This is a genomic window from Paenibacillus sp. FSL H8-0259, from assembly GCF_037963255.1.
Lineage (GTDB): Bacteria > Bacillota > Bacilli > Paenibacillales > Paenibacillaceae > Paenibacillus_AQ > Paenibacillus_AQ phytohabitans.
This window is the reverse complement of sequence record NZ_CP150147.1, coordinates 4,958,514-5,015,279: the sequence shown is the minus strand read 5'-3', so window position 1 is coordinate 5,015,279 and position 56,766 is coordinate 4,958,514. Positions and strand designations below refer to the sequence as shown.

Here is a 56,766-nt window from a genome sequence, read left to right as displayed (position 1 = left end):
TAGACAGAAGAGGTGCGGAATTAGTGTCCATTACAGTTGGTGAAATTACGGCGATTAACCGCTATCCGGTGAAATCCTTTGCGGGAGAAGAGCTGGAAGCGTGTAAGATAGAATCTTACGGGGTGCAGGGGGACCGGTACTGCTCTTTCTATGATATGACCAAGAAGGATTGGTGGCAGTATGTTACGGCCAGAAAGATCCCCAATATGCTTAGTTATCAAGCAGAATATATCGAGGGGGATATCCGGGTAACGGCGGCAGACGGCAGAGTCTTCGGCTGGGATGCGGAGCTGCTTAATGAAATCCAGAGTCTGACCTCTACGCAAATTACGATGTCAGAGTTCAAAGCGCCTCACCCGGAAGCGAAACACCCGCAGCTGTTATCTGTGGACGGGGCCAGTATTCTGCTTGTGACCGATAAGAGCCTGAAGAAGCTGAAGGCGTTATGGGGCAAGCCTGTTGATCAGCGCCGCTTCAGGGGGAACTTTGTCGTGGAAGTGAGTGAGGATTCCCTTGGGGAAGAGGAATGGCTCGGCCGGCGTTTATCGATAGGCGGTGCAGAGCTGCAGGTGGACAGCTATTGTGACCGCTGCGTTATGATTACGATGAATCCGGATACCCTGGAGCGGGACAGCTCGCTGCTCAAACAAGTGAATAAGGAGTTCAATCTGAACTTTGGCGTATATGCTTCTGTGATCCGGACCGGGGAGGTCCGGCTGGGGGATCAGGTGGTTCTGCTGCCGGAAGGGTCCGTAGCGGAGTGAGTTTCTTAAGTTGACGCTGACTAGGCATGAATGTTGTAGATAATACAACACTGACTGTTGAATACCCGGGCATTCGGGAGGATTGTTGTACGATATACAGGAATTTTCCCGCTAAGCCGCTTGAAGGCGGGGGAATGCTGCCTTTTATACAACAATTTTCAATTTGGGCTGATTTAATGAGGAGAATGTTGTATTTTGTGCAGGAATAGGAATAGATCTTAAATAGACAGCAAAGCGGTGATCGATATTCTGGAATTATCCATGGAACATCCTGAGGAACTGGTGAAAGTGACGCATGCGTTGTCTACGGAGCTTAGACTAAGAATGCTGGAGCTGCTCAACAGCCGGAGAATGAATGTAGTGGAGCTGGCGGAGGCGCTGGAGATACCGGTATCCACCTCCGCCTCGAATGTGAAGGTACTGGAGCAGGCGGGGCTGATTGAGACCGAGCTGCTGCCGGCTTCGCGCGGCTCCATGAAGGTCTGCAGCCGCATCTATGATGATATCAAGATCATCATTAATGTGCCGGAACGCCGCGCGAAGGCGGAGCAAGGGGACTATTGCTACGAGATTGCAATGCCGATCGGCAATTTCACGGCCTGTGAAGTGGCGCCCACCTGCGGCATGGTCAGTGAGGCTGGGCCGATTATTGTGGAGGACTCACCGGCGGGTTTTTTCCATCCGGACCGTGTTCATGCCCAGCTGCTCTGGCTGCGAAAGGGGTATCTCGAATACCGCTATCCGCTGGAAATCCCGCAGGGGGCAGCGGTCCGCCTGATCCAGTTCTCGATGGAGATCTGCTCCGAGGCGCCGAATTATGAGAACGACTGGCCTTCGGATATTACCTTGTGGATCAACAATGTGGAGGTTGGCACCTGGACCTCGCCCGGCGACTTCGGCGGCAGACGCGGGAAGCTGAATCCTTCCTGGTGGATCGATACGGGTACCCAGTTCGGCTCGCTCAAGACCTGGAGCGTAGACAATACCCGCAGCACGATCGACCACAAAGAGATATCCGCCGTCAATCTGAGCCAGCTGAAGCTTACAGAGCAGAACCATGTGGATCTGCGGCTGGGTGTGAAGGAGAATGCGGTCTTCAAGGGCGGAATGAATCTGTTCGGGCGGAAGTTCGGCGATTATGAGCAGGATCTGGTGATGAAGATCTTCTATACAATATAAGAAACCTGAGTCACGGAATTTCAACGACAAGCGATAGACGGAGTAGCATTTGCGATGAACCTACGATATTTATGCAGAGAACCTGACGCCTTAGGCGCAGGTTCTTCATGCTGTACAATCGGTGATTGACATTTCAGCAGATTCTGCAATAATTAATACATATTTAATGTAATAAAACAAAAATATTGTTCTTAAGGAGCGTGTGCAATACTATGGCAACCGAGCATTATATTAAGGATTATCCGCGTCCGCAGTTCGTCCGTAAGGAATGGCAGAGCTTAAACGGGGAATGGAGTTTCCGGTTTGACGATGGCAACGTTGGTGAACGGGAGCGGTGGAATGAGCAGTTGCACGGGGATCTGAAGATACAGGTTCCCTTTACTTATGAGACGGAGGCCAGCGGGATCGGTGAGACGACCTTCCATCCTTATGTATGGTATGAGCGGGAACTGCAGCTACCTGCGGACTTGAACGGTAAGCGGGTGATGCTGAACTTCCAGGCGGTGGATTATACAGCCAAGGTGTGGGTTAACGGCAGCTATGCAGGAGGGCATCAAGGAGGTTATGCGGCCTTTTCGCTGGACATCACAGATTATGTGAACACGGATGCGGGAGCGGCCAACCGTCTGGTGGTTAAGGTGGAAGACAGCCAGAGCTGTACTCAGCCGCGGGGCAAGCAGCGCTGGGTGGATGAGAATTTCGAATGCTTCTATGTGCAGACAACGGGAATCTGGCAAAGTGTGTGGGTAGAGTATGTGTCGCCCTCCTATCTCAAAGCTGTCAAAATCACTCCGGATCTCGATAACCGCTCTGTCCGTTTCGAATATCAGACACAGGCAGCGGACGACAATCTCCGCCTGGAGACTAAGATCAGCACGGGGCAGAAGACGTTCAAGCAGGTCTCGCTCCATGTAGACCGGGCCTGGCTGCAGCTGGATGTGGAGCTGACTCACGAAGCAAACGGCCCGTGGAAGCTGCAGTCATGGTCACCTGCTGCGCCGACATTGTACGAAGTAGAGTTTGTTCTCTATAAAGATAATCAGGTCATTGACCGGGTATATTCCTATTTCGGACTGCGCAAAATTTCGGTCGAACAAGGCAAAGTGCTGCTTAACAATACACCGGTGTATCAGCGCCTCATTCTGGATCAGGGCTACTGGCCGGAGAGCCATCTGACCCCGCCGTCCGAAGAAGCACTGATTGCCGATATCGACGCAATTCTGGCGATGGGCTACAACGGCGTGCGCAAGCATATGAAGATTGAGGATGCCAGGTTCCTGTACTGGTGCGATGTAAAGGGCCTGCTGGTCTGGTCGGAGATGGCGGCGACCTTTGAGTTCAATGATGAGGCTGTGGAGAACTTCACGAACGAATGGACGGAGATTGTCCGGCAGCAGTATAATCATCCTTCGATTATCACCTGGGTGCCTTTTAACGAATCGTGGGGGATTCCGCAGGTCTACACGAGCAAGCTGCAGCAGAAATTCACCGAGGGGATCTATCATCTGACCAAATCCATCGATCCGCACCGTCCGGTCATTGTGAATGACGGCTGGGAGCATACCATCAGCGATATCATCACCCTGCATGATTATGAAGAGAGCGGAGATGTCTTGCTTGAACGTTATGCAGACTCCGGCAGCGTACTTGGCAGGGCAGCCTCATTCAACAACTGGAAATATGCCATGGCTCAGGGCTATGAATACCGCGGCCAGCCGGTGATCGTCAGTGAGTTCGGCGGCATTGCCTTTGATTCCGGTGACGGCTGGGGGTATGGAGAGCAGGTAAGCAGCACCGATGCCTTCATTGAACGGTTCCGCAAGATTACGCAGGCTATCAAGGACACCCCTTATATTTGCGGCTACTGCTATACGCAGATTACGGATGTCCAGCAGGAAGTGAACGGGCTGCTCACTGCGGACCGGACGCCGAAGATTCCGCTGGAAGTGATCCGGAAGGCCAATTTGCAGCTGAAGGAATAATCGTAACATTGGTACCCAAAAAGCGGTGAATTATCGGTTCAATGACAAGAAGAAGCCCTTTAGAATCTTCAGTGAAAGCACTTACATGTAGGTGCGGTCAACAGGTTTCATAATTGAAGATGAAGAGGAGGGGCTTATTTGTTAAAAAAACTATTCACCTCGCTGTCGGCTTCCCTGTGTCTGCTTCTGGTCCTGACCGCCATTCCGGCATTTGCCGCGAATGGCCCGGTGGTGTGGGGTACCTCATCCACGATTACCGATATTAACACCTTCACAGATGCGGGGACTGATGCCCGCGGGCTCAGACCCGGAACGTTCGGGGCGGAATATGCCCGGATGATCAAGCTGGCGAACGGGGACTGGCTGGCCGTCACTGCTATTTACGACAACAACGGCTATACCAAGGTCTCCTGGGGCGGCACCCGGCTGCAGGTCTTCCGCAGCACCGACAACTGCCGCACCTGGTCGCTGGTGTCCACCCTGTGGGAAGACGGGCGTGACCTGGACAACGGGCAGTTCGTGCAGCTGGCCAATGGCGATATTCTGCTGGCCATGCGCTCGGTCCGCTGGCAGGAGTCGTACAAGCTGAGAGTGTATAAGAGTGTGAATGGCGGCGCGAATTGGAGCTTCCTGAGCACAATCGATGAGAACAACGGCACCGCCGGTTCCCTGGGGAACCCGGATAAAGGGGTATATGAGCCGCATATGCAGCTGCTGAATGACGGCTCGGTAGCTGTCATGTATGCGAGTGAGAAGCATGTGACCGAGAACCCTTCCTACAGCCAGATCATCTCCGAAAAAATTTCTACCAATGGCGGAGCCAGCTGGGGAAATGAGATTTATGTGGCCTGGGACCCGTCTAACGCCGGGGCTCGTCCAGGCATGCCGGTCTGGAGCAAGATGGCGAACGGACAGTATATTGTCGCCTTTGAGGTGTGCGGAACGCAGAACTGCCGGATTTTCACCAAAAAAAGTACGGATGGCAAGACATGGTCCAGCGGCATCGGCACCCAGGTATCGACCAATCAGCAGGGCGGGCCATATCTCCTCTCCTTAACCGACGGGCGTCTGCTGCTCAGCTCCAACTCCAATGTGCTCTCGTTAAGTAATGATTACGGGACCACATGGGTGGATAATGATGTTCCGGCGTTCGGGAATTCGTGGTGGACAGCGATGTACCAGACCGGGGCGAATGAGATTGCTTTTGTGGATTCGGTCGAGCGGAGTGTTGGCGGGCATAATGTCCAGGCCCGGTTCGGCACGCTCAGCGGCTCGTATAGCAACGATTTTGCGGCGAATGACAACGGATGGGCCCGTTATGGGGGAACCTGGGCCGTGAGCGGCGGAACCTATAACCTCAGTTCGGTCAATGCGGACAAATCCGTGCTTACCCCGTACCCATCTAAAATGAACTATACGCTCGAAGGAGACATCAGGCTGAATAATGCCGGCCAGGGCAGTCTGGTCTTCAATCTGACGGGTCCGGGTACCGGAGCCGATTCTCAGAAGGGCTACGCCGCAGGCATTGACTCTGCCGGTCAGGTATGGCTCGGACGTTTCAACAATAACTGGACCCCGCTCCAGACCGTGGCCACACCCATTGCGGTAAATACCTGGTATCATATGAAGATTGTCGTGAACAGCGGTAACATCAAGGTATATGCTGGTGATATGGCTGTGCCTAAGATTAACCTGAATGATGCGGTGTTTACCTCGGGCACCATCGGGGTACGCGGCGGCTTCAATAACAGCGTAAGCTTCGATAATATAACAGTGAACTAATCTGCAATTCCTTTCTGGAGCCCTTCGGGGCTTCTTTTTTATTGGTACAAGTACCAATCTATATAGCAGTTGGATTTTCTCCACTTGCTTATGAACGGAGGCGCCCTTGCCGGGCAACAGTTGGAAAAACAGCACTTAATATGGCGGTATTAGTCCAAAGTAGGGTGTATTCATGTAATTAAATGACGTTTATCCATCTAATCACCTCAAAACCTCCAGAACCTCCAAATTAAGATACATTTATCCAACTAATATTTGCTGAGCTAGAACCAGAGCCAGAGCTAGAGCTAGAACCAGAGCCAGAGCTAGAGCTAGAACCAGAGCCAGAGCCAGAGAGATGCGGCAGATGCGAGAATGACCGCCATTCGAGCAGTAGCTAATTTTAATGGGGAACTGGAAGCCCCGTTTCCGCACCTTTCGATTCTCCACCCTCCTTAAGATCGTCTACCCTCACGGCGGCTCCGCGCCATTAACACCTGTCATTTGTTCACCAAGGAGCGGCGGTTTGTCGGTTCAACAGTTGCCGCATCCCCTGTAGAGTATGTGATAAGAAAGCCCTTACATGAATGGTTGAGAGGGCTCTCGCACACAAACTTTTTTGACGAGAGGGTTGTTCAAATGAGGATGAATAAGAAGTACACAGGTTTGGTATCGGCCGGGCTGGCGTTAGCCCTGATTCTGCCGGGATGCTCATCCGGAAACCAAGAGAACGGAGAAGCCGTCAAGGCATCGGATGAACCGGCAAAGACAGAGAGTGCAGGCGGCAGTCCGGTAGAGATCTCGTTCTGGAACATGTTCGGCGGCGGGGAAGGGGAATTCGTAGACCAGATTATCAAGGACTTCAATGACTCGCAGAAAGAGGTAACTGTGAAGCAGCTCCGCCTCGAATCCAATGAATATTACGCGAAGCTCAGTACGGCGCTGTCTTCCTCCAAAGGACCGGATATTGCCATTGCCCATGTGGACCGGATCTCCCCGTTCGTGAAGGCGCAGCAGATTGTACCTGTAGATGAGCTGGCCTCCAAGGTCGGATTTGACCTTAAGGAAATCTCTGATTCCAACATGCAGAGCGTGTCCTACGAGGGTAAGCCTTACGCTGTTCCGCTGGATACCCACTTCCATATGTTCTACTACAACAAGGACATCCTACAGAAGGCTGGTCTGCTGAATGAAGACGGCACCCCTAAGCTTGGAGACCTGACACCGGCGGGCTTCGAGCAGACACTGGCGGATATTCAGGCCAAAGTGCCGGATGTGCAGGCGATGGCTGTGAACACCCCCTACTTCCAGGAGCCGTTCCTTAATCTCTATTATGAAGCCGGCGGGGATATCCTGAATTCCGATATGACCAAAGCCAGTATCAACAATCCGCAGGCGCTGGATGTCCTGAAATTCTATCTGGACGTCTTCAAAAATAAGTATGCCGATCTCAATGATAAAACACCTTGGGATAACTTCCATAACGGCAAAGCTGCTTTCTGGTTCGGCGGTGTATGGGAAGCGGGGCTGCTCCTCGGAGATGAATCCCTGCATATCGGCGCGATGCCGCTTCCTCCGATCTTTGGCAGCCAGACGCACTGGGCCAGCTCCCATACGCTTGTAATTCCGTCCTACGTCACTCCTGAGAAGCAGGAGGCGGCAGCCAAGTTCATGAAGTATTTCTCTGAAATAGGCGGAGAAACCTGGGGACAGGCGGGTCATGTGCCTGCGAACAGCAAAGTAACCACCAGCGATGCCTACAAGAGTCTGCCTTATCGCAGCGAATTCATCGAGGCCCAGAAGACCGTGAAATTTGCTCCGCCGACAGATAAGTATACAACCATCATTACAACGATCTCCGAAGAGCTGCAGAACATCATCTTCGGCAGTGAGAGTCCGGAAGACGGGCTGGCGAAGCTGGAGAAACAGATTAACGAAGTGCTGGAGAACTAGCTCCCTCTGCAGGAAAGGTACGGCCCCCCGCCTCCGCTAAGGGCGGGGGGCCTGTCCTTCCAGCCCATGTGCAAACTTAATTGAAGGAGAGAATGACCGATGGAGCGGAGTGTAATAGAGAATAAAGCGGCAACGCCTCTTCGCAGGAGAGAGCCCATACACCTACTGAAGGAACTGAAAGCTATTTTTTATCTGGTCCCCTTCCTGGTACCGTTTACAGTGTTCTACTTGTGGCCAGTAATCAACGGAGCTTGGATGAGCCTGCATGTCTGGGGCATTCAGGGGATGCAGAAGTATGTTGCATTGGCCAACTATAAGAAAATCTTAGAGAATCCGGATTTCTTTTCGTATTTGTGGAACTCATTCTATTTTGTGCTGCTGTGCGCGCCAACCGTACTGGTGCTTGGACTTGTACTCGCGCTGATCATCAATCAGAGAATTTGGGTACGGACCCTGATCCGCTCCGTGTTCTTCCTGCCGTATGTCCTGTCCGTCTCAGTGGTCAGCTTCATCTGGCTGAAGCTGTTCGACGCAAAGAACGGTCCGGTGAACGCTGTACTGCATGCGCTTGGCATGAATGCGGATATCAACTGGCTCACGGATCACAGGTTCGTGTGGTGGGCGATTACGATAGCGACAGACTGGTGGAGCGTAGGGTTTGTGATGGTGCTGTTTCTGGCCGGACTGCAGGAAATCCCTACGGATCATTATGAAGCGGCGAAGATCGACGGCGCGAATGCCTGGCAGCGCTTCTGGAGCATCACCCTGCCGGGGCTGTCCAGTGTGATGAAGATCCAGATCTTTTATCAGATTATCAATTGCCTCAAGCTGTTCGGACAGGTACAGATTATGACCGGCGGCGGGCCGGGAGATTCCACCAATACCATGATCCGCTATATCTATGTCACGGGGTTCAAGAAGGATATGTTCGGCCTGGCCGCAGCGCAATCAATGATCTTCTGCTTCATCATGCTGCTGATCGCCGTGGTTCAATTCAAAATCACAGACCGCAAAGACGGATAGGAGGGAGACGTTCATGAAGAAGCTTGCTTTAAATATTGCTGCTGTTCTGCTTGCGCTGCTGTTTGTTTTTCCGCTGATCTGGATGTTCCTCACCTCCCTGAAGCCTGACGGTGTGAACGTATATACGCTGGCTGATTGGGTGAATTGGTCAGATCTGAATACCGATAACTATGTCAAAGTCATCCGGGACTCGCAAATTCTGCATTGGACGTGGAACAGTCTGGTCATAGGTGTCCTCACCACCGTCATATCCATTCTGCTCAGCTCGCTGGCGGCATTCTCCTTCTCCAAGCTGCCTTTCCGGACGCGGGGGATATTCTATGTGCTGATCGTTTCAGGTCTGCTGATTCCGACAGAAGCTATACTGATTCCGCTCTATGAAACTGCGCTGCATCTGCAGCTGATTGATAACATCTGGGCGATTATCCTGCCCGGGCTGACCAACCCGATCGGCATTCTGCTGCTGAAGCAATTCATGGACGGGGTACCCAGGGATTATATTGAAGCCGCGCAGATTGACGGCAGCCGCAGCTTCCGGTTATGGTGGAGTATCTGTCTGCCGCTTACGCGCTCAGCCATGGTCTCTGTGGGAATCTTCTTCTTTATCCTCTCCTGGAATAACTTCCTGTGGCCTTATCTGGCGATTACCTCAGAAGAGAATATGATTCTTTCGGCAGGGCTGCCCACCTTTTTGTCGAATAATAACATGTCGCTCAATCTGATTATGACGGCAAGTGCCATTGCGGCGATACCGACGATTCTGGTGTTCATTCTTCTTCAGCGGCATATTGTCCAGGGTGTGGCGATGTCCGGTGTCAAAGGTTAATTCTTAAACGCGAAAGGATAGTGGGCATGCTTACATCTCCTGAGAGTTCTGCCAGGCCCATGCGGCTCCGCCTGATATCCTGGATCAAAATTATGAAGAGCAGCATGCGCTATAAGTGGATGCTGCTTCTTGTTCTCTTCTCCTTGACACCGCTGGTGGTCATGGGGATTATTTCATTTTCGATCTCCAAATCAACGATTAACCACAAAGTAACCGAATATTCCGAGCATCTGCTGTACCAGACCGCTGATAATCTGGATACGCGGCTGGGTGTGTACAAGGACATGATGATGCAGGTGCTGAACAATAACGAGATCGTGGGCATGCTGCGGACCCTTGATCGGACAGACACGGCCAGCTATGATGTGGATAGTCTGTCGCTAACGACGAAGCTGTCCACGATTGTGGCGATCAATCAGGATGTGCAGTCGATTTCTTTTGTATCGGATAGGCATTATATCAAAGGAATCTACCGCTGGAACAAGCGCACGCCAGCCGAGGTAGAGCCATTCCTGCAGACGCTTGAGGGCGGCAGCAACTTCCGCTGGTATCCGACCCGCTACGGGACCTATGTAGACAGTCTGAATTCGCAGAGCACCCACGTCTTCTCGGTAGCCAAGCAATTGTACAAAATATCCGATGACAGTCCGCTGGGGATTGTGGCAGTTCTGGATATCCGGGAGGATGTCATTAAGGAGCTGGTCTCGAAGGCGGTGAGCAACAACCGGGATCTGCAAAGCTTCGTGATGGACGGACGTGGCATGCTGGTCTCCTACCCGGACAGTGGTCTGATTGGCAGAAGTGTGACTGAGGTGCTGGGTGAGGCGGGTTACGAGAAGCTCATAGGCTCCGGCCCGGAGGAGACGAGATTTCCGCTCACGTACAAGGGCGACAGCCTGATTGTGAATGCCAAGAAGCTGCACACCAATGACTGGGTGGTGGTGAATGTCATTTCCAAGGCGGCGCTGTACCAGGATTCGAACCGTCTGCTGCAGATTTTCATCTTCGTCGGGCTGCTCTGCATTGTCTTCTCGGTCATTGCTGCACTGGTGCTGGCGAATTCTATTACGAATCCGATTCTGAAGATGATCCGTCTGATGCGGCAGGTGATGTCCGGCGAGCTCAGCGTCCGCTACAAAGCCAAAAGCCGGCATGACGAAATCGATATTCTCGGCGATAATTTCAACTACATGGTTGTGCAGATCGACGAGCTTTTGAAAGCGGTATATCTGGAGCAGGATCAGAAACGGATGGCGGAGCTCAAGGCGCTGCAGGCGCAGATCAACCCGCATTTTCTCTACAACACCCTGGATATTATTAAATGGACGGCCTTGATTCAGAAAGCCAACAACGCGGCAGAGATGGTCAGCTTATTGTCGCGGCTGCTGCGGATCAGTCTGGGCAAAGGGGAAGAGACCGTTACGGTGGAGGAGGAAATCGAGCATGTGCAGTGTTATCTGGGCATTCAGAAGTTCCGTTTCAACTTCAATATTGAGACCGTTGTTGAGATGGACGATGAAGTCCGTCACCTGCGGACGCCCAAGCTGATTCTGCAGCCGATTGTGGAGAACGCGGTTATCCATGCTTTTGGAGATATGGAGTCCGGCGGCTGCATCCGCATATCGTGCAGCAAAGCGCCGGGCAATCTGGTATGGTTCGAAGTGGCGGACAACGGGAAGGGGATAGACCCGGCGCTTGCGCGCAGTCTGCTGGCCGGGCAAGCGGCGGAGGAGGAGAAGCCGGGAGGCATTGGACTGGCCAATGTGGATGAACGGATTAAGCTGATTTGCGGGAAAATGTACGGCATCGAGATTCACAGTGAGCCGGGTACAGGAACGTCCATACGAATCAAGCTGCCACTCATGACAGAGGATATAAGGGGGAACCGCTGAGATGCACCGGGTCATTATCGTAGAAGATGAATTTATCGTAAGATATGGAATCCGGTCGATGATTAATTGGGAGTCCATCGGGATGGAGGTCATAGGCGAAGCGTCGAACGGCAGGGAGGCATTGGAGGTGATGGAATCCGGGCTGCCTGATATCCTGATTACCGATATCAAAATGCCCGTGATGGACGGCATCGAGCTCATTGCCGAGGTACGGAAGCTCTCACCGGATATCAGGATTATTATCCTCAGCAACCTCGAAGATTTCCAGTATGCCAAGGAGGCGATCAGACATAGTGTATCCGAGTATATGATCAAATCGGATATGATGCCGCGTGACTTTGAGCTGGTGCTGCTTAAATTGAAGGAAAGCCTGGAGGCGGTGCAGAAGAATATGCCCGTCTCTTCCCAGGCTGCTCCCCCGGAGCCGGTGCATAAGGAGAATTTCCTGCTGGAGCTCATGGAGCGGGGGGCGGCTCAGGGGCAGATAGACAGAAGTAGACTCGCTCAGGCGGGACTTGCGGATTCACGGCCGCTGTATTTGCTGCATATTAGCCTGGGCAGCAGTGCTGAGCCGGGGTATGGGCAAGGACAGAGCGTGATCCGCAGGCTGCTGGAGCAGATTTGGATTGAACGTGCCCTCGGGTATGAAATGTTCCCGGACAGACAGGGGGAGCTTAATATTATAGTAACCACAGAGCTTAACACAGAGCCTGCAGGATTTGCCTGGTTAGACTTCGTGCGCAGCTGTAGTGAAGAGCTTATCTGCCGCTTATCTACCCAATATGGCTGGACTGCAACGATTGGTCTTAGCGGAGTGAACGGGCAGTGGACAGAGCTGAAGAATGCTTATGTCCAGGCCGTGGAAGCTGCCAGGCAGAAGCTATTTATGGGGAGCGGTCGTGTTCTGGTTCACAGCAGCGAAGAATTGAAGGCGCAAGTACCTCCGCTTGAGGCACTTCAGATCAGCAGCCGCCAGATCCAGTCTATGGTGTACGCCTTCCAGTCCAGAGAGCTGGAGGAGTATCTGAATCAGCTGTTCGGGCAGCTGGCTGTACGCCGGGATGCGGATCTCGTGCAGATTATCTCACTTGAGCTGCTGATGATCCTAACAACCTTGTGGCCCGATGTATCCAGGGATGCTGAACAGGTTCTGGAGCTCAAGAAGCAGTACTTCGACGAGCTGTCGATGCTGGAAACGCTTGAACAGAGCCGGCTATGGTTCATGCAGGCCTTCGAAGCGCTGGTAGAGCATATGATAGAGATGTATAACAGCGACCGGAACAGCATTATCAAGGCAACCCAGTATATTCAGCAGTACTATGATCAGGAAATCACACTGCAGTCGATTAGCCGGCTTGTACATTTAAGCAAGAATTATTTCGCCAACCTGTTCAGGAAGGAAGTAGGTGAGAGCTTCCTGGAGTATCTGACCCGGATCAGAATTGAGAAGGCCAAGACCCTGCTAACCGGAGAACTGAAGGCTGGAGATGTCGGTACCCTGGTCGGGATTCAGGACCCGAAATATTTCTCCAAGGTGTTCAAGAAAATCACTGGCGTGTCTCCTTCGGAATATCGCGGGCTGGTTCGTAAGAGCGGACAATGAGGGCTGTGAGGGTGGGATTTTGTGCAAACGCTTACAAAATATGACTGGAGTGAACCTGTTCCGGAAAGGGGGAGTGAGATGAAAACCATGGGCCGTATGCTGCCCGTTCTGCTGCTGTATCTGTTCCTGCTGCCGGGCTGTGCAGAGCTCTCTTCCGGGAATCAGAGTCCCCAGGAGAGTACAGTGCCTGTCGAGGTATCCTTCTGGAATCCGTTCGGAGGCGGCGAAGGCGAATTCGTAGAGAGAATTATCAAAGATTATAATGCTTCCCAGAGTGAAGTGTTTGTGAAGCAGCTCAGACTTGAATCTAACGAATATTACGCCAGGCTGAGCACTGCTCTGTCCTTCGGCAAAGGGCCTGATGTAGCCGTTGTCCATGCGGACCGGTTGTCGCCGTTCATTAAAGCGGGGCAAATTGTTCCGCTGAATGCTCTGGCTGAGCAGGACGGATTCCAGTGGAGTCAAATCGGTGAACAGAACCTGCAGAGCGTCAGCTACAGCGGACAATATTATGCAGTCCCGCTCGATACCCATTTTCACATGCTCTATTACAACAAGGAAATATTGGCCAAGGCCGGATTGCTTACTCCAGATGGAACACCGAAGCTCGAAGAGAATACTCCCGCAGGGTTCATCCGTATGCTGCGCCAAATCGCTGAGCAGGTTCCGGGGGTACAGCCGATGGCGGTCAACACCCCTTATTTTCAGGAATCGTTCCTGGATCTGTATTATGAGGCAGGCGGAGAGCTGTTCAGTCCCGATATGAAGCATGCAGCGGTCGATAATGAGAAGTCGGTGAAGGTCCTGACCTTCTACCAGCAGCTGTTCGAAGAGGGATTAAGTGATCTGAATGATAATACACCTTGGGACTCCTTCTATAACGGCCAGGCTGGACTGTGGTTCGGCGGAGTATGGGAAGCGGGGCATCATCTGGGCAATGAGGATACCGAAATCGGTATTATGCCTCTCCCGCCGATCTTCGGCAGCGCCGCCCACTGGGGAAGCTCACATACGCTGGTTATTCCGGCTTACGTAAGCTTGGAGGAGCAGGAGGGAGCGATGGACTTCATGAAGTATTTCTCAGAGGTGGGCGGACATATCTGGGGGGAGGCGGGTCATGTCCCGGCCAATCTTGATATCGCAGAGAGCCGGGCTTACCGGGAGCTGCCTTACCGCGAGCTGTTTATCCAGTCGAGGGATCAGGTGAAGTTCGCCCCGCAAACCGATAAATATGCGGCACTATTCACTGCAATGTCGGAGGAGCTGCAGAATATTATCCGTAACCGGATTCAGCCGGAAGCAGGATTGAAAGTGCTGGAGAAGAGCCTGAATCAAATTTTGGCGAATTAATTAACAATATGCAGGGGCTCCCCCGGTGATCAGGTAATCAATTCAAGCACCGGACAGAAGCCGGGATTCGTGGAACATAACATTGCTGTGAATTCTGGCCGTTGCTTCGACAGTACTGCGAAGTAGCTTCTAAGCACATGATTGAGCTCAACCGTCCCGTTCTGGAAGGATAATGAGTACAGCGTCTGCACATGGGTGTAATAATATTTTTTCTCATGCCGGGGCAGCTTGTAGATGGTAGGCGGAACGTAGGTGGCGACATCAAAGAGATTGGCATAACGGAAGCTGCTGCGGACATAGCTGCTGAATGCTTTGGCAAATGCAGGATCACCCGCACGCGGAGATCCGTACGTATACAGGCGGGGAGACCTGTAGGCTGAATTAGCGGCAAGATCTATAGCACATAAGGTTGCTAGTGCCCCGCCGAGGCTGTGGCCTGTAACGTATAGCGTTTTCTCCGGTGACAAGGTGCTGAGTATGGAGAGGATTTCCTCTCTTGCTGACGAATAAATGTCTGTGAAGCCTCTGTGCGTCAGGCAATCTTCCTTGATATATTTGAACTTTTTTTGCGCAGCATTCATGTTGGAGAGCCAATTGGTGGTTGAGCTGCTTCCGCGCCAGGCAATAATGATCTCCTGTGGTGATTCCAGAATGAAACCAAACGGCTCGGAGATACCGCCCATGGATTTCGCCCGGAAATTATGCACGACCGAGAAGTCCGCCGGAACCACGAACGAACCGTCCGCATGTTCAAATTGTACATAGGTCTGCCCGCAGACGGCAGCCAGAAAGATGGCCCAGTCCTGTTCATTCCGCATGTTACCCATCCCGCATCCCGCCCTTCTTTCTATCTGTGTATGATCAGCAGGCAGGATTGGTGCCTATGGAACCTTTATGAATTTGCGATTGCGTCGAAATCCACTTGTGCCAATTGTTTGGATACTTCCCACAGTCTGGCTGCCACAGCGGCATCCAGCCCCTGCGGAGCGATCTTGCCGGGCTTTGGCAAGCCTCTCGTTTCTGAGAGTCTGCCGGGTCCGTAATAAGTTCCGGACTTCGCGTCCGGCGATGTCGCGGCGAACAGAGTCGGAAGCGCGCCTTGCGCGGCCGGCTGGAACAAGATCGGCCCCAGGAACCTGCGTAGAATCCCCGCTGTGCTGTTCGGCCCGGCCCCATTAAGAAGCAGGTCCGTGCGTGAAACGCCCGGATGAACCGGAAGGCTCAATAGGCCCCAGCCCGATGCGTCACTGCGCCGCTGCAGCTCCAGTGCGAACATGATCATGGCAATTTTCGATTGCGCATAAGATTCCATGGCATGATAACGGCGTTCAAATTGCAGGTCGTCAAAATGTATTGAGCCGCTCCGGTGGGCAACACTGCCCAGGCTTATCACACGCGGTTTATTTTCTTTGCGCAGTAAAGGCATCAGATGTGCAGTCAACGCGAAATGTCCAAGGTAATTCGTACCGAATTGAAGCTCAAAGCCATCTTTCGTGAGTTTGCGGGTAGGCGGTGTCATTACCCCTGCATTATTGATTAGCAGATCAAGACTGTGTCGCTCCTTATTCATCCTTGCGCCGAACGCCTGTACCGACTCTAGGCTGGCAAGATCCAGCTCTTCAAAACGGATATTGGCTGAGGTAACACTGCTGCGGATTTTTTTCACCGACTCTGCTCCCTTTGCGGCATTGCGGCCAGCGAGTATGACTTCTGCTCCATGTTTCGCCAGCTCCAGCGCCGTTTCGTAGCCGATGCCTCCTGTACCGGTAACGATGGCTGAGCGGCCCCGCTGTGAAGGAATATTTGAAGCTGTCCATTTAGGGAAATTGTCCATCTTTTCTTTCTCTCCTTTGCCCTGTTTGACTGTATCTATGGCCCATACCGAAATACTTAACCTCCGGCGCCTGAATTGTAAGTTGACCAGCCGTTCGATATACTTAATGCTAATACTTAGAGGCTTATCGAAGTCAAGCAGTCTTTAAAATACCATTTCGAGGTGAAAGAGGATGTACAGTATCAATGAAGTAGCTGCGATTTGCGAGGTGACGGCGCATACACTCCGCTTTTACGATAAGGAGGGATTATTGCCCTTTGTGGGACGCAATGGAGCGGGAAACCGCATTTTCTCTGATGGTGATTTATCACTAGTCAAAGTGATTTGCTGCCTGAAAAACACCGGAATGCCGATTAAAGATATCAAAAAATATATCGAATTGATTATGGAAGGTGATTCGACCAAGGAAACACGGCGCAGCATTATGATCGAGCACCGTAAGGAAGTGGTGCGGCAGATGGATGAATTGAAGAAAAATCTGAACATTATTGATTTGAAGGTTGCCTTATACGAAACCAATAATATGGACCTGCTTCGTGAGCTTTAACCCCTTACTAGTTAGAGTCATCTCTAAGTGGTTATAACCAAAAAAATACATAAATAAGATGAACATAAGAAGATTCAGCCGCTAACAGTTCGATCATACATAACATGGAGGTTTGAATTTTGATCGAGGAACGTATTTCATTGGGGCAGTTAGCGATAAACGTGAGGCATTCATTAAACGTCAAGCCTGCTATTCTGTTTCTTCATTTCAGCGGCGGGAACCTCAACATGTGGGAGGGGGTTCTCCCGCAGTTTGCACAGGACTACAGCATCATTGCTCCCGATATCCGGGGACATGGTCAATCGGACAAACCGGAAACCGGCTATCATATCGATGAGATGGCAGAGGATATGTATCGGCTGCTGCAGCATTTGCAGGTAGACAAGTGCCATATCGTCGGCAGCTCGATGGGAGCAGAGGTTGGCCTGAGTCTGGCGGCGGCGCATCCGGAGAAAGTGTTATCCCTGGTCTGCGAAGGCGCACTTAATAATGAATTCGGCAAATACGGAATATTCCAAGGTACAGCAGAAGAAATTGTGCAGAGAAAAGAACAGCTGCGTGCAGAATTGGGTGAACGGGAAGAACGAATCTTTAGCAGTATAGAGGAGTATGTTGCCGAACAACGGGCGGAGCTGACAGCGGAGGGGCTGTGGAATGAATATTTCTCGGCCTTCTATGAGCATAGTCTGCAGCAGCTGCCGGACGGCAAGTACACCTACTGTTATCTGAACCGTGTAAGGACCGAATATATCGTGAAGTTCTGGGATCTGTCATTTGAGCAGTATTATCAGAAAATAGAGTGTCCGGTACTATTCCTCCCCAGCGAAGAAGAGTGGGCTGACGAGTCCATCCGCCGCAGTCTGGAGGCCTTCGCAGGGCTGCTGGACAGCCATGAAATTACGCGGATTCCTGACTCTCTCCATGCTTATGTCTGGATGCAGCTGCCGCTTCCGGCAGGCCAGGCTGTGAAGGACTTCCTGAACAAGCAGCTGTGATCACAGATAAAGAGCCCGGTCCTGGAGGATTCTCCTGGGCCGGGCTCTAATATTCTTGCCTATTCTGGTTCTGACCTATTCTTCCTCAACTACTATCCTGTCCGGCAGCTGTGTAACATAACTGTCCGACATCCGCAGAAGCTCAAGTGCGCGGGTGAACTCATCCTCTGTCGATTGCAGGAGCTCCGCCCCGTCACCGGATAACGTATAATGCTGTCCGTCTTCGAACCCGCTGCCGGATAAGAAGAGCTCTTCGTTATTAACGAAGGAGCCCGTAGGCAGATAATAGCGCTGCGGCAGCAGGTTATAATGGGTCTGATTCAATAAATCCTGTCCAAAATGAATATGATAGTCCAGCGGCACACCGAGCAGATTCGCTACGGTAGGAAGAATGTCAACCTGTCCGCCTAGCTGCTCCTTCACGCTTGGAGACGTAATGCCGGTAGCTGATATGATGAGCGGGATATTAATCAGATCGCGTTCATTATATTCATGCCCCAGAATTTCCTCCATTAAGACCTTATCATCATCCTTGAGCGAGAAAATAGGAAGTCCCCGGTGATCGCCATAAAGCACAACCACACTGTTATCCCATACCCCGCTGCTTTTGAGTTCATCCATAAATTGACCCAGTGCATAATCCGCATAGTTCTCGGCCCGGATATAGTTTCCAACGAGTGTACCTTCATAACGTTCCGGCAAGGTCATCTTGTATTTGCTCTCTGGAATGGTGAACGGGTTATGCGATGACATCGAGATCACATGTGAATAGAAGGGCTGTTCGTTCTGGTCCATCCGGGCCAGCTCTGCCGATGTTTTGTTGTACAGGACCTCATCCGATGAACCATAGAAGACAGTATCCTCTTCACCGAAGTAGGCTTTGTCATAATAACGGTTAAAGCCAAGCGCATCGTACAGCTCGCCGCGGTTCCAGAAATCGACTTCATTCGTATGGAAGGTTGCGGTATCGTAACCTTGGGCCTGCAGCAGCTTCGGCAAGCTGGGCAGATCTTTCGGTGCATACATTTCTGTAGCCGGACCATCCGGCGGAACATAGAAGGAAGTATTTACGATAAACTCGGCATCCGATGTGTTACCTTGACCCACCTGCTGAAAGAACCGGGGGAAGTAATAACTCTCGGCGGCAAGCTTATTCAGGTTAGGTGTAATTTCTGTTCCGTCAACCGACAGATTGATCAGGAAGTTCTGGAAAGACTCCATTTGCAGGATGATCAGATTCTTACCCTTGGCGGCCCCGTACATGACCGGATTGGCTAGGGTCTGAATGCCTTTGGTCTTATCAATGCCTGCCTGTGAGATTTCCGCTTGATTAATCGGCTCTTCCTCCGGCTCACCCAGCAGGGCATAAGCTTCATAATTGAGGATCCCCATTTGTTCGGCTTTGACATTCTCGTTCATACTGGCCTTATTCGGAAAAATATTCATCATACACATGACGAGTGAGACACAGAACAGGGCAGCGACCGCCTTGCGGTTACTGGGGCGGGACATCGAGTGCTTCCAAGCCAGCGCCTTCTTGCGTCTGAGCATAACCAGGCTGATAATAATAATGTCTACGAATATAAGCATATATTGAGGGTGAACGACGGCGAATATACTTTTCTTGACGGCTCCCACCTGCTTGACCTGGCCGAAGACCTGAGAAGTAGCAATAATGCCAAAATGATTATGATAGACAATCAGAGAGAAGAATAAAACGGTAATAAGCAGATTGACGAGCATATAGATGGCAATTTTCCGCTTCGTGGCGAACCATTCGATGAGGCAGAACAGCAGCAGCACAAAAGGAATCTCTTTCAGCCATGTGGTCCAGGTTGGACCGTCCTCGAACAGGTAATACCAGGCGAAATAGCTTTTAACTAGCATAATTAGGGAGAAGAATAGAATCGATCTTTTACTGAGCGAGCGTGATTCCTTAAACGGCATTGCGTATGCGCATCCTTTTCTATTTAATCTTTTCATTTTATTACATGGGAGAGTTCAAAATCAACTAGATTTAAGGCAGCGGGATTTAAAATAAAGATGTAAATCCGCAGCTTTTACGTTATCCTCATATAAGCGATCCGAAAAAACACTAAAGAACTTAATTAGCGCAGGAGGAACATAGATGTCAAAAGAATTCTCACGGCAATATACCGAAAGTGTGAAGCTGGAATTATTGAACAGACTCGGACTGAAGCAGGTGTACTTCAAAGGGCAGCAAGGCGACGATCTGCTGTATGAAGCAACGGGCTTTGACCGCGGGACGGCGCATAAATTCTGTGTCCGGACGAAGAAGGGAACGATCGACGAGTGGGTCGGCGGTAAATGGATGAAGGTCCGCAGCTTCACGATTGCCACAGGGCGGGAGGGAACAGAATGAGCGGGAATGCCCATTTACAGGTACAGCGGCTGGCTGAAATCGAGCATTTGAAGATTCATGGCAGAACGACCGGCGGCTTGGACCCGGTTACGTTATTCTGGACGGGCAGTGCCATCGAGCTGAATGTTCAGGCTTCCGGGCTATGGATTGAGGTGGAATCCGGTTATGACCAATACGAATCCTGGATCAGTATCTTGATTAACTCCGTTCCGGTCAGCAGACAGATGCTGAATGCCGGAAGGTACTGGATTTGTGTATTCCGCGGAATGAACCCTGACACCGTGAAGAATATCCGGATTGTAAAAGAGGTCCAGGCCATGAGCGGCGACCCGGGCTGCCATCTGCAGTTCCATGCGGTCCGGACAGACGGAGCGTTCCTGCCGGTTGAAGCGAAGCCCTACCGGCTTGAGTTCATCGGCGACAGCATCACTTCAGGTGAAGGCGTTATCGGAGCCCGGGAGGAGCTGGACTGGATACCGGCCTGGTTTAGCGGTGTACATAATTACACGGCCCTGACCGCAGAAGCCGTAAATGCAGACTACCGGGTGATTTCGCAGAGCGGCTGGGGCGTGCTCACCAGCTGGGATAACAATCCAAATGGTAATATTCCAGATATCTATGAGCAAGTCTGCGGCCTGCTCACCGGAGAGCTTAATGAAGCGCTCGGAGCGCATAAGGTGAACGACTTCGAATCCTGGCAGCCGGATGTCGTGGTCGTTAATCTTGGCACCAATGATAACGGTGCATTTCATTCCCCGGAATGGGTGGATGAAGGTACCGGGCAGAGATATAAGCAGCGGCTGAAGGAAGACGGCAGTTATCATGAAGACGATCTGTCAGCGTTTGAGACGGCAGTGGTGAAATTCCTGGGCAAGCTGAGACGGTATAACAACACTGCCCATATTCTCTGGGCGTATGGCATGCTGGGCATTCCGCTGATGCCGGCGATTTATCGTGCTGTGGATGCTTATATCCAGTCCACTGGCGACAAGAAAGTGTCAGTGTTTCAATTGCCGGATATGACGGACGAAACGGCGGGAGCAAGAACCCATCCGGGCTTACCGGCCCACCAGCAGACTGCTCAAGAGTTAAGCGGCTATATTAAGGGATTGTTATCAGGATCATAAGAACGTCAAATAGACTAATTCCATATTCAAAAGGGTTGCGGGACGCTCATCAGCGGATGGGCGTTTTTTGCTGTGTAGGGCGTACCTGTAATTATTATATTCGTCTGTTGGGGATAAGTTTCAGTGGAATTTGGAGCAGATCCTTCTCCGTCTGAAGGATGAATTTGATTTTGTGTTAGGTCAAATGATCCCATGTTTAGAAGCGTATCTGAGCCGCCGGCCCTGGATGCAATCTGTTGATTCGTATGTCTTGATTAAGGACTTTAGAGAACGAGAGAGACTGATCGAATGTATGCGAAAAACCGAATACAATGTGCCAATGATAAGGTAAATGAGCCGAATGTATGCGGAAAACCGAATACAATGTGCCCATGATAGGGTAGATGAGGCGAATGTATGCGAAAAACCGAGTACAATGTGCCAACGATAAGGTAAATGAGCCGATTGTATGCGAAAAACCGAATACAATATGCCAGCGATGGGGAAATGAGCTGAATGCGAATGAGGGGAAAAAGTGCCCCTGAATGCGCTGAAAGTGGGCGGGAGGCATAGATTAGGATCAGTATTGCGCTTGATTTCCCCGGGAAACTGTACAGAGGGAGCTGCCCCAGAAGAAGTCTGAAGGGAGCAATGTGGTGGCCTACAATCTCCAAAGTTGCTAAAGGCCGGATAAGCCGCATAATGCATAAACTCCTGTTGGATTTTTCTGCAGGGCGACTTTGTTCCTGTTCTTCATTTGACATACGAACCGTCCAGACGGTATAGTAAATACAGAGGTGATTCACATGAACAGCAATTCCAAACGCAATTTGATTTTGGCAGCCGCTTCAAACGTCGTGAAGCATCAAGGAATCGAGAAGCTGACACTTGAGGCGGTGGCCGCCGAAGCAGGGGTGAGCAAAGGCGGTCTGCTGCATCATTTTCCGAATAAGGACGCCTTAATTCAAAGCATGGTGTCAGGAATAACCAATGAATTCATAACAGATGTTCAGAATAGGGCGGCCCGGGATACACGGGATCAAGGGAAATGGAGCCGGGCCTATTTGGAGTCCACCGTCGAAGCAGATAAGGAAGCGCAGGGCATGAACGTAGCGCTTAACGCAGCGCTTTTTAGCAACGGGGATCTGCTGGAGGACCTTCGGAAACAGTACTCCGTCTGGCAGGAGAACATTGAGAACGATGGACTTGATCCGGTGATCTCCTCAATTGTCCGGCTGGCTGTAGACGGCCTGTGGTTATCGGAGGTATTTGGAATCGGTGAAATCAGCGGTGAAATGCGGGACAAGGTCGTCAGCAAATTGCTGGAGATGATTAATTAGGAGGCAACCCAAGTGAATTCTTATGTATTATTGTCGTTAGCTATTGTGAGTGAGGTCTTCGGCAGCTCCATGCTTAAGGCGTCGAACGGGTTCAAAAGACTGCTTCCATCCATTGCGGTGGTCGCCGGCATGGGACTGGCATTCTTTAATCTGTCACTCGCGCTGAAAGAGATCCCCCTCGGGACGGCTTATGCCATCTGGTCAGGTGTGGGAACGGCGTTAACCGCATTGGTTGGCGTACTGGTCTATAAAGAAAGTCTGAATGTCAAAAAAGTAGCAGGACTGCTCCTCATCATTGGCGGTGTGGTGCTCCTGAAGCTTTCAACGGAGGGTTGAACTGTGAAAAGTTATCTTGCACTAAGTATTGCCATCATCTCGGAAATTTTTGGCACGACGATGCTCAAGCTCTCCGACGGATTCAGCAGTGTGCTGCCGTCTATCGGGGTAGTGATTGGAATGGGTGTGGCTTTTTACAGCTTGTCCATTAGTCTCAGAACCATACCGTTAAGCCTGGCTTATGCCATCTGGTCCGGGGCAGGGACGGCGCTGACTGCACTCATCGGCATCCTGATCTGGAATGATCCCTTCAACCTGCTTACCGGTATCAGTCTGCTTATCATTATCGGGGGGCTTGTCTTGCTGAATTCCTCTAGTCATGCCGGGCAGGCAGCAGAGCATACACCCGCCAAATAGCATGGAAATAATAAAAGACTGATTGGAGCCATGACAAAGGCCTCCATCAGTTTTTTTGCAAGGATAAGAATCTATAGGTGTCCGTGTATCGTTACAGAATTAGGTCTTGCCTATCCAGCCTCCAGTATGCTGAAATGTAAGGGGATACGAAATGAAGTAGCGATAAGGAGAGACCGGAATGAGGAAGATGTACATTATAGCTGCCGCATGGCTCAGTCTGCTACTGCTTGCGGCATGCAGTGATGGCGTCAGTAACGGTTCAGGCGGGAACAGCGCAGATTCAAGTCTGGCTGCGGCTCCGGCGGCGGGTAATCGGGCAATTCATGAACCAGATCGTACAAGCGGGCCTGGAAGCAGTGATCCGGTGTATTCCGGACCTGTATACAAGGTCGTAATCGATCCGGGGCATGGCGGTGAAGACCCGGGCGCGACTTCTGTGAGCGGACGGTTTGAGAAGGAGTTCAACCTCAGCGTGTCACAGGCGGTAGCTGCGGAGCTGGCGGATGATCCGCAGCTTCAGATTGAGCTTACCCGGACCGGGGATGCTTTCATTTCCACGCATGAGCTGTACCGGCCGGAGTTCGCGAATAACCTCCCGGCAGATTTATTTATCTCCATCCATGGTAATACCTATGAGGATTCGTCTGCATCGGGCACGGAGTCCTTTTATTATCATGACGAATCACTGGCTTTTGCCGAGACTATACATAAGCATGTCATTCAAGCTACCGGGCTTAAAGACCGCGGAGTTAAGGTTGCGAACTTCTTTGTGCTGCGGGAGACGGAGATGCCGTCCGTGCTGCTGGAACTGGGGTATTTGACGAACCCGGGCGATGAGGCGAAGATGTGGACCAATGAGTTTCAGGAAGCAGTTGCCTCATCCATCGCGGATGGAATCAAGGAATACTTGCAGCTGGATTGAAGGGATAGTAGTTACGTCATATTGGACAGGGAGAACTTATGAACCGGATTCTAATTCTCGGATCAGGAGGCTCGGGCAAATCCACCTTGGCACAGCAGCTCGGCGGTCTGCTCCATCTTCCGGTTGTGCATCTGGATTCCCATTTCTGGAGCCCGGGCTGGATTCCCAAGCCGGATGAGGAATGGGACGGGCTGGTCCGGCAATATACGGATCAAGAGCAGTGGATTATGGATGGCAACTACTCAAGGACGATGGATATCAGGATCAAGCGGGCGGATGTCATCATTTTTCTGGATCTGCCGAGGCTCTTATGTATGTACCGGATTGTGAAGCGGCGTCTAATGTACCATAACCAAACCAGACCCGATATGAACGAAGGCTGTCCGGAGAAGCTCGACTGGGCGTTCGTGAAATGGGTCTGGAGCTACAAGACACGAAGCCGCGACAACACCATTGCAAGACTCCGGCAGGCCGGCGCTCATCAGCAAGTCATCACCGTTACCTCCAGACGACAGGTCAAGGCGTTAATCAGAAGCTTTGCGGATGCCGGACCTGTTGGCTAAGTATTCGTGGTGTGCGGGATTATAGAAGAATAGGCAGTATTACCGGAGAACCCGTTGTGTGTGTTATGGGTTCTTTGGGGTATATGAACAGAAGATTAGCGCCGCCGATGCAGCCCCTTCCGGTCCAGCTGCAGCTGGCTTGAGCTCAGAAGGATGATGAATTCCTCCACAGCGGATATAGTAGCTACGGTGCATACAACAGCAGTCCAGACACCTTGATGAATATAAGGAAGGAGCAGAGGTGTGATAAATAACAGGAGTCCGGCGAGCTTGTTGCCATAAGTATGAATGCTGCCGTAGGTCCGGAATCTGCGCAGTGCGGTCAGCATGGAGGCACCCCGGATTAAGGCGATCAGCATGATCCAGAGGAGAACCCCGGGTGTAAGTCCAAGGAACGGATACAATGTATATAATGCGGCGCCTACCAGCGTCATGTCGGCCAGGGAGTCAAGCTTGGCGCCGAGACTGCTGGTTGTTCCGGTTTTTCTGGCAATCGGCCCGTCCAGCATATCTGTGATTCCGCAGAGGATATAGACAGCGGTGAAGCCCGCGCCCAGCGGCTCAAGCCCTAACAGCAGGAGTGCCAGCAAGGTCCGGCTGAGCGTTATGCAGTTGGGTATAAGCTTCATTTCAAGCCTCCGTCTTCCCGCCGGGGGAAATTGCTTTTTATATAGTATCTATGCTTCATTATCATTAAAATAGAGCCGATTGTCTTCATATATATCAACTATATTATGGCAGAATTATTGCTGCGTCAGGGGCAGTACCCGTCAATCTGGTGCAGGAACTGTCGGACCCGGTCTTGGGATAGCTGTTAATCTGATGGTGAGGAAAGGGTGATAAACGATGAACCTGCTCGAAAATATGAACGCGGCACTCTCCTATATTGAAGAGCAGCTGGAGGGTGAGGTGGATGTCAGGGAGGCAGCGAGGCGGGCGTTATGCTCGGAGTATCATTTCACGCGGATGTTCTCCTTTCTGGCAGGTATTCCGCTGTCGGAATATATCCGCCGCAGACGTCTCACATTGGCCGCATTCAAGCTGCAGGGCAGCCAGCAGCGGATTATTGATCTGGCCCTGGAATTTGGTTATAGTTCACCGGATGCCTTCACCAAGGCCTTCCAGCTGGTTCACGGCGTGACGCCGTCGGAAGCAAGAAGTGCAGGGACACCGCTGAAGGCCTTTCCCCGGATGACTTTTCAATTAACGATCAGAGGAGGCAGTGAAATGAATTACCGTATGGAAGAGAAAGCGGCTTTTAGCATCGTCGGACTGAAGAAAAGGGTGCCTATCCAGTTCAACGGAGTGAATCCGGAAATCGCAGCGATGTGGCAGAGTCTCAATATGGAGATCATTACTGAACTGAAGCAGCTGTCCAACATCGTTCCTGCAGGGATGATCAGCGCATCGGTGAATTTCTCCGAAGGGCGGATGGAGGAACGGGGGGAGCTCGATCATTATATTGGTGTAGCTACCACACTGGACTGTCCTCCCTCCTATGCCAAGCTTGAAGTCCCTGCGTCTACATGGGCTGTATTTGAAGCGGTGGGGCCGTTTCCGGATACGCTCCAGAATATCTGGGGCCGGATTTATTCCGAATGGTTCCCCTCCTCCAATTACGAGCAGGTCGAAGGGCCGGAGATCCTCTGGAATGAGAGCAAGGATACAACTTCGCCAGCGTACAGAAGTGAAATATGGATACCTGTACAGGAATCGAAACTCCTTTAATTGTCCCTGTGCCTGAGCTTAAGATGGGTGGATTTTCCCATCCAAATGAATCGTGTCTCCCGCAATGGGGTAATGGTAGTCTAGCACTACAGACTAGGAGGCACACGTTATGGAATGGACTTTGGAAGATGTGGAAGAAGTGAGCCGGCAGCATCCTAATTCTTTCTTTATTCCCTCCCGGCAAGAACGGATGACCCAGAACCCAGGAAGAATGGTTAGGCTGCATTTCATCCTGACGAACCCGAAAGAAGGAGAACCCCGCGCTGAACGGATGTGGGTGGAGATTACCAGGCAAGATCCGGTTACCGGACGTTATACGGGGCTGCTGACCAATGTGCCCGGAGTGATACAGACACTGCAACCTGGAGATACCGTGGAATTCGAGCCCAGACATATTGCCCGGACAATTCTGCGAGAAGGAGACCCGGCGTGGGTCGAGGCAGGCGAGAAGGCGGCGCTGGTAACCAAGAAATGCATGCTGTCCGGCAGCGGGGTTCGCTGGATGTACCGTGAAGCAGCCACACGGGAGCAGGACAGCGGATGGAGGCTATTCACCGGGGATGAGGATGGAGCATACCTGAGTGATCCCAAGAATACCGCGATCATGAATGTGTACGATCTGATTGACCGCGACCCGGGCTTACTGGAGCCTTTTAGAGGAGCTGTAGGTACGGCATTTGAACGGAGCGGCCCGGATGCAGCATGGGTAGAAGTGAAGAATTGGCGGTAAGCAAAATATGCGGGGCTGGCGGTTCACAGAAATCTGTAACCGGCAGATGCTGGAATCAGGTATAGGCAGTGCATAAGCATGGGCAAAGGTGCGGAGGGGACAACAGTTCTCTACCGCGCCTTTGTTGCTGTTTAGTTAAATAATGTAAAATGAGGGAGTGCAATATTTTGATGAGATTCCAAACCATGATAGTATCCTTTCTCCGCTCCAGACACGGCTGGTTAAAAGCCGGGATCGCAGCAGCAGTGCTGGTGATCCTTATTGGCGGTGCACTCTTTCTGCGCCCTGTTAAAGATCAGGAACCCGTAGCCCCAAAGGGAGGAATAATATCGCCAGTCTTTAACTTGCCGTCACAGACGGAGGGGATTCTCAATGCAACGATGTTAGGAATGATATATTATAACGGCAAAGTGTACACTCAAACGTATACGGAAATCCCGCCCGAACAAGCAATAAATTTGAGAGGGAAGAAGCTCGGAACGGCTAAAGGCAATCTTAACGGTTGGAAGCAGCAGGGGAAGAAGGACACTAATCTAGCTTCAACAGTTGATAAGGCAGATGTCTATGCTGTGAAAGGCTATAATAAGAATTTCCGAATAATGACATATTCTGAAGAGCATTCGTATGTTCAAACTGCATTTTATGAGTGTACGGGCGGGTTGCCGTTAAGTGAGGGCAGAGATTTTTTCAAACCCTTTAAAATGGCCGGAAATGTGGTTAGTGCCCAATATCAAAGCTACTCAGAGTGGAGAACAGGTATAGATCAGTTACACCCGGTTCCTGATTTGGAACTGATCAATACCCTGGTTGATCAGCTGTATGATGCCAGATTATCTGTACATGAGGGCATGGATGGACAATTGGGCGACTATGACAATGATGAACGGTACAGACGAATTACAATTCATTTAAAAGATGGCACTGAGGTTACTTTGATAATAATCAAAGGCGGCTACATTGATTACGGATTTGCCAGAATGTATTTCCAAATCGATAACGAATTCGCTACGCAGCTCTGGGATGCTTTGAGTCCGATATAATTCTGTACCGGAAGTTTAGGGAAGCGGAAAGGGGACATACATATGGGCAACCGGATATCTATGCCAGAGCACTTTGGCGAAAGCATTGAGTCGTTAAAAATGTCGAATAGTCTGACCTCCTTTTTTATTGAGGTGCTGGCGCTCAGCGGGTCTATGTTTGCAGAAAACAACCGCGAGAAAGAAATGGTGATCTGGTTAGCTCAGCAGGACCAGTCAGTGGTAGGTATAGGAACTGTCGGTTTTGATATCGATGATATGCCGTGGACTATAGAATCGTTTGAACGGGAAAGGAATTTTATCTTACACACGATTTCAGGAGCAATGGAACGTCATGGTTGGGAGCGGCTGAAGTATGAACCCCGGGAAGATTGGATCATAGAATGCTTATTAAAGTTTCAGCGGATGATTTTTGCTTTTGATAAAGACAGCATTAAGATGGAAAGTTATTTAGAATGGTCAAAAATTGAAGAAGATGATAATAATCCTACGATCCCTATCGGGTACCCGAAATGCGGTATTCATGATATTTACTTGTCTTGCCACGGCTGTATATTGTGTAATAATACCTAAGAACATGCTGGAGGCGGATACAGTGAATAAATTATGCTTATTGCTGCTCGCAGTACTGCTCCTAAATGGCTGTAGTACGGATAAGGAGGCAGAGCGCGCTGCTGGGCAGAACGTTATGCCGCAAGAAATGCCCGGAGATTTCGACTTTCTGGTCCGGTACGGCTATGGAGAAGCTACCAAGAATGAGATCAATACGTATCAGGATATAGTGGTAAAGGATCTGATCATGAATGGGACAGCGACGGCAAATGTTACTCTGACCGGGGATGAAATGCGCAGCATCTATGACCAGATGAAGGAAATCAACATTATAGGGACGATGGAGCTTGTGCCCGCCAGGCAGAGTTGTGCCGTCACCCCCTATCAGGAAGACAGCTGGCAGATTACTGTAGACGGAGTTACCCGTAATTTGAGCTGGTCCGGTGAGACTTGTGAGCTTACAGAAGATGCCGGGCAGCTGCTGGAGCTGCGGACCTTCATCGCGGACATCGTAGCCGGTAAGGATGCGTACCAGGCATTGCCGGAAGCCGAGGGCGGTTATGATTAAGAGTATTGTATTTAAGGTGTACGTCTGCAAGCGTACTTCTTCAGTCCGATCCCAAGGGATCGGATTTTTGTTTTAATAAGACGTGGGAAAAGCAACCTGGCGGATGAGAGGCAAGTTTATATTCAGTTTAAAAAAGTCGGGTACCATCCTAATACATTCAGTCGTCTAGGAGGAATAAGGGATGAAACAAGTACAACAATCAGGAAGAGCGCAGGAGACTGGCAGCTATGCCATCGAAGCGCAGGGGCTTGTCAAAACGTACGGCAGCAACCGCGCGGTCGATGGTGTGGACCTCAAAGTGGGCACGGGCATGATCTACGGTGTGCTGGGTCCGAACGGGGCCGGCAAGACAACCGTAATCCGCATGCTGGCCACCTTACTGCGGCCTGACGCAGGTTCGGCGCGTATCTTCGGACATGATGTGGTTAAAGAACCGCAGATCGTGCGTCAGTTAATCGGAGTAACGGGTCAATATGCATCAGTGGATGAGTCACTCAGTGCAACAGAGAATCTGATTATCTTCTCCAGACTGCTCGGACTGGGACGCGCCGAATCGAGAAATAAGGCTGGAGAGCTGCTGGAAGAGTTCGGCCTGACGGAAGCGGCCAAGCGTCCGCTGAAGAATTTCTCCGGCGGGATGCGCCGGCGGCTGGATCTGGCTGCCAGTCTGATTGCGCAGCCGCCGCTCATTTTCCTGGATGAACCAACGACCGGACTTGATCCGCGGACGCGCAATCAAATGTGGGACACCATCCGGCGGCTTGTATCGACCGGGTCAACCGTATTGTTAACCACGCAGTATCTGGAAGAAGCGGATCAGCTGGCTGACCGGATTGCCGTGATCGACACCGGAAAGGTGGTTGCAGAGGGCACCGTAGATGAATTGAAGGCTTCCGTCGGCAACTCCTCGCTGCATCTGAAGGTCTTGAACCCGCAGGATATGGGGAATGCCCGTCTAATCGTCGAGCGGGTGCTTCAGGTGCGGTCCAATGTATCGTCAGAATCCGCAAAAATCATGGCGCCGATGGGCGATGTTGACCGGGTAACCGACCTGCTGATCGCGCTTCGCGGGGCGGGAATTCCGCTGCTGGAGATGAGTGTGCAGAAGCCGACACTGGATGAAGTGTTCCTGACCTTAACCGGTGATGGCGTGAAGGAAGAGGCCGGATATGCATCCGGATCAGCCAAGAATAAAGAGGGGGTATTGGCATGAGTACTGTAATCAAGCCGGGTACAGAACGCCGTCTGAAGAATCATACCAGCTTCGGCCAGGCGGTGCGCAATTCATTAACGATGGCCTATAGAGGGCTGCTCAAGATCCGGCGGACACCGGAGCAATTGTTTGACGTCACGTTCCAGCCGATCATTTTCACGCTGATGTTCACCTATATCTTTGGAGGGGCAATTGCCGGTGATGTAGCAAGCTATTTGCCGGTGATTATCCCCGGTATCTTAGTGCAGACCGTAATTACGACGTCTGTCGTCACGGGAGTCCAACTGCGGGAGGATATGGAGAAGGGCGTGTTTGACCGCTTCAAGTCCCTGCCGATTGCGCGGATTGCCCCTCTGGCGGGCGCGCTGCTCGCAGATACTATCCGTTATACCATTGCTACTGTGCTCACCTTTGTTATGGGTTACATCATGGGCTTGCGTCCAGAAGGCGGCATCGGAAATGTTGCGCTTGCAGCTGTACTTGTAATCGGATGCTCATGGGCGATCAGCTGGATCTTCGCTTTCTTTGGTGTAATCGCCCGGACAGCTTCCAGCGTGCAAGGGATATCGATGATCGTACTGTTCCCGTTAACCTTCCTCTCGAATGCGTTCGTGCCGGTTGATACAATGCCGAAATGGCTGCAGTGGTTTGTAAATATCAATCCGATCTCACATCTGGTCACCGCCGTCCGCAATCTGGTCAACAACGGAACGGTAGGCAGCGATCTGGTCTACTCGCTTATCGGTGCCGCAGTCATTGTCGCCATCTTCGCTCCAATCACGGTGCGTGCGTATATGCGCCGTACGTAATCCACTTTACTGAAAGACGCTAACGGATGTAGCAATACATCGGGTTAGCGTCTTTTTGCTTTTGGCAGGAAATCCTAGATCAAATGTTGAAGTTTATTCTATATTTAACTATTTAACTATTTAGCTTGAACTGGAGAACTTTCTGATTCGCAGCACGTCTTGCCCGAATTGCAAGTTACGGGTGGTCTGCTATGAGACTACCGCTCATATTATAACTGTAATTTGTACAACTATAACGCTACATTTCAGCGCAGGAACAGTTTTAATTGCACTTTGTACACTTATAAATGGCTTCTTTGCTGTAAAAGAACAAATTCCCTATTTTTAATTGTACAGAATGCAGTTATTCCTAGACATGCGGTTTTTCGCCGCCTTTTAATTGTACGAAATACAATTATTATCCGCTACTCGCTCCACGCTGCTCCTAAAGATTAATGCTGCGCAAGCGTCTTATCTGCTGCAGGCCACGTACATTTTTAGTTCAATCTATATAAGGAGAAGGAGTTCTAATGATATATTTGCTTAATGATAACGGAAGGGAAATATGGTATTTCGAAGTAGATGAGGACGGCTGGGCGTTCAGACAGATTTTGTTGGAGGAAGGTAAAGAGAGTAAGATATCTAATCAAAAGAAATATGATTTTTTCTTATCTGAGACAGAATTACCCTTAGATGACGGGACATTATTAAGAATTACTCAAGTAGAATTTGAAGAAGTATGGAGCAGGATAAATAGAGATCAAACGGAGCGTTGGGTTGAATTGAAAAGCAAACTTCCATTGGGGTCCAAAATTACTGGCCCTATAGAGGTCCTCTATCCTCAAGGAGTAATTGTCAGTATTGCTGTATATGATGCTTTGGCTATAGCTGATTATGAAGAATGTGCTGCAAACTATAAGAACCGTAACATACATAAAGGTCTAAATGTAACAGCTAATATTATAGGGTATGATGAAGTGAATTATTGGATTGTTTTAGGAAATCCGAGAGTTCTATTGGTGAAATGAAAATTACGTACTTAAGAAAGGACGTAATCATGAAAAAGTATGAAGGCATCGGAAGCAGCACAATCAAATACGCAATCCTGAATTTCATTCTATTCATTACTAATCTGCTCTTATATGCTTCAGGTCCGGATGGCGGCGGAACCGGGGACCGGGAAGAAGGGTTATATTTCTATCGGCTGTACTTGGTCTGTCTTGTTGTAGTGTTCGTTGTATATGGTATATGGTCGGTCACTTCGGGAAGACACAAGAAGAGCATCAGAGGCTTGACTGCTATCCCTGTGTTGTTGTCTTCGGTTTGTATCAGTGGTCTCTTGATATATACAATCAGCAAGAACAAGAGCCTGTACGACGAAATCTGGCTAAATAATTCAGGTTCGGAAGTCTTGGCGCTTAACGCAGACTTTCTAATCTATCTGGTATACTTCTTCCTGTTTTTCGCCATTTGCATTAGTGTGCTGGGAATTATTTCGAGAAATAAATGGGCTATACTTGGACTGCTGCTTAATCTGTCCGTGTTAGTACTGCATTTCCTTGTATTCAAGGAATGGGTTAGCTGGCTCTATTAGTGTGAGCATAAGAGGTAGACAGCAACAATCATTAACGTCCCTCCCATCGCAATGTTAAAAGCCTTAATCCCTTTCCTTCTTTGCGTGAGGAATTGCAGTTTCGAGCCTAACAGAGCCCAAGCAGCCAATGAAAGATAGCAAATAAGAAAATAAATACACACAAAGCTAAGCAGCAAATTAGGAGAATTATTCAGACTAAAGGCGGAAACACCGGAGAGACAGGCAATCCAAGCCTTCGGATTAAGCCATTGCATTAGAAACCCGTGACGATAACGCGGCAGCTGCTCCTCCTTGAAGGTGATCTCCGGGCGTGAGACAATAATTTTGTAACCGATATAACACATATATCCTGTCCCTGCATACCTGAGTATGTCGTAAAATAGCGGCATCTGCGCTACGAGATTGGATAGCCCTAGTCCAACGGCAATCAGTAGAATCGTAAACCCGGCCGTTGCACCGGATACCAAAGAAAATGAGCGTTTAAAACCATAGTTGACTCCAGCAGAGAGAATCGTCAGGTTCACGGGTCCGGGTGAAATCGACATAGATAACGAAAAGAAGAACATGGCAATAAAAATAGACATAAATACAACACTCCCTATAGCTTCGTTCTGCCGTTATCATAATTTATGGAACATTAACCGGTCCAATTTGAAGTTCTGATCGGCTCCATCTGAAAAACGGATGATTACTCTGAAGACAAATCAGGAGACATATTAAGGAGGGGAGAAACATTGGAACTGTATCAATTGACCACCTTTGTCCAAATTGCCCGGACAGGCAATTTAACGGAGGCGGCAGGGCTGCTTAACACGAGTCAACCATCAGCAAGCGCTCATCTCAAAGCCCTGGAGACAGAGGTCGGATTTCTTCTCTTCCACCGGACATCCAGAGGAATGACCCTTACGGACAAAGGAGTGGAGCTGCTTGTGGAAGCACAGAAAATACTCGCCTCCGCAGCAGATTTTCATAATAAAGTGCTTGAACTGCAGGCAAATCCTACGGAGAATATCCGCATCGGATTGAACACTGACGGACAGCTTCTTCGTATAGAGCAATTGATCCAGGGGATTTCGGAGGGCTTGCCGCAGATAGAACTGCATTTTATCGACATAAGAAGTGAGGATTTCATCCAGGAACTGAACAGCTCAAAGATACATGCGGGGTTCTACTACGGGGAAGTTCCGCATCAGTCCGTGCACTCCATCAGACTCGATTCCGTCAGAATGGTTGTGGTCTATCCCGGCAGCTGGGCTGTGCCTGAGAACGGACTTACACTGGAGTATTTTGCCGCGAAGCCATGGATCTGGACTACACAAGGCTGTCCTTTCTATAAACAATCCATAGATTACTTCCTGAAGAAGGGTATCGTCCCGCAGACCATCATATATGCCGATGACGAATCTCTAATCGGGAATCTGGTTCAAGGCGAAGCCGGATGTTCATTACTGGCAGAACCCATTGCCAGGCGGTTTGCAGAAGCGGGCAGGCTACAGATTTGGGATGAGATTGAGCTTCAGATTGATTTGCATTTTGGAGTTCCCGAAGTGAAGAAGAGCAGTCGCGCTCTCGTTGAGATCGGGTCAATTGTGGAGAAAATATGGAAGGCGGAGGCTTAAAGTTTAACTTGGGATGTGAATGGCAAGACGTACAGTTTGTATATAATGAAACTCTCCATTAATCTGGAAATCATTGCATGCTAAGATGAAGTTGCGATTATCTTACCCAGGATAGATGTGGAGGTTAACGGAATGTTTCTGCAAAAAGAGAACCTGGTTATCCGGGATGCGGCTGCGGCCGATGCACAGCTGCTATGCAGCTGGTGGAACGATGGGGCAATTATGGCACATGCCGGCTTTCCTGAAGGCGTAGGCACTACTGAACAAGAGGTACGAAACATGCTGCAGGCCACGGCAACCCCTGAGCGGAAAGGGCGTTTGATTCTGGAGATCGATGCTATTCCTGCAGGGGAAATGAGTTACAGTGCAGTTGCAGATGCTGTAGCAGAGATTGGTATCAAAATCTGTGACTTCAACCAGCAGAATAGAGGGACAGGCACGCAATTTTTGGTGATGCTGATTAATTATTTATTTGAGGAGCTGGGATATCACAAGATCATACTCGATACTAATCTTAAGAATACCCGGGCACAGCATGTCTATGAGAAACTCGGCTTCCGGAAAATTGCGGTGCGTAAGGATGCTTGGACAGATCCGCTAGGAGAATGGCAAACTTTCATCGATTATGAGCTAATAGAAGCGGAATGGAGAGAATGAACAGGTTGAAGGTTGAAGGTTCACTATAACGTGTGATTACAGCCGTGACCTAGATGGTAATGCTGACTTCTCCGCTTGAAAGATACTCCTCGTCACCATTCTCATATCTGACCTTCAGACGGCAGTCGTTATCAATGTCAATGGCTGTCGCCCCGCGTTGTTTATTATCCTTCATCACCGTTACAGGCTTACCAAGGGAAAGGATTCGTTGTCTATATTCGGAGAGAAACGGTCTGTCCGTTAAATGCGCATAGTATTCCATGAAATGATTCAGCACTTCTGCCGCGAGCCGGCAGCGGAGATCGTCATAATGATTGCTTTCGGAAAATACAGACGTTGCAATCCCGCCAAGCCCGTCAGGAAAGCCGCCCGCCGGTAGAGTTACATTGATGCCAATGCCGAGAACGGCATAATCCAGCAAGCCATTCTCCAATGATAAGGAAGCCTCGGTGAGAATTCCGCATACCTTTTTGCCATCCATGAATACATCATTGACCCACTTAATCTGCGTGTCTTTACCGGATACGCTCTCGATGGCCAGGGCAACGGCGGCTGCAGCGGAGGTCGTCAGAAGAATGGATTCTGCCGCAGATAGCTTGGGGCGCAGCAGGATGCTCATGTAGATGCCCGTTCCCCGCGGGGAAAAGAAGGGCCGGCCATTTCTTCCGCGGCCGGCAGTCTGCTCTTCCGAGAGGATCACTTTCCCTTCAGCCTCTCCATTTGCGGCCAGGATTTTTACAGCTTCGTTCGTTGAAGGTATAGTCTTGTAAACCTCAAGGCGCAGCTGTTGACCCTGGAGATTCAGGTGTTTCGAAATGGCACCGGCAGATAAAATATCCGTTAGTGGGGATAAGGAATACCCTTTATTGGTTACAGCCTGTATGGAGTAACCGTCTGTCTGCAGCGACTTGATGGCTTTCCAGACTGCGCTGCGTGTTACGGATAACTGCCCTGCGATCTCCTCGCCGGATATATACCCGCCTTTGTTGCTACCCAGCAAGGATAGAATTTGTTCTTTAACTGTCATGGAAATAACCCTCCAGAAATATTACGTTCCGATCAATCCTCTCCGATTATATTAACATGCTTAGATAACAATAGGAAAATGAAGGTGTTATTTTCGATCTATTGTGAACCAAATAAATTAAATAGGTTTACAATAGAGGGGGTCTCCATTATAATTCAGCGTACTGGCTGTATTCTTTAACCAGAGCACAACCTTTATTTTATCCAATGGAGGTCAATATCTTGAAGACAAAAGAACTTGTGTATGCCGCATTATTCGCTGCACTCATCGCGGTGCTCGGCATGATTCCGCCATTTCCCCTTGGCTTCATTCCTGTTCCGGTCACTGCCCAGACGCTTGGGGTCATGCTGGCCGGCTGTTTTCTGGGCAGACGGATGGGGATCCTCAGTCTGGTTGTTTTTATCATTCTCATAGCCCTCGGATTGCCGGTACTGACCGGCGGGCGCGGCGGACTGGCGTTGCTCGTTGGACCGTCTGCCGGATACATATTCAGCTGGCTGGTCGCGGCAGGCTTCATCGGCTGGTGTTCCGAGAAAATCTGGCGCAGGGTCCGCATCTGGAAACTGATAGCCGTCAACCTGATCTTTGGCGTATTGCTGGTGAATCTGATTGGCGCACCTGTCATGGCCTTAATTACAGATACGCCGGTCTGGACCGGACTGATTGGGGCTTTGGCCTTTCTTCCCGGAGACATGATCAAAGCGGTTATTGCGGCTGTCATAACGATGCAGCTGAAAGAAATCAGCCCCATTGAAGATCAAGCGGGGGTGTGAGCATACCCATGAACCTTGTACAGCGCATTTTAGAACGTGGCCAGGCTGCCCCTTCCCGCATTGCGATCTCGGACGGCCGGGAAGAACGCTCCTACGCCCGGCTGATGAGGCTGGTACAACAGGTTGCAAACGGTTTGCGACATGGCGGACACATAAAGCGGAATATTGCTGTTGTATCCGGTAACCGTATGGAGTTCGCCGAGTTTGTTCTCGGCGCCATCTATGCGGGATGCGTCCCCGTGCTGCTGGACCCCAAATGGCATCCGGAGGAGATGGATAAGGTTATCCGGCAGTGTGAGCCCGGACTGATTGTTGGTGAAGCGCGTTTTGCGGCTGATTTCACAGAACGTTATAAAGAAATTCCGCAGCTATACTTTGGCGGGGAGCAGAGCACCGGCAGCTATAGCTCCTGGCTGTCTGCCTTCGGGCCTGATGCTGTTGCAGAGGAGAACCCCGGGCTGCTGTTCATCGGGTATACATCAGGCACAACCGGTCTCCCCAAAGGGTACATGCGGACTCACGGGTCCTGGTTAACAAGCTTTGAGGCGACGGAGAAAGCATTCAGGCTGAATAGTATGAAGCACGTACTTGCACCCGGGCCGTTCGTGCATTCCCTGTCGCTGTTTGCCATGATGCAAGCCCTGTATAGTCTGGCGACTTTTCATCTGCTGCCCGTATTCGATGCTGTGAGCGTATTGAATCTCTGCTCCCATGAACCTGATATGGTCCTGTTCGTTGTGCCTGCGATGATTGACGCATTGGTCCGGCAGGCCGCTGCAACTACGGCCCCGGTATCGATACAGGCAATAATCAGCTCTGGGGGCAAGTGGCCAGTGACGTTGAAACAAAGATGTCGTGAGCTGTTCAAGGAGACGAAGCTCTATGAGTATTACGGCTCCTCGGAGGCCAGTTACATCAGCTATCTTGAAATAACCGGGGAGGAGGGGGCAGATTCCTTAGGCAAACCGTTCGACGGGGTGCAGATTTCCATCCGCGATGCGCAGTTTCGTGAGCTGCCTCCGGGTGCGGTTGGTGAGCTGTATATCCGGAGTGAAATGATGTTCACCGGGTATCACCTGCTGCCGGAAGAGACGGCAGGCGTGTTTCGCGGGGGCTGGCTGCGTACGGGCGACTACATGCTCCTTGATCAGAACGGGCATCTGCACTTGGCTGGCCGTGCCAGCAATATGATCAAGAGCGGGGGACTCAAAGTGTTTCCCGAAGAAGTGGAGACTGTGCTGCGACGTATTCCGGCGGTCCGCGAGGTTATGGTATTCGGCAAGCCGGATGAGCGGTGGGGAGAGCAGGTAACGGCATTGATTGAGTGGAACGGAGAACAGCAGCTCAGTCTGGAGCAGATTAGGGATTGTTGCCATCCATATCTTGCAGGCCATAAGTTGCCCAGGCAGCTCGTTACTGTGGAACAGTTCATCTATACCAGCAGCGGAAAAATCGCACGCCAGCGGATGATGGACAATGTGAGAGAAGGGTTGAGATGAGTGAAATCAAAGAGGCCGTGCTGGTTATGGCCAGGCGTACACCTGTCGGCAAAATCGGTGGACAGCTAAGCACGCTTGAACCGGAGCAGCTGCTTGCCCCGCTGATTCGCCTCCTCGTTACTGAAGCACAGCTGCCGCCGGAATGGATTGATGATGTTATCATCGGCAATGTAGTGGGACCTGGCGGGAATATTGCCCGTAAGTCTGTGCTTGAAGCCGGATTGCCGGTTACGGTTCCGGGAGTCACAGTCGACCGTCAATGCGGTTCAGGGCTTGAAGCCATCATCATGGCGGCCCGCCTCATTCAAAGCGGTGCAGGAGAGATATTCCTGGCAGGCGGAGCCGAAAGTGTAAGCCGGGCGCCTTGGCGAATGTTCAGGCCCGGTACGCTGGCGGGGACGCCAACCCTATATACACGCGCACCGTTCACACCCATTGCTTATGGAGATCCTGACATGGGGCTTGCTGCAGAGAATGTGGCGGCCAAATACGGGATTACCCGTGAAGCGCAGGATCTGTATGCGCTGGAGAGCCACCTGAAAGCAGTCCGGGCTCAAAGTACAGGCAGATATGTACCGGAGCTTGTACCGCTGCAAGTCAACGGATTACGGATTGCAGAGGATGAATGTCCGAGACCGGATACAAGCCTGGGGAAGCTGCGCAGCCTGCCGCCTGTATTTGCGGAGAATGGCACTGTGACTGCCGGGAATGCCTGTCCTATTAATGACGGTGCCGCTCTGGTGCTCATCATGTCGCGTGACAAGTGTGAACAGCTTAACCTGACGCCCATCCTCCGTTTTGTTGACTCTCAGGCTGCCGGAGTGGACCCCCGTTATCCGGGGATCGGACCGGTTCCGGCGGTCCGGAAACTGTTATGCCGCCAGGGTCTGACCATCGGAGATGTGGATATCGGTGAATTTAATGAAGCTTTTGCCGCTCAGGTATTAGCATCACTGCAGGAGCTTCAGCTTCCAGCGGATAAGGTTAATCCCGGTGGAGGCGCGTTAGCTCTGGGTCATCCTTACGGCGCATCCGGTGCGATCCTTATGACGCGTCTATATTCGGAGATGCTGCAGACCCCCTACAAACGGGGGATAGCTACACTTGGCATTGGCGGCGGGATGGGGCTGGCCGTTCTGATGGAGGCGGTTATATGAACAAGATCCGCTTTCAGGTTCAGCTCACGACGGGAAATATCGTGCAGTATGCACACAGCATAGCTTCGCCCCTACAGAGAATAGGAGGAGCAGCCGTTGCTCCTTCGACTATGCCGGTCACATTCTGGAAGACAGCAGATGTCCCCTGGCTTCCCCTGAAAGCGGCAATGATTCACGGAACGCAGCAGTTTACTTATCATGCTCCGCTGATGGCGGGTATGAATTTGGAGTGCGAACTAACCTTACTTGCTGTAGAGCACAAAAACGGCCGGAGCGGCGTGCTGACTTTCTATACCCATTCTCTATTCTGCTGTCACCGGGGCAGCCCCATCGCTGTAGCAGAAACCGTCTTGATCGGGAGAGGTGAATGATATGAGAATCAGGATTTCTGAGGCGGATATCCGGCAATATGCTGCTGTCACCAAGGATGAGGCAGCGATTCATCTGAATGCCGCAGCCGCAAGAGAAGCGGGTTACGAAGCTCCCATTGCCCATGGAATGTACATCATGGGGCTGGCGCAGTCTTTATATATGAAAGAACACCTCTCCCATTGGATTCAGTCCATTACTATGCGGTTTGAGAAGCCGTGTGTTCAAGGCTCAGCCGTATGCTTCCGGTATAACGATTTGAAGCATGATCAGATCCAGGTAACGGTAGTGACAGATCACGGGGAAATCATCGCTAAAGGCTCTTTTGGCGTTGTAAAGGGGATCATGGATATATGAAGACGGCATTAATAACCGGGGCAACCCGGGGGATTGGGCGCAGTACAGCTATAGAACTGGGGCGCTGCGGATATCAGATCGCCGTTAATGGTTTAAATGGCAAGAGTGTTAAGCAAGTAGTCGAGGACATCCGGGGGACAGGCGGCTTCGCGGAGGGATTCTGTGCCAATGTTGCCGATCCCGCTGCCGTTACGGCAATGATGGACGAAGTGGCCGGGAAGATGGGTTCCCTGGATATTTTAATTCATAACGCCGGCATTCTTCATGACCGCAGATGTGAGTTCATGACGGATCTGGAGTGGCAGGCTGTCCTCGGCGTTCATTTGAATGGGGCATTCTACTGCATCCGGCAGGCATTAGCTCATCTGAGCCGGCACGGAGGCGATATTCTGCTGATGACCTCAACTGCGGGACTCACCGGTTCGCCGGGACAGGTCAATTACAGTGCGGCCAAGGCCGGACTTCTCGGGATGCTGTGGACGCTTGCCGATGAACTGAAGGCCAAGCGGATCAGGGTTAACGGCATTGCTCCTGCTGCCTTAACCGATATGACCCGGCCGGTGATTCAACATTTGACAGAAAAATATGCCCGGCGTAATGAGCCACTTCCTGAGGCATGGAACTTAGGTGAAGCAGACGATGTGGCCCGGTTCGTGCGTGCGCTTCTGGCTCACAAAGACCCAGGCCTGACGGGGCAGGTGTTCGGCATCAACGGACAGCAGATTACACCTTGGGAGAAGCCACGGTCGCTTGCTACAGTTACTTCTGCGCCGGAAGATTTTTTTGAATTAAGGAAACAGCGGAGGGAGCGCGGGGCAGATGCTTGTATTTGATCAGGTCGATTATTATTACCGGAGCGGGAATCCGGTTCTTCGCCAGCTAAGCTTTGGAATCCGCCAAGGTGAATTTCTCTCCATCATTGGAGGGAACGGAAGCGGAAAGTCCACGCTCGCCAAGTTAATGAACGGGCTACTGCAGCCAAGAGAAGGACAAGTAATGCTGGACCGTTTGAATACACGGACTCCTGATGACCTTGGGAAGATTCGGGAGCAGGCCGGACTGGTATTTCAAAATCCCGACGATCAGTTCATCACAACCTCCGTTCTGGATGAAGTGATATTCGGACTGGAGAATCTGCGCGTACCGAGAGCTGATATGGCCGGACGGGTGAATCAGGCTCTGCAAGCGGTTCATATGGAAGATTATGCGGATGCCATGCCGCATCAACTGTCAGGCGGACAGAAACAGCGGGTAGCGGTTGCGGCCGTTGTGGCGATGGAACCTTCGATAATCATCTTTGATGAAGCGACCTCCATGCTCGATCCGCAGGGAAGAAGAGACATCCTCGAGCTGATGAACTTCCTTCACCGGCAGGGTAAGACCATCATTCAGATCACGCATCATATGGATGAGATTCTTTCCTCTGACCGTGTTCTGCTTCTGAGCAGAGGAGAAATTGCTTTTGACGGATCACCCTCCGCCTTGTTTAGCAGCGTATCCATTACAGAGCATCAGCTCTCTCCCCCTTTTGCGGTAAGACTGCATCAAGCGCTCGGGTTGAATGTCCCACTGCGTGCGGACTGGAAGGAGACGGTGTCTGCCTTATGGGCTACGAGTTAAATGACGTAAGTGTAAAGTTGAACGGGGAAGAGATCCTTCAACCCGTAAGCTGCACGCTTCAGGAGGGGAAATGGATTTCGGTGACTGGCCATACCGGAGCAGGGAAATCCACCTTTGCCAAAGTAATAAAGGGGCTGGTTCCTTTCTACAGAGGCGAATATACGCATGACCGCCAACCTCTGCCCAGGGACAGTAAAGGGAATACGAAGGCCGTCCCACAGATCGGTTATGTATTTCAATATCCGGAGCAGCAGCTTTTCGCAACGACGGTTTATAGGGAGCTGGCCTTTGCTCTTACTGTGAAGGGGGAATCACCAGGGAAAGTGGAAGCAGCAGTCAAGACGGTTATGGAGCAGCTGGGACTCCCGGCGGATCTTCTCCAGGAGAAGCCGTTCCAGCTTAGCGGGGGGCTTAAGCGGCTTGTCGCTGTCGCTTCCGTGCTGATTACGGAGCCGGAGCTCCTTATTCTGGATGAGCCCACCGCCGGACTTGATTCCGTGCACAGGACAGCGCTGCTGAGACAGCTCAAGGCATGGCAGAGGGAGAAGAACCGGACAGTACTGCTCATCTCTCATCAGCTTGAGGAGGTTGCCGACTATTCGGACGAGGTGATGGTCTTCCAGAAGGGACGTTTATTAGCCCATTTGGAGGCGGATGAGTTATTTCTGAAGCGTGCAGCTTTGTTGGAGCATGCCGGGTTGCCTCTGCCGGAGCCTATACAGCTCTTAAGATTCATTGAGGGGATTTCCGGACGGACTCTTAAACCGGAGAGTTGCAGGGAAGAAGATATTATGCAGCTGGTGAGGAACGTCTGGAAGTCAAGAGGTCTTCATCATGAAGGATAACATCCTGCTGGGCCAGTATATCCCTTCAGATTCAGTACTCCACCGGCTAGACCCCCGTACCAAGCTGTTAAGCATGCTAACCTTTACAATTTGCTCTCTTTTACTCAATAATTATGGCGGATTTGCTATAGCAACTGTCTTTGCGGGAAGCCAGATGCTGTTGTCCCGGGTTCCGGTACGGATGTTTCTTAGAGGATTAAAGCCGGTTGCGCTCCTCTTGTCCTTTACTTTTGCCTACCATCTCTTCAATACCAGCGGGGTACCGCTCTGGCCGGGTTCGGCCGTTCAAGTGACAGAAGAAGGAATAGAGAAGGGCCTCTTTGTTGTCTGGCGTATTCTCTTGCTCGTGTCGCTTGCTTCGCTGCTGACCTTGACGACCAAGCCGCTGGATCTGGCAAAAGGCCTGGAGCAACTGTGCAAGCCGCTATCCCGCCGGGGCGTTCCGGTTGAGGCTACTGCATTGATGCTCGTGATTGCAGTCCGCTTTATCCCGACAATTATTCAAGAGCTGGACCGCATTATGCTGGCGCAAAGAGCCAGAGGGTATGACATTATAGCGTTCAAAGGCCATAAGCGGGTGTTTGCATATTTGTCATTGGTGGTTCCCCTGCTAATAACAACGGTTCAACGGGCAGAGCAGCTGGCAATGACGATCGATGCAAGAGCCTATGGGAACGGGAAGGGCCGTACTTCTTATAGAGAGCTAAGATTATCGCGAATCGATTATACCGCCGGGGGAGTCACGCTTGCTTACGTGCTGCTGCTTCTGTGCCTGTAGCATGACCATAGAGCTTGATTAGAGCTTAATTAACTTCAATTCCGTATAGTTTATGTATAACGAAACCCTCCCTTAATCTGGAAATGGTTGCATGATATAATGAGCTTGCGATTATTCAGACCGAAGGAACAGAGGGGGAAGAAATGTCTCTGCACAAAGGGAACCTGGTCATCCGGGATGCAACTATAGGCGATGCAAAGCTGTTATGCAGCTGGTGGAACGACGGGGAGATTATGGCGCATGCCGGTTTTCCCCATGGAATAGGCACTACTGAACAAGAGGTGCGAAGCAAACTGCAGAGCGGGGCGGACCCGGAACGGCAAGGCCGATTGATCCTGGAGATCAGCGGTGTTATATCACACAATCATCCTCGATACCAATCTTAAGAACACCAGAGCACAGCATGTATATGAGAAACTCGGCTTCCGGAAAATTGCGGTGCGAACGGATGCGTGGACAGATCAGCTTGGAGAATGGCAGAGTTTTATCGATTATGAGTTGACCCAAGCGGAATGGAGAGCAGACTGGCTACATGACTGAAAGGAGCCGTTGCGGCATGATTGTAATACCTGAACCTTTTACCAAAAGAATGCACGAACTCTATGGTAAGCAGGGCGTAGCATGGGCGGAGGCGCTGCCTGATCTGATTACCGACTGTGCAGACCGCTTCGGCTTTAGTCCGGAAGCTCCCTTTTCCAATTTATCCTATAACTTTGTACTCCGGGCAAAGCTCAGTAACGGGAAGCCGGCAGTCCTAAAATTATCCTTCATGAAGGAGGAGCTTTCTAAGGAAGTTAGTGTGCTTCGAGCCTATGAGGGCAGGGGGGCGATTCATGTACTGGATGCAGATGAGGACTGGGGTGTGGCCCTGCTGGAAGGAGCCGACCCCGGCACACCGTTGTCGGCCATTGAGGATGATGCGAAGGCGACGAATATCTTTTGTGAGGTATTTCAGCGCCTTCAGCTTCCTGCACCAGCCGGCAGCCGGTACCCGTCTATGAAGCAGCACTTCGCGGCCATAGAGCGATACCGTGAGCGGTTCGGCGATGGAGAAACTGCAGCGCCGCTGCCTGAGAGCTGGGTGGAGAATGCCGAAGAATGTCTGGTGTATCTCATTAACACCACGGAAGAGAATTTTCTGCTGCACGGTGATCTGCATCATGACAACATCCTCCGCCAAGGAGAAGAGCAATGGGTTGTTATTGATCCTAAGGGCATCATCGGTGACATTCATTTTGATACTGTCCAGTATCTGCTTAACTATATGGATCGGGGTGGTGATTGCGAGCAGGTACTACGGGGCCGGATTGCCATTATGGCCGAACGCCTTGGCCTGGACCCCCGCCGAATCGCGATGTGGGGCGTGGTACGAGGCGTGCTTGAGGCATGCTGGACGATTGAAGGCGGAGGGACAGATTGGCACAGAGGTATCCAGTTAACAGAGCTTTTCGCCAAATGCCTGGATTGAGCCAAGAACTATACTTATGTTCCAAGTGAAGTCAAAGCGTAAGCAGACACTAACCTCATGTTAGTGTTTTTTCGCCTTTTTTTGCAAACCGTCTGGAGTTGTGGCGCTTTAGCCTTTATAATATGACGAGAATATAGAATAAAGGAAAAGGTGTTAATTTCATGAGCATATTAAATGTAGAAAAGCTGAGTCACGGGTTCGGAGACCGGGCCATATTCACCGATGTATCCTTCCGCCTGCTGAAGGGCGAGCATATCGGTCTGATTGGTGCCAATGGTGAAGGTAAATCGACCTTCATGAATATCATTACCGGCAAGCTGCAGCCGGACGAAGGCAAGGTGGAATGGGCGAAACGCATGCGCGCCGGTTATCTGGATCAGCATGCTGTACTTCAGCAGGGACAATCCATCCGTGATGTTCTGCGCGGAGCCTTCCAATATCTGTTCGATATGGAACAAGAGATGAACGATATGTACGGCAAGATGGGCGAGGTTACTCCGGAGGAGCTGGAGCAGCTGCTGGAGGATGTCGGAACGATTCAGGACATGCTGACCAGCCAGGATTTCTATATGATCGATGCCAAAATCGATGAAACGGCCCGCGGGTTGGGTCTTACCGACATCGGTCTGGATAAAGACGTTAACGATCTCAGCGGCGGTCAACGGACCAAGGTTCTGCTGGCTAAGCTGCTGCTGGAGAAGCCGGACATCCTGCTGCTCGATGAGCCTACGAACTATCTGGATGAACAGCATATCAACTGGCTGAAGCGTTATTTGCTGGATTACGAGAATGCCTTCATTCTGATATCGCATGACATTCCGTTCCTGAACAGCGTAATTAACCTGATCTATCATATGGAGAATCAGTCGCTGTCACGTTATGTGGGCGATTATGAGTATTTCCAGCAGGTGTATGAAGCGAAGAAATCGCAGCTGGAATCGGCCTTCAAACGCCAGCAGCAGGAAATCGCCGATCTGAAGGACTTCGTTGCGCGCAATAAGGCCAGCGTAGCTACCCGGAATATGGCAATGTCCCGGCAGAAGAAGCTGGATAAGATGGATGTCATCGAGATTGCCAAGGAGAAGCCGAAGCCGCAATTTAACTTCAAGCAGGGCCGGACCTCCGGCAAGGTGATTTTTGAAGCGAAGGATCTGGTGATCGGCTACGATTCCCCATTGTCCAGACCTCTTGATCTGAGCATGGAGCGGGGACAGAAGATTGCCCTTGTAGGTGCGAACGGGATCGGTAAAACGACGCTGCTGCGCAGCATTCTCGGCCAGATTCAAGCCATTTCAGGCTCGGTGAGACTCGGGGATCTGCTGGAGATCGGTTATTTCGAACAGGAAATGAAGGAATCGAATTACAACACCTGTATTGAAGAGATCTGGAACGAGTTCCCGTCCTACTCCCAATTTGAAATCCGGGCGGCACTGGCCAAATGCGGCCTGACGACCAAGCATATCGAGAGCAAGATTGCGGTCTTAAGCGGCGGCGAGAAAGCCAAAGTACGTTTGTGCAAGCTGATCAACCGTGATAGCAACCTGCTTGTACTGGACGAGCCGACCAATCATCTCGATGTAGATGCCAAGGAAGAGCTGCAGCGTGCGCTCAAAGCTTATAAAGGCAGCATCCTGCTGATTTCCCATGAACCTGAATTTTACCGCGATATCGTAACGGATATCTGGAACTGCGAATCGTGGACGACAAAAGTATTCTAAAAAGCCGGCAATAATTCCGGTTTAACGGTGACCCGTAAGAGGACAGCTTTGAACAAAGTGCCCCTTCTTACGGGTCATTTATGTCAAGATGTTAGTATAGGTTCAGGAGGAACATATGGAAGAGAAACATGAGGAAATACCTGTGAAGCAAGTCAGGGGAAGTATAGTCAATATCATCATTGACGGCATTTCCGGAATCTTTCTTCCAATCGTTAATATTCTGAGTGCGGCAGGCATTATGAAGGGTTTACTCGCCGGCGCCGCTGCACTGGAGATCATCAGCAAGACAGAAGGCACGTATACGGTGCTCAATGCGATGGCGGACAGTCTGTTCTACTACCTTCCGCTGCTGCTTGCCTTTACAGCCGCCCGCAAATTCGGGGCTAACCCCTTTACTGCCGTTGTGATTGCCGGGGTGCTGTTGTACCCGAGCCTGACCACGCTGTTTGACAACCAGGAAATCATACATTTTCTCGGGATGAGTATTACTCCCGTTAACTATCCTTCGAGCGCCATTCCGATCATCCTTGCGGTAGGCCTCTTAGTGTATGTAGAACGATTTTGCGTTAAAATATTGCCTGAGGTCATCCGGGAGTTTTTCACACCGTTGATCTCGATTGTGACGGTGTCCGCCGTGACACTGCTGGTGTTCGGTCCAATTGGCTCACTTGCCGGAGACATGCTTGCTGAAGGATACCGCTCTGTATACAACCTCAGTTCGGTAGGGGCGGGAATGGTGCTTGGCGCGATTATTCAACCGATGGTTATCTTCGGATTGCACTGGAGTCTGGTACCGCTGGCAATCAACAATATCAGCGTACATGGCTCGGATACCATCCTCGCGCTGATGGGACCAGCCGCCTTCGCGCAGGCAGGAGCGGCGCTCGCCGTGTTCATCAAAGCCAAGGACAAGAAGTTCAAAACCTTATGCTTGTCCGCGTCCATTTCGGCCTTGTTCGGAGTGACCGAGCCCGCGATGTTCGGTGTGAACCTGCCCTTGCGCAAGCCGATGGTCATTGTCTGCTGCGCGGGAGCGATCGGGGGCGGAATGGTCGGCCTATCCGGCTCGTCGGCGATTTCTTTCGCTTTTCCGGGCTTGGCGACTTTACCCGCTTATCTGGGGGACGGATTCGTCGGCTTCCTGCTCGCCTGCATGACTGGATTTCTGATCGCGCTGGCTGCTACGCTGTTCGTGAAGCTGGGACCGGTGCCGGCGGTGGAGCCTAGCTCCAAGTAGATTGCAGAAGGCACCAAGCTATTTTATCCGCTATGGGTTTCGTGTAATGAATGCTATACTACTAGAGGTTATTAAGTGAACAGATAAAGGGTGACAAGATGGAGAAAATCAGCTTTCATTACGGAAAACATATTCAAAAGGTTGCGCGGGCACTATATTTCCATTCGTGGAAATCTATTCTCTCCATTGGGGTTCAAGCGGTGTTTGTAGCCGTTTGTATGATTCTATATGTTAAGAACGAATCGATCATACTCCTCGGGATATCGATAACACTTGTGCTTACGATCGCTATGTCGATGGTTATGCGTACCTTGCTGCTGCCAAAGATCCTGTCGGCAGATACAAGGTACAACAAGGAATTCGAATATTTGTTCGATGCAGAAGGGATCAACTTCAGCCCGGAAGTAGATCAGTCCATCATGAAATGGGGCTCCTTCACCCGGGTGTGGGAGAATAAAGGCTATTACTTATTGTTCCATGGTCAGCAGGAATACTGGTTCATTGCTAAGCAATCGTTCGAGGATACAGCACAAGAGAATAAATTCAGAGCTTATGTATCGGATCACCGCAAGATTGTCACTGGGGTTATCCTGTAAAAAATGATATGTCATACGATGGACGTGCTATCCTGCACGTCCTTTTTTCTTGGCTGATCCCGGTGTTTCATCCCTGGCTTCTATGCCCGCCAAAAAGTTGTACAGTCAGCCTTATCCGCAATGTTGTACTCGATCATTTGTCTGAGTATGGTGTAATCAACCGGGCTCGTCCATTTCATACGCACCAGCAGCTTGGTATGATCTAAGCCAGCCTGCTTAATGGCATCGGCAAAATGATCCATTCCCGCCTTCTCGGGGGCAACCGCTATATGCGCTTTGGATACACTGAAGCCGATAATATAGGTTCCGTGATCGGTGAACATCGGCTGATTCCAGGCGATTTTCGGCGTTAATTGGGGAAATTCCTGGATCACCCAAGCCAGTACCTCTTCCGTCGCAGCGCGGTGTACCGGATTATCAATTTTAGCTAAATACTCTGCAAACTCTTCCACGGCTGTCCCTCCTGATCTGTAATCACTCTCATGCCATCTATCTTATAGTTTCATACCCGGTTAGTCAAAAAAATGAATACACAAATTAAGGGATTCGCCTATTCCGTCAAAGAATGTTACGACAGAGTGCTGCATACCATCTTTTACCTGTATTATAATAAGAATCCAATAGATTTTTATTATGAACGTAGTGGGGGAAGTGAATTGAAATGATGATCACACATCAAGGCAAACGTCCTGCTGAAATTGGGGTGACGATAAGCTTTACTTTACTGATATTATCCTGGCTATACTTATTAATAATATATAATAGAACTAACCGATTTGATCTTTTCTTGTTCTATTTACTCATCGTAATATCAGGTGGAATTATCATGGGGATATTAATTTATCGCTTGTTGACATGTCGCAGAGTGTTCGTCATTGAGATTAAACCTGAAGCCCTTCAGATCAAGAATATTGAGATAGAAGCGGGCAAGGTTAAGAAGATTTTTATCAAAGGATACTTTAAGCCCGTAATCGCGGTTAAGCCCAAAGCTAATTTGCTGGTGCCGTACAAGTACTGTTTCTGTTTCTCTGACAAGGAAGATCAGGGGATAAAGGACCTGAAGGAATGGGCAGAACAGCATCAGATTGAAGTGTTTCACAAACGGTTTACGCGATGGCTGTAGTTATTAGACCATTAACACAGCTTCAAGCTGAAGATATTGCATACCATTGGCATTATGCAGGTGAATATTCTTTTTATGATATGGATGCAGACGAGGATGATTTAATCGAATTCCTGGACCCGGCCGGACGTGGGGATCATACATACGCTGTATCGCAAGACGATGAGTTTATAGGGTATTTTACTGTTCAGCCGGTTGAGGGTAACATTTGTGATATAGGTTTAGGCATGAGACCCGATCTAACCGGGCGTGGCGCAGGGCAAGCTTTCCTGAAGTCAGTGCTGCATTATGTTACTGTGAATTTCCATCCTGAACGGATAACGCTGGCTGTAGCAACCTTTAATGCGAGGGCTATCAAAGTGTATTTAAAAGCCGGATTTACCGCAGCAGATACCTACATGCAGAATACAAACGGAAGCACTTACGAGTTTATGAGCATGGTATACAAGTGCTAAAATCATCTGAAGAGGTAACTCTTTAAAACATAAAGGAGGCACCGCAATGAAAGTAACCGGATTTAGCCATATGACACTCAATGTTCGCGACCTGCAGACGTCCCTTGATTTCTATCATGGCATTCTCGGTATGACCTTAAGACACCGAGGCAGAACGGATGCTTATCTGGAGTGGGGAAGTGCCTGGGTCTGCCTTGTTGAACGTGCGGGTACTGAGGACCACGCAGAAGGATTTGCCGGGATGGATCATGTGGCTTTTTATATCGCAGAGAACGATTTCAATGAAGCTGTGGGCATCCTGAAGCAAAGTAATGTAACCATTGTAAGAGGCCCGATACAGCGTGGAGTAGGCTGGTCCGTTAATTTCTTGGATCCGGATGGAATCCAGCTAGAACTGCATACTTCTACCCTCGATGAGCGGATGAAGATCTGGCGCTGAGAAACGTTTCGGGTATATGATTATAGAATATATTTATAGAAGCCAAACCAGAATCGAGGACGCTAGATGAATAATCCTTTTACAGAAATTCTGACTTCAGAAGCTGAGCTTAGAGAACTCCTGGGCTATCCCAGTGAGGTGGTGAAGCGTAAATCGATCCATCATCTGGATCATAATTGCCGCAATTTAATCGCTATGTCACCGCTCTTATTCCTGTCCACCGCAGATGAACACGGCTCTTGCGATGTCTCTCCACGCGGGGATGCACCCGGATCGGTAGTGGTGCTGGATGACGGTCATTTGGTGATTCCGGAGCGGCCGGGCAACCGCAGATTTGATTCCTTGCTAAATATCATCGCTAATCCCAATGTAGGACTAATCTTTATCATCCCGGGGCTTGAAGAGACCCTGCGGATTAACGGGCAAGCTTACGTGATCAGAGATGAGCATATTCTGGATAGGATGAAGGCCCGGGATAAACGGCCAACCCTGGGAATTGGTGTGAAGGTGGAGGAGTGCTATATGCATTGTGCCAAGGCTTTTAAAAGATCGCAGCTATGGGACAGCGGATCCTGGCCTGCCGAAAACTCGCTTCCGTCTGCTCCGGCGATTATCGCGGATCATGTGAATTCTGCCGAGTTTACTGTGGAAGTAGTCCGGCAAGGCATACAGGAGAGCTACGAGAAACGACTCTATTAATGAATGGGGTGACCGGCGCAGATGGATAAGCAGAAGCTGATCCGTATTTTTGATAAACAGGCCACAGACTATGCCCGCAAAAGAGAAGATCCCAAACAGCAACGCTGGCGCCGGAATCTTATAGGTCATGCCGAGGGGGATGTGCTTGAGCTGGCAGTGGGGGCGGGGGCTAACTTCCCTTACTATTCCCGGGAGGTCAAGATTACTGCAGCGGATTTCAGTAGTGCAATGCTTGAGAAAGCACGGCAGGCAGCACAGCATTACCACGTGAACGCCAATTTTGTATGTGCAGATATGGAAGAAATGAGCTTCCCCGGGCAATCCTTCGATACTATTGTTTCTACGTTATCCTGTTGCAGCTATCAGAATCCCCTGGAGATGCTGAAGAAGATGAACCGCTGGTGTAAGCCGGACGGAACCATCCTGCTGATGGAGCATGGGATCAGTTCTAACTTCGTGGTGTCAACGCTGCAACGGGCACTGAATCCGCTGCTGTACCGGGTCTATGGATGCCATCACACCCGGGATATTATTGGACTGGTCCGGGAGTCCGGGATGCAGATCAGCAGGGTTGAGAGCTACTCGCTGAATATGATTCATCTGATCTGGGCCCGGCCGCAGCCGCAACTACGAACTGAACGTTAGGAGAAGTGGAATGGACAGCATTATTTTTGATCTGGATGGCACGTTGTGGGATTCTTCGGATGTAGTAGTGGTGGGATGGAATAGTGTGCTCAGCAATTACCAAGGCGTTGTGAACGGAGTAACCAAGGAAGATTTACAGGGAATCATGGGTCTGCAGGTAGATGAGGCTGGCCGGAAGCTGTTCCCGAATATCGATGAGGACACCCGGCAGAGAATTCTCAGAGAATGCTGTGAAGTAGAGTGTCTTAGTCTGGCGAAGCAAGGCGGAAGGCTGTATGAAGGGCTGGAAGAAGTACTCAGGGCGTTATCGGCAAAATATAAGCTGTTCATCGTGAGCAACTGCCAGGCGGGGTATAGTGAAGCTTTTTATGAATACCATCAGCTGCAGAAGTATTTCATAGACTACGAGAATCCGGGCAGAACGGGGCTATCCAAGGGTGAGAACATTAAGCTGGTGATGGAGCGGAATCACTTAAGCATTCCTGTCTATGTGGGCGATACGGAGGGAGATAGGAGGGCGGCGGGGATTACCGGGATTCCTTTTGTGTACGCAAGTTACGGATTTGGCGAAGTGAGCAGCTATGATTATGTGATTGATCGTCTGGATGGGTTATTGGGGTTGTTTGATGAATAGTATAGGCTGGGCGAAAACACATCGGCAGTAGGATACATTTTATTAAGCACTATAGACAAATTAAGCGCTATAAACAAAATTGTTGTACGTTTTGCAACTTTGATGCTTAGATACCCGGGTACTAGGGAAGATTGTTGTATGAAATACAACAATAATTCTGCTAAGCTGCTTGGAAGAAGAGAAATCCTGCCTTTTGTACAACAATTTTGATTTTGGGCCGATTAAATCAGGATAATGTTGTATTATGTGCAGGATTTCAATAGGTGATCTTACGTTCAGCCTACATAAATCCATGGGATGATGAACAAGCTATGGATGAGGTGGTCCATATGCCATTATTAAGCAAAGGCTCAGCAATAATCTTATCCCTGTTACTCGCGCTTGCTACATCCCCCATAACTATTAATGCTCAAAATTTACCAACGTCTGGGGTCGGTAATCCCGAAGAGACCGCTAAACAAATGGAACAGCTGAAATTTCGCCTGAAGCAGCTGGAGCCGCGCGAACCCGTTACCATTATGAACTCGCCAGAGGAAGCAGCGGCTGCGGCTCACCAGCCTACAGATACAATATCCATTTCCAGAGTAATACATGAAGGCACGAGGATTCCTTTCTTTATTATAAAGAATGACCCTCTCTATCAGAGACCTGTGTACGAAAAGCACTGGCATAGCACCTATAGTGGAGGAAGATGGAGTTACATGCCTACGCGGATACAATACGCACTCCACCGGTTATTTACAACCTACGACATTGGTCTATCCAGCCAATACGATTTCCAGCAAAATGTAGGCATTCAATTCCCGCTGTTCCAGAACAAAACGGATCTGGATCTGTATATCATTGCTTTTCAAACGGAGATTACAGCTGTGTATACCAAAGGCAATCAGGTAGTTGTCACAGGTACCCCCAAACATGGTGGCGTTCAAGTCGCAACTATCAAAACAGGTGATCTGCATCCCTCTGATCTCAAGAAGGCATTGCTCATTCAGTTATCCACTCGGCAAGGTGATGAATTGGATTATTCATACATCGGCTACGCACAGCCGGATTTCTGGTCACAGCAAATACGGAAGCGAAAAGAGCGTGAAGAGTAAGAGGAGTGTAACATAGCAAGCGCCGGGAAGCGGGAGTATCCGCAGGTACCGGCGCTTGCTTTTTTATAGGAGGGTATAACTGAAATATAAACATAGCGAGAGTACACAGCGGACAAGCACATGAAGCAGATGGATATGCCCCTGAAGCACGTATCCGTTGCGAAGTGCGCAGCAAAGTAACACGATTAGCCCAAACGGTAGAAAAAGCGAAAGAAACGGTGTACAGAGCAGCGCTAATGAACCAAGAAGGTTAGCCGCTGTCAGTGATAGTTGAAGGTTCCGGCGGTTGATGATAGCGGCGGCACCCATGAGTAGTGCGTACAATACAATTAGGAGATAGATCATTCTTGTTCCTCCTTGCAGTGGGATATAATACGAGTTAATCACATGGGGTTAACCCCATGGCAAGGGGGCGGAGGAAAATGCAGATTGGAGCGTTTGTCAGAGAGATGGGGACAACGGCAGATACCGTGCGCTACTACATGGAGCTGTCTTTGCTGGCACCGGAGCTGAAGGGGAAGCGTTATTCTTTTGGAGAGAAGGAAGTCCGGGATTTCCAGGCCATCGCACAGCTGAAGCAGTGGGGCTTTGCGGTGAAGGAGATTCAATGTCTGTTCGGACATAAGGCGCAATCCGGCTGCGGGACAGCAGAGGTGCTCCGCTTCGCCCGTGACATGCTGCAGGAACGTGTGCATGCCATTGACAGCAGTATTACGGAGCTGGGCAGGCAGCGGGAAGGGGTTCTGGTGAATCTGGCTGAGGTGGAGGCGGTGCTGGGGCGGGTGGAATAATAGTGCAACTCATGCTCATAGCTTGCGGATTGCCGGGAGAGATTTAGAAGATATCCGCTCCTCATTAATCACTCCACTTCCCCCGCATCAAACTCATACACACCTGGGATTCCTCATCAACGCTTCTGCAGGGTTCACACACCTCAAATCCAAACTTGTGCACACTGGCTATTGATGCAGCATTGTGTGGATGGGTCAGGATATAAATGCAATCCACGTTAAGATGCTCGAAGCAGAGCTTGATGAGTACAGGCAAGGCTTCGGACATATACCCCTGTCTCCAATACTCTTTCCAGATATCATAGCCGATCTCGACTTGTTGAAGCTCACGATCCCAGTAATGATAGCCGCAGGTCCCGATGAATGCATCCGTTTCAATATCGAACATGCCGTAACGGTGATGGCCTTTTCCCTCTGGGTTGGCATAATGTTCAATGATTTCTAAGGCTTCTTCATAGCTACAGGGCGGTTCGCTGAAAAGTTTGCACATCTCCGGGTCTGAGAATTGTCTATACACTACCTCAATGTCCTCTACCTTCAGCAAGCGGAAGTGCAAACGTTTTGTATTAAAAGGTTCTGATAATTTCAGAATTTTCGCCCCTCTTCAAAAATAACTATATACATACATTTATTATTATGTTTTGTGGCATTAAAGTTGTCTATGATAATCTTGGCTATTATATGGACCGGACATTACTCATCGGAAGCGAGGAAAGAGGCATGCTCTTATTCAGCTCAGCAATAGTATTTTCCGCGTTGATTTGTATCATCATTCTTTTTCAGGCTGCGTTGGCTCTTGGTATGCCGTGGGGAGAATTCGCGATGGGTGGAAAGTTCCCAGGGAAGCTTCCAGCGCCAATGCGTGCCGCTTGCCTGGTCCAGATTACGGTTTTGGCATTCCTGGCGCTGATTGTGCTGAGCAAGTCGGAGATTATACTTCCTGGGTGGCTTGGATTTGCAGCTGCGGCCATTTGGTTTGTTGTTGGTTTTTCAGTGCTTGCTTCGATCCTGAATATCATTACACGGAGTATGTGGGAGAGAAGAATTTGGGCACCGGTCAGTGTGATGATGCTTATTACTAGTTTAATAGTTGCTACTGCAGTCTAACTAAGTCACCGGAGGGTTACACAAATGGAAAATGCTATTAAGGACATATTTGAACAGAAAGATATTATGCGTATTGCCGCAAACCGCTATGGAATCAACCCTGATGAGTTAACTTACATAGGCGGGTTTCAGAACTTCGTGTACGAATACCAGCGGAGCGGTGGAATGTATATTCTAAGAATTACTCCAGGAATCCATCGTACTGCAGAGCAGGTTAGGGCAGAGCTGGACTGGATTATGTATTTGACCCGCAACGGAATTTCGGCATCGGGCCCGATTCTTTCTACTAATGGTAACTTGACTGAAGCTATTGAGACGGTGGAGATGTGTTTTACAGCTGTCTGCTTTGACAAAGCCAATGGCAACAGGATCGGTTATCCCGAATGCCTGAACGATAACGCAACCTATGAGGAGCTGGGCCGGATTACAGGGAAGATGCATGCGCTTGCCAAGCGGTATGACAATCAGGATGCTACTGTGCGGCGGCATGACTGGAATCTTAATTATTATCTGCAAAATATAGATATCCTGCCCCCCTCGCACCATCGCGTAAGAGAGACGTATTACAGCATCATCGATACTCTCCAAGAGTTACCCAAGGACAGAGAGGTTTACGGACTTATCCATGGGGATATGGGTTTCGGGAATTTCCATGTGAGTGATCAAGGCAAGATCACGTTATTCGATTTCGATGAGGCGCAGTACAGCTGGTTTGTAGAGGATATCGCCATTCAGCTATATTATCTGGTCTATGTATACGGCGGAGAAGAGGGCCGGGACAACCGTGAGGAACAGGCACTTCGGTTTATGGATCATTTCATGAAGGGGTACAGCCGGGAGAACACCTTGGAGCAGTATTGGCTGGAGCAAATCCCTGTATTCCTCAAGCTTAGAGAGCTGATTGTTTACATCGGGGCATACCGGAATTTCGACGGTGACGAAACATTCAGTTCATCAGATAATGAATGGTTCAAGGACTGGATCAGCGAAAGCAGAGAGAGGCTTGAGCATAACGAACCTATTGTTAATGTGTGGTAAAATGATAGTTATATCTCAGGATCTCTGAAAGGTGTGTGTTCATGAGACAAACTATATTTACGAAAAGCATAGCAGCCGCACTCGGCTCAGCA

The 56,766-nt window shown here is 50.3% G+C and carries 64 protein-coding genes (2 of these 64 running past the window's edge); 56 read left to right on the top strand and 8 right to left on the bottom strand.

Going from position 1 to position 56,766, the window contains the following annotated elements:
• From NSU01_RS21660 to NSU01_RS21610, 11 genes are all read left to right on the top strand, one after another.
• Positions 1–3, top strand: partial view of a hypothetical protein gene (locus NSU01_RS21660; RefSeq protein ID WP_076243256.1) — the 3' portion only. It extends 633 nt beyond the left edge of the window; the window shows 3 of its 636 coding nt (coding positions 634–636); its start codon lies off the left edge, out of view; the stop codon is at positions 1–3.
• 20 nt (positions 4–23) lie between these two features.
• On the top strand, positions 24–764 hold the full coding sequence (locus NSU01_RS21655) for an MOSC domain-containing protein (RefSeq protein ID WP_144026028.1): 741 nt from the start codon (positions 24–26) through the stop codon (positions 762–764).
• A gap of 261 nt (positions 765–1,025) precedes the next feature.
• A complete protein-coding gene (locus NSU01_RS21650; protein ID WP_339302337.1) occupies positions 1,026–1,943 on the top strand; it encodes a helix-turn-helix domain-containing protein in 918 nt (305 codons plus the stop codon).
• 212 nt (positions 1,944–2,155) lie between these two features.
• Positions 2,156–3,925 (top strand): glycoside hydrolase family 2, encoded by a 1,770-nt coding sequence (locus NSU01_RS21645; protein ID WP_076243255.1) that lies wholly within the window; start codon positions 2,156–2,158, stop codon positions 3,923–3,925.
• A 138-nt stretch (positions 3,926–4,063) separates the two neighbouring features.
• A complete protein-coding gene (locus NSU01_RS21640) occupies positions 4,064–5,707 on the top strand; it encodes a family 16 glycoside hydrolase (RefSeq protein ID WP_076243254.1) in 1,644 nt (547 codons plus the stop codon).
• A gap of 618 nt (positions 5,708–6,325) precedes the next feature.
• The gene (locus NSU01_RS21635) at positions 6,326–7,639 is read left to right on the top strand and encodes an ABC transporter substrate-binding protein (protein ID WP_076243252.1); all 1,314 of its coding nucleotides are present in this window, start codon (positions 6,326–6,328) and stop codon (positions 7,637–7,639) included.
• 99 nt (positions 7,640–7,738) lie between these two features.
• Positions 7,739–8,662, top strand: coding sequence for a sugar ABC transporter permease (locus NSU01_RS21630; protein WP_083705423.1), 924 nt, complete (start codon positions 7,739–7,741; stop codon positions 8,660–8,662).
• 13 nt (positions 8,663–8,675) lie between these two features.
• On the top strand, positions 8,676–9,488 hold the full coding sequence (locus tag NSU01_RS21625; RefSeq protein WP_042138366.1) for a carbohydrate ABC transporter permease: 813 nt from the start codon (positions 8,676–8,678) through the stop codon (positions 9,486–9,488).
• A 92-nt stretch (positions 9,489–9,580) separates the two neighbouring features.
• Positions 9,581–11,380, top strand: coding sequence for a sensor histidine kinase (locus tag NSU01_RS21620; protein ID WP_179093470.1), 1,800 nt, complete (start codon positions 9,581–9,583; stop codon positions 11,378–11,380).
• A 1-nt stretch (position 11,381) separates the two neighbouring features.
• A complete protein-coding gene (locus NSU01_RS21615) occupies positions 11,382–12,983 on the top strand; it encodes a response regulator (RefSeq protein ID WP_076243250.1) in 1,602 nt (533 codons plus the stop codon).
• 78 nt (positions 12,984–13,061) lie between these two features.
• Entirely contained in the window at positions 13,062–14,333 is a 1,272-nt protein-coding gene (locus NSU01_RS21610) for an ABC transporter substrate-binding protein (protein WP_083705417.1), read from the top strand.
• A 29-nt stretch (positions 14,334–14,362) separates the two neighbouring features.
• On the opposite strand, the gene NSU01_RS21605 is transcribed toward NSU01_RS21610, so the two are convergent.
• Together NSU01_RS21605 and NSU01_RS21600 are read right to left on the bottom strand one after the other, a co-directional pair.
• The gene (locus NSU01_RS21605) at positions 14,363–15,151 is read right to left on the bottom strand and encodes a lipase family protein (RefSeq protein ID WP_339302336.1); all 789 of its coding nucleotides are present in this window, start codon (positions 15,149–15,151) and stop codon (positions 14,363–14,365) included.
• Between the two features lie 74 nt (positions 15,152–15,225).
• Positions 15,226–16,167, bottom strand: coding sequence for an SDR family oxidoreductase (locus NSU01_RS21600; protein WP_076243249.1), 942 nt, complete (start codon positions 16,165–16,167; stop codon positions 15,226–15,228).
• Between the two features lie 172 nt (positions 16,168–16,339).
• Between NSU01_RS21600 and NSU01_RS21595 the strand changes: the two genes are divergently transcribed.
• The gene (locus NSU01_RS21595) at positions 16,340–16,714 is read left to right on the top strand and encodes a MerR family transcriptional regulator (RefSeq protein WP_042138356.1); all 375 of its coding nucleotides are present in this window, start codon (positions 16,340–16,342) and stop codon (positions 16,712–16,714) included.
• A 119-nt stretch (positions 16,715–16,833) separates the two neighbouring features.
• Entirely contained in the window at positions 16,834–17,709 is an 876-nt protein-coding gene (locus NSU01_RS21590; protein ID WP_076243248.1) for an alpha/beta hydrolase, read from the top strand.
• Positions 17,710–17,784: 75 nt separating this feature from the next.
• Here NSU01_RS21590 and NSU01_RS21585 read toward each other — a convergent pair whose 3' ends face one another.
• Positions 17,785–19,656, bottom strand: a complete 1,872-nt coding sequence (locus tag NSU01_RS21585) for an LTA synthase family protein (protein WP_042138355.1) — start codon at positions 19,654–19,656, stop codon at positions 17,785–17,787.
• Positions 19,657–19,837: 181 nt separating this feature from the next.
• On the opposite strand from NSU01_RS21585, the gene NSU01_RS21580 reads away from it, so the two are divergent.
• The 7 genes from NSU01_RS21580 to NSU01_RS21550 all read left to right on the top strand — a co-directional run bounded on the left by NSU01_RS21580 (position 19,838) and on the right by NSU01_RS21550 (position 24,716).
• Entirely contained in the window at positions 19,838–20,092 is a 255-nt protein-coding gene (locus NSU01_RS21580; RefSeq protein WP_076243247.1) for a hypothetical protein, read from the top strand.
• Positions 20,089–21,219, top strand: coding sequence for an SGNH/GDSL hydrolase family protein (locus tag NSU01_RS21575; protein ID WP_076243246.1), 1,131 nt, complete (start codon positions 20,089–20,091; stop codon positions 21,217–21,219). Before NSU01_RS21580 ends, NSU01_RS21575 begins: the two co-directional genes overlap by 4 nt.
• A 785-nt stretch (positions 21,220–22,004) precedes the next feature.
• Positions 22,005–22,538 carry a TetR/AcrR family transcriptional regulator gene (locus NSU01_RS21570; RefSeq protein WP_076243245.1) on the top strand — a complete coding sequence of 178 codons (534 nt, stop codon included), beginning with the start codon at positions 22,005–22,007 and terminating at the stop codon, positions 22,536–22,538.
• Between the two features lie 12 nt (positions 22,539–22,550).
• On the top strand, positions 22,551–22,874 hold the full coding sequence (locus NSU01_RS21565) for a multidrug efflux SMR transporter (RefSeq protein ID WP_042138348.1): 324 nt from the start codon (positions 22,551–22,553) through the stop codon (positions 22,872–22,874).
• Between the two features lie 3 nt (positions 22,875–22,877).
• Complete coding sequence (locus NSU01_RS21560; RefSeq protein ID WP_042138345.1) at positions 22,878–23,231, top strand: multidrug efflux SMR transporter; 354 nt, start codon at positions 22,878–22,880, stop codon at positions 23,229–23,231.
• A 178-nt stretch (positions 23,232–23,409) separates the two neighbouring features.
• Positions 23,410–24,153 (top strand): N-acetylmuramoyl-L-alanine amidase, encoded by a 744-nt coding sequence (locus tag NSU01_RS21555; protein ID WP_042138343.1) that lies wholly within the window; start codon positions 23,410–23,412, stop codon positions 24,151–24,153.
• A gap of 38 nt (positions 24,154–24,191) precedes the next feature.
• On the top strand, positions 24,192–24,716 hold the full coding sequence (locus NSU01_RS21550; protein ID WP_076243244.1) for a DNA topology modulation protein: 525 nt from the start codon (positions 24,192–24,194) through the stop codon (positions 24,714–24,716).
• A 95-nt stretch (positions 24,717–24,811) separates the two neighbouring features.
• On the opposite strand, the gene NSU01_RS21545 is transcribed toward NSU01_RS21550, so the two are convergent.
• Entirely contained in the window at positions 24,812–25,345 is a 534-nt protein-coding gene (locus NSU01_RS21545; protein WP_076243243.1) for a CDP-alcohol phosphatidyltransferase family protein, read from the bottom strand.
• Positions 25,346–25,562: 217 nt separating this feature from the next.
• Between NSU01_RS21545 and NSU01_RS21540 the strand changes: the two genes are divergently transcribed.
• From NSU01_RS21540 to NSU01_RS21500, 9 genes are all read left to right on the top strand, one after another.
• Positions 25,563–26,444 carry an AraC family transcriptional regulator gene (locus tag NSU01_RS21540; RefSeq protein WP_042138339.1) on the top strand — a complete coding sequence of 294 codons (882 nt, stop codon included), beginning with the start codon at positions 25,563–25,565 and terminating at the stop codon, positions 26,442–26,444.
• A gap of 109 nt (positions 26,445–26,553) precedes the next feature.
• Positions 26,554–27,174, top strand: coding sequence for a DUF2185 domain-containing protein (locus NSU01_RS21535; RefSeq protein ID WP_076243242.1), 621 nt, complete (start codon positions 26,554–26,556; stop codon positions 27,172–27,174).
• 167 nt (positions 27,175–27,341) lie between these two features.
• Positions 27,342–28,214, top strand: a complete 873-nt coding sequence (locus NSU01_RS21530) for a hypothetical protein (protein WP_144026027.1) — start codon at positions 27,342–27,344, stop codon at positions 28,212–28,214.
• A gap of 42 nt (positions 28,215–28,256) precedes the next feature.
• A complete protein-coding gene (locus NSU01_RS21525) occupies positions 28,257–28,784 on the top strand; it encodes a hypothetical protein (protein ID WP_076243240.1) in 528 nt (175 codons plus the stop codon).
• A gap of 22 nt (positions 28,785–28,806) precedes the next feature.
• Positions 28,807–29,331 (top strand): hypothetical protein, encoded by a 525-nt coding sequence (locus NSU01_RS21520; RefSeq protein ID WP_256703793.1) that lies wholly within the window; start codon positions 28,807–28,809, stop codon positions 29,329–29,331.
• Positions 29,332–29,512: 181 nt separating this feature from the next.
• On the top strand, positions 29,513–30,544 hold the full coding sequence (locus NSU01_RS21515) for an ATP-binding cassette domain-containing protein (protein WP_076243238.1): 1,032 nt from the start codon (positions 29,513–29,515) through the stop codon (positions 30,542–30,544).
• Positions 30,541–31,353: an ABC transporter permease gene (locus tag NSU01_RS21510; protein ID WP_076243237.1), complete on the top strand. Its 813-nt coding sequence runs from the start codon at positions 30,541–30,543 to the stop codon at positions 31,351–31,353. The genes NSU01_RS21515 and NSU01_RS21510 overlap by 4 nt, the downstream gene beginning before the upstream one ends.
• 509 nt (positions 31,354–31,862) lie before the next feature.
• A complete protein-coding gene (locus tag NSU01_RS21505; RefSeq protein ID WP_042138327.1) occupies positions 31,863–32,360 on the top strand; it encodes a hypothetical protein in 498 nt (165 codons plus the stop codon).
• Positions 32,361–32,389: 29 nt separating this feature from the next.
• Positions 32,390–32,926, top strand: a complete 537-nt coding sequence (locus NSU01_RS21500; protein ID WP_144026026.1) for a hypothetical protein — start codon at positions 32,390–32,392, stop codon at positions 32,924–32,926.
• Here NSU01_RS21500 and NSU01_RS21495 read toward each other — a convergent pair.
• Positions 32,923–33,510, bottom strand: coding sequence for a LysE family translocator (locus NSU01_RS21495; protein WP_042138323.1), 588 nt, complete (start codon positions 33,508–33,510; stop codon positions 32,923–32,925). The genes NSU01_RS21500 and NSU01_RS21495 overlap by 4 nt on opposite strands.
• A 150-nt stretch (positions 33,511–33,660) precedes the next feature.
• Between NSU01_RS21495 and NSU01_RS21490 the strand changes: the two genes are divergently transcribed.
• Together NSU01_RS21490 and NSU01_RS21485 are read left to right on the top strand one after the other, a co-directional pair.
• Positions 33,661–34,545, top strand: coding sequence for a LysR family transcriptional regulator (locus NSU01_RS21490; protein WP_042138322.1), 885 nt, complete (start codon positions 33,661–33,663; stop codon positions 34,543–34,545).
• Between the two features lie 132 nt (positions 34,546–34,677).
• Positions 34,678–35,202, top strand: a complete 525-nt coding sequence (locus tag NSU01_RS21485) for a GNAT family protein (protein ID WP_042138320.1) — start codon at positions 34,678–34,680, stop codon at positions 35,200–35,202.
• Positions 35,203–35,251: 49 nt separating this feature from the next.
• On the opposite strand, the gene NSU01_RS21480 is transcribed toward NSU01_RS21485, so the two are convergent.
• A complete protein-coding gene (locus NSU01_RS21480; protein ID WP_076243235.1) occupies positions 35,252–36,229 on the bottom strand; it encodes a biotin--[acetyl-CoA-carboxylase] ligase in 978 nt (325 codons plus the stop codon).
• Positions 36,230–36,450: 221 nt separating this feature from the next.
• Between NSU01_RS21480 and NSU01_RS21475 the strand changes: the two genes are divergently transcribed.
• From NSU01_RS21475 to NSU01_RS21410, 14 genes are all read left to right on the top strand, one after another.
• Positions 36,451–37,002 (top strand): biotin transporter BioY, encoded by a 552-nt coding sequence (locus NSU01_RS21475; RefSeq protein WP_076243234.1) that lies wholly within the window; start codon positions 36,451–36,453, stop codon positions 37,000–37,002.
• 8 nt (positions 37,003–37,010) lie between these two features.
• Positions 37,011–38,501, top strand: coding sequence for an AMP-binding protein (locus NSU01_RS21470; RefSeq protein ID WP_076243233.1), 1,491 nt, complete (start codon positions 37,011–37,013; stop codon positions 38,499–38,501).
• A 5-nt stretch (positions 38,502–38,506) separates the two neighbouring features.
• Complete coding sequence (locus tag NSU01_RS21465) at positions 38,507–39,658, top strand: thiolase family protein (RefSeq protein WP_218639441.1); 1,152 nt, start codon at positions 38,507–38,509, stop codon at positions 39,656–39,658.
• The gene (locus NSU01_RS21460) at positions 39,655–40,029 is read left to right on the top strand and encodes a MaoC family dehydratase N-terminal domain-containing protein (RefSeq protein ID WP_042138311.1); all 375 of its coding nucleotides are present in this window, start codon (positions 39,655–39,657) and stop codon (positions 40,027–40,029) included. The genes NSU01_RS21465 and NSU01_RS21460 overlap by 4 nt, the downstream gene beginning before the upstream one ends.
• Before the next feature lies 1 nt (position 40,030).
• Positions 40,031–40,384 (top strand): MaoC/PaaZ C-terminal domain-containing protein, encoded by a 354-nt coding sequence (locus NSU01_RS21455; protein ID WP_076243231.1) that lies wholly within the window; start codon positions 40,031–40,033, stop codon positions 40,382–40,384.
• A complete protein-coding gene (locus NSU01_RS21450) occupies positions 40,381–41,217 on the top strand; it encodes an SDR family NAD(P)-dependent oxidoreductase (protein WP_076243230.1) in 837 nt (278 codons plus the stop codon). The genes NSU01_RS21455 and NSU01_RS21450 overlap by 4 nt, the downstream gene beginning before the upstream one ends.
• Positions 41,204–42,004 (top strand): energy-coupling factor transporter ATPase, encoded by an 801-nt coding sequence (locus tag NSU01_RS21445; RefSeq protein ID WP_076243229.1) that lies wholly within the window; start codon positions 41,204–41,206, stop codon positions 42,002–42,004. Before NSU01_RS21450 ends, NSU01_RS21445 begins: the two co-directional genes overlap by 14 nt.
• Positions 41,989–42,849 (top strand): ATP-binding cassette domain-containing protein, encoded by an 861-nt coding sequence (locus tag NSU01_RS21440; RefSeq protein ID WP_076243228.1) that lies wholly within the window; start codon positions 41,989–41,991, stop codon positions 42,847–42,849. Before NSU01_RS21445 ends, NSU01_RS21440 begins: the two co-directional genes overlap by 16 nt.
• Positions 42,839–43,627, top strand: a complete 789-nt coding sequence (locus tag NSU01_RS21435; protein WP_076243227.1) for an energy-coupling factor transporter transmembrane protein EcfT — start codon at positions 42,839–42,841, stop codon at positions 43,625–43,627. Before NSU01_RS21440 ends, NSU01_RS21435 begins: the two co-directional genes overlap by 11 nt.
• A 143-nt stretch (positions 43,628–43,770) precedes the next feature.
• Positions 43,771–44,013 (top strand): hypothetical protein, encoded by a 243-nt coding sequence (locus NSU01_RS21430; protein WP_218639439.1) that lies wholly within the window; start codon positions 43,771–43,773, stop codon positions 44,011–44,013.
• A gap of 170 nt (positions 44,014–44,183) precedes the next feature.
• Complete coding sequence (locus tag NSU01_RS21425) at positions 44,184–45,095, top strand: aminoglycoside phosphotransferase family protein (protein WP_076243226.1); 912 nt, start codon at positions 44,184–44,186, stop codon at positions 45,093–45,095.
• A 161-nt stretch (positions 45,096–45,256) separates the two neighbouring features.
• Positions 45,257–46,813 (top strand): ABC-F family ATP-binding cassette domain-containing protein, encoded by a 1,557-nt coding sequence (locus NSU01_RS21420; protein ID WP_042138297.1) that lies wholly within the window; start codon positions 45,257–45,259, stop codon positions 46,811–46,813.
• Between the two features lie 115 nt (positions 46,814–46,928).
• Positions 46,929–48,050, top strand: a complete 1,122-nt coding sequence (locus tag NSU01_RS21415; protein ID WP_042138295.1) for a PTS transporter subunit EIIC — start codon at positions 46,929–46,931, stop codon at positions 48,048–48,050.
• Between the two features lie 98 nt (positions 48,051–48,148).
• Positions 48,149–48,646 (top strand): YcxB family protein, encoded by a 498-nt coding sequence (locus NSU01_RS21410; RefSeq protein ID WP_076243225.1) that lies wholly within the window; start codon positions 48,149–48,151, stop codon positions 48,644–48,646.
• Positions 48,647–48,726: 80 nt separating this feature from the next.
• Here NSU01_RS21410 and NSU01_RS21405 read toward each other — a convergent pair whose 3' ends face one another.
• The gene (locus NSU01_RS21405; protein WP_076243224.1) at positions 48,727–49,098 is read right to left on the bottom strand and encodes an iron chaperone; all 372 of its coding nucleotides are present in this window, start codon (positions 49,096–49,098) and stop codon (positions 48,727–48,729) included.
• A gap of 374 nt (positions 49,099–49,472) precedes the next feature.
• Between NSU01_RS21405 and NSU01_RS21400 the strand changes: the two genes are divergently transcribed.
• From NSU01_RS21400 to NSU01_RS21365, 8 genes are all read left to right on the top strand, one after another.
• A complete protein-coding gene (locus tag NSU01_RS21400; RefSeq protein WP_144026025.1) occupies positions 49,473–49,769 on the top strand; it encodes a hypothetical protein in 297 nt (98 codons plus the stop codon).
• Positions 49,760–50,224, top strand: a complete 465-nt coding sequence (locus NSU01_RS21395) for a GNAT family N-acetyltransferase (RefSeq protein WP_042138290.1) — start codon at positions 49,760–49,762, stop codon at positions 50,222–50,224. The genes NSU01_RS21400 and NSU01_RS21395 overlap by 10 nt, the downstream gene beginning before the upstream one ends.
• Before the next feature lie 46 nt (positions 50,225–50,270).
• Positions 50,271–50,663 carry a VOC family protein gene (locus NSU01_RS21390; protein WP_042138287.1) on the top strand — a complete coding sequence of 131 codons (393 nt, stop codon included), beginning with the start codon at positions 50,271–50,273 and terminating at the stop codon, positions 50,661–50,663.
• Positions 50,664–50,729: 66 nt separating this feature from the next.
• Positions 50,730–51,362, top strand: coding sequence for a pyridoxamine 5'-phosphate oxidase family protein (locus NSU01_RS21385; RefSeq protein WP_042138286.1), 633 nt, complete (start codon positions 50,730–50,732; stop codon positions 51,360–51,362).
• Between the two features lie 21 nt (positions 51,363–51,383).
• Complete coding sequence (locus NSU01_RS21380; RefSeq protein WP_076243222.1) at positions 51,384–52,007, top strand: class I SAM-dependent methyltransferase; 624 nt, start codon at positions 51,384–51,386, stop codon at positions 52,005–52,007.
• Positions 52,008–52,017: 10 nt separating this feature from the next.
• Positions 52,018–52,641 (top strand): HAD family hydrolase, encoded by a 624-nt coding sequence (locus NSU01_RS21375; RefSeq protein WP_076243221.1) that lies wholly within the window; start codon positions 52,018–52,020, stop codon positions 52,639–52,641.
• A gap of 311 nt (positions 52,642–52,952) precedes the next feature.
• Positions 52,953–53,738: a hypothetical protein gene (locus NSU01_RS21370; protein WP_256703792.1), complete on the top strand. Its 786-nt coding sequence runs from the start codon at positions 52,953–52,955 to the stop codon at positions 53,736–53,738.
• A gap of 422 nt (positions 53,739–54,160) precedes the next feature.
• Positions 54,161–54,529: a MerR family transcriptional regulator gene (locus NSU01_RS21365; protein WP_052421926.1), complete on the top strand. Its 369-nt coding sequence runs from the start codon at positions 54,161–54,163 to the stop codon at positions 54,527–54,529.
• Between the two features lie 64 nt (positions 54,530–54,593).
• On the opposite strand, the gene NSU01_RS21360 is transcribed toward NSU01_RS21365, so the two are convergent.
• A complete protein-coding gene (locus tag NSU01_RS21360; protein ID WP_076243220.1) occupies positions 54,594–55,085 on the bottom strand; it encodes a GNAT family N-acetyltransferase in 492 nt (163 codons plus the stop codon).
• Positions 55,086–55,249: 164 nt separating this feature from the next.
• On the opposite strand from NSU01_RS21360, the gene NSU01_RS21355 reads away from it, so the two are divergent.
• The 3 genes in view from NSU01_RS21355 to NSU01_RS21345 are tightly spaced (at most 41 nt apart) and all read left to right on the top strand, a layout consistent with a single transcriptional unit that may run on beyond the window.
• Complete coding sequence (locus tag NSU01_RS21355; protein WP_042138278.1) at positions 55,250–55,636, top strand: hypothetical protein; 387 nt, start codon at positions 55,250–55,252, stop codon at positions 55,634–55,636.
• A 24-nt stretch (positions 55,637–55,660) separates the two neighbouring features.
• Positions 55,661–56,674: a phosphotransferase gene (locus NSU01_RS21350; RefSeq protein ID WP_042138276.1), complete on the top strand. Its 1,014-nt coding sequence runs from the start codon at positions 55,661–55,663 to the stop codon at positions 56,672–56,674.
• Positions 56,675–56,715: 41 nt separating this feature from the next.
• Positions 56,716–56,766, top strand: the 5' end (the start) of a protein-coding gene (locus NSU01_RS21345; RefSeq protein ID WP_042138275.1) for a hypothetical protein. 867 nt of this gene lie beyond the right edge of the window; the window shows 51 of its 918 coding nt (coding positions 1–51); its start codon is at positions 56,716–56,718; its stop codon lies off the right edge, out of view.

Excerpts from the sequence above, each read along its gene's own strand:
- NSU01_RS21480 (WP_076243235.1), bottom strand. The coding sequence starts at position 36,229 with ATGACAGTTAAAGAACAAATTCTATCCTTGCTGGGTAGCAACAAAGGC.
- NSU01_RS21460 (WP_042138311.1), top strand. The coding sequence starts at position 39,655 with ATGAACAAGATCCGCTTTCAGGTTCAGCTCACGACGGGAAATATCGTG.
- NSU01_RS21505 (WP_042138327.1), top strand. The coding sequence starts at position 31,863 with ATGATATATTTGCTTAATGATAACGGAAGGGAAATATGGTATTTCGAA.
- NSU01_RS21605 (WP_339302336.1), bottom strand. The coding sequence starts at position 15,151 with ATGCGGAATGAACAGGACTGGGCCATCTTTCTGGCTGCCGTCTGCGGG.
- NSU01_RS21495 (WP_042138323.1), bottom strand. The coding sequence starts at position 33,510 with ATGTCTATTTTTATTGCCATGTTCTTCTTTTCGTTATCTATGTCGATT.
- NSU01_RS21525 (WP_076243240.1), top strand. The coding sequence starts at position 28,257 with ATGGGCAACCGGATATCTATGCCAGAGCACTTTGGCGAAAGCATTGAG.
- NSU01_RS21625 (WP_042138366.1), top strand. The coding sequence starts at position 8,676 with ATGAAGAAGCTTGCTTTAAATATTGCTGCTGTTCTGCTTGCGCTGCTG.
- NSU01_RS21365 (WP_052421926.1), top strand. The coding sequence starts at position 54,161 with ATGCAGATTGGAGCGTTTGTCAGAGAGATGGGGACAACGGCAGATACC.
- NSU01_RS21500 (WP_144026026.1), top strand. The coding sequence starts at position 32,390 with ATGAAAAAGTATGAAGGCATCGGAAGCAGCACAATCAAATACGCAATC.
- NSU01_RS21355 (WP_042138278.1), top strand. The coding sequence starts at position 55,250 with ATGCTCTTATTCAGCTCAGCAATAGTATTTTCCGCGTTGATTTGTATC.
- NSU01_RS21515 (WP_076243238.1), top strand. The coding sequence starts at position 29,513 with ATGAAACAAGTACAACAATCAGGAAGAGCGCAGGAGACTGGCAGCTAT.
- NSU01_RS21430 (WP_218639439.1), top strand. The coding sequence starts at position 43,771 with ATGTCTCTGCACAAAGGGAACCTGGTCATCCGGGATGCAACTATAGGC.
- NSU01_RS21570 (WP_076243245.1), top strand. The coding sequence starts at position 22,005 with ATGAACAGCAATTCCAAACGCAATTTGATTTTGGCAGCCGCTTCAAAC.
- NSU01_RS21610 (WP_083705417.1), top strand. The coding sequence starts at position 13,062 with ATGAAAACCATGGGCCGTATGCTGCCCGTTCTGCTGCTGTATCTGTTC.
- NSU01_RS21585 (WP_042138355.1), bottom strand. The coding sequence starts at position 19,656 with ATGCCGTTTAAGGAATCACGCTCGCTCAGTAAAAGATCGATTCTATTC.
- NSU01_RS21410 (WP_076243225.1), top strand. The coding sequence starts at position 48,149 with ATGGAGAAAATCAGCTTTCATTACGGAAAACATATTCAAAAGGTTGCG.
- NSU01_RS21545 (WP_076243243.1), bottom strand. The coding sequence starts at position 25,345 with ATGAAGCTTATACCCAACTGCATAACGCTCAGCCGGACCTTGCTGGCA.
- NSU01_RS21450 (WP_076243230.1), top strand. The coding sequence starts at position 40,381 with ATGAAGACGGCATTAATAACCGGGGCAACCCGGGGGATTGGGCGCAGT.
- NSU01_RS21385 (WP_042138286.1), top strand. The coding sequence starts at position 50,730 with ATGAATAATCCTTTTACAGAAATTCTGACTTCAGAAGCTGAGCTTAGA.
- NSU01_RS21595 (WP_042138356.1), top strand. The coding sequence starts at position 16,340 with ATGTACAGTATCAATGAAGTAGCTGCGATTTGCGAGGTGACGGCGCAT.
- NSU01_RS21575 (WP_076243246.1), top strand. The coding sequence starts at position 20,089 with ATGAGCGGGAATGCCCATTTACAGGTACAGCGGCTGGCTGAAATCGAG.
- NSU01_RS21635 (WP_076243252.1), top strand. The coding sequence starts at position 6,326 with ATGAGGATGAATAAGAAGTACACAGGTTTGGTATCGGCCGGGCTGGCG.
- NSU01_RS21395 (WP_042138290.1), top strand. The coding sequence starts at position 49,760 with ATGGCTGTAGTTATTAGACCATTAACACAGCTTCAAGCTGAAGATATT.
- NSU01_RS21415 (WP_042138295.1), top strand. The coding sequence starts at position 46,929 with ATGGAAGAGAAACATGAGGAAATACCTGTGAAGCAAGTCAGGGGAAGT.
- NSU01_RS21535 (WP_076243242.1), top strand. The coding sequence starts at position 26,554 with ATGGAATGGACTTTGGAAGATGTGGAAGAAGTGAGCCGGCAGCATCCT.
- NSU01_RS21580 (WP_076243247.1), top strand. The coding sequence starts at position 19,838 with ATGTCAAAAGAATTCTCACGGCAATATACCGAAAGTGTGAAGCTGGAA.
- NSU01_RS21350 (WP_042138276.1), top strand. The coding sequence starts at position 55,661 with ATGGAAAATGCTATTAAGGACATATTTGAACAGAAAGATATTATGCGT.
- NSU01_RS21510 (WP_076243237.1), top strand. The coding sequence starts at position 30,541 with ATGAGTACTGTAATCAAGCCGGGTACAGAACGCCGTCTGAAGAATCAT.
- NSU01_RS21435 (WP_076243227.1), top strand. The coding sequence starts at position 42,839 with ATGAAGGATAACATCCTGCTGGGCCAGTATATCCCTTCAGATTCAGTA.
- NSU01_RS21650 (WP_339302337.1), top strand. The coding sequence starts at position 1,026 with ATGGAACATCCTGAGGAACTGGTGAAAGTGACGCATGCGTTGTCTACG.
- NSU01_RS21600 (WP_076243249.1), bottom strand. The coding sequence starts at position 16,167 with ATGGACAATTTCCCTAAATGGACAGCTTCAAATATTCCTTCACAGCGG.
- NSU01_RS21445 (WP_076243229.1), top strand. The coding sequence starts at position 41,204 with ATGCTTGTATTTGATCAGGTCGATTATTATTACCGGAGCGGGAATCCG.
- NSU01_RS21615 (WP_076243250.1), top strand. The coding sequence starts at position 11,382 with ATGCACCGGGTCATTATCGTAGAAGATGAATTTATCGTAAGATATGGA.
- NSU01_RS21555 (WP_042138343.1), top strand. The coding sequence starts at position 23,410 with ATGAGGAAGATGTACATTATAGCTGCCGCATGGCTCAGTCTGCTACTG.
- NSU01_RS21370 (WP_256703792.1), top strand. The coding sequence starts at position 52,953 with ATGGATGAGGTGGTCCATATGCCATTATTAAGCAAAGGCTCAGCAATA.
- NSU01_RS21380 (WP_076243222.1), top strand. The coding sequence starts at position 51,384 with ATGGATAAGCAGAAGCTGATCCGTATTTTTGATAAACAGGCCACAGAC.
- NSU01_RS21400 (WP_144026025.1), top strand. The coding sequence starts at position 49,473 with ATGGGGATATTAATTTATCGCTTGTTGACATGTCGCAGAGTGTTCGTC.
- NSU01_RS21550 (WP_076243244.1), top strand. The coding sequence starts at position 24,192 with ATGAACCGGATTCTAATTCTCGGATCAGGAGGCTCGGGCAAATCCACC.
- NSU01_RS21455 (WP_076243231.1), top strand. The coding sequence starts at position 40,031 with ATGAGAATCAGGATTTCTGAGGCGGATATCCGGCAATATGCTGCTGTC.
- NSU01_RS21425 (WP_076243226.1), top strand. The coding sequence starts at position 44,184 with ATGATTGTAATACCTGAACCTTTTACCAAAAGAATGCACGAACTCTAT.
- NSU01_RS21375 (WP_076243221.1), top strand. The coding sequence starts at position 52,018 with ATGGACAGCATTATTTTTGATCTGGATGGCACGTTGTGGGATTCTTCG.
- NSU01_RS21630 (WP_083705423.1), top strand. The coding sequence starts at position 7,739 with ATGGAGCGGAGTGTAATAGAGAATAAAGCGGCAACGCCTCTTCGCAGG.
- NSU01_RS21390 (WP_042138287.1), top strand. The coding sequence starts at position 50,271 with ATGAAAGTAACCGGATTTAGCCATATGACACTCAATGTTCGCGACCTG.
- NSU01_RS21620 (WP_179093470.1), top strand. The coding sequence starts at position 9,581 with ATGAAGAGCAGCATGCGCTATAAGTGGATGCTGCTTCTTGTTCTCTTC.
- NSU01_RS21470 (WP_076243233.1), top strand. The coding sequence starts at position 37,011 with ATGAACCTTGTACAGCGCATTTTAGAACGTGGCCAGGCTGCCCCTTCC.
- NSU01_RS21440 (WP_076243228.1), top strand. The coding sequence starts at position 41,989 with ATGGGCTACGAGTTAAATGACGTAAGTGTAAAGTTGAACGGGGAAGAG.
- NSU01_RS21420 (WP_042138297.1), top strand. The coding sequence starts at position 45,257 with ATGAGCATATTAAATGTAGAAAAGCTGAGTCACGGGTTCGGAGACCGG.
- NSU01_RS21485 (WP_042138320.1), top strand. The coding sequence starts at position 34,678 with ATGTTTCTGCAAAAAGAGAACCTGGTTATCCGGGATGCGGCTGCGGCC.
- NSU01_RS21540 (WP_042138339.1), top strand. The coding sequence starts at position 25,563 with ATGAACCTGCTCGAAAATATGAACGCGGCACTCTCCTATATTGAAGAG.
- NSU01_RS21645 (WP_076243255.1), top strand. The coding sequence starts at position 2,156 with ATGGCAACCGAGCATTATATTAAGGATTATCCGCGTCCGCAGTTCGTC.